The sequence below is a fragment of the Exiguobacterium sp. PvP048 genome, from assembly GCF_040549175.1.
Taxonomy (GTDB): Bacteria; Bacillota; Bacilli; order Exiguobacteriales; family Exiguobacteriaceae; genus Exiguobacterium_A; species Exiguobacterium_A artemiae.
On sequence record NZ_JBEPSU010000002.1, the window covers coordinates 288358 to 344962 of the forward strand.

A 56605-nucleotide genomic window follows, 5' to 3' on the forward strand; every position below is an offset into this window, starting at 1 on the left:
TCCGCTGTGAACTGAATCCGGGAAAAGGCACTGTCAAAACTGTTGGCAAGAGCTTTCGCGAGCATCGTCTTCCCGGTCCCCGGCACATCTTCGAGCAGAATATGGCCTTCGGCAATCAAGGCCGTTAAACACAAATCGATGACATCGGACTTTCCCAGATAAATCGTATTGAGCTGGTCTTTTAATTGTTGTAGTTTCACTATGTACGCCTCCATATCATGAAATAAAATTCAAACAGCTGTTTTTATCAGAAATCCAGAAAATACATCATCTTAAGGGAAAAATATCCAATAATATTAACTGAATTTTAGCACAAATTGAAAACAAGAAGAAACTATTTTCTGATTCAGGAAAAAAGACCGGACGATTACGGACTGAAAGGGAAGGGTAGTTGAATAAAAGAACAGATAAAGGGAGGCAGTTTGTATGAAGCTGATTATTTTCGGAGCGACCGGACAAACCGGACAGGAGTTGGTCAAACAGGCAATCGCCCACGGGCATACGGTGACGGCATTCGTTCGTAACCCGGATAAACTCGAGTTGACGGACGGAAAACTGCAAGTCATCGAAGGGGATGTACTTAATCAGGAAGCGGTGAATCAAGCCATGCAGGGACAAGAGGCGGTGCTGACAGCCCTCGGAACCGAGAGTCTGGCCTACAGCGGCTTTCTCGAGCGGAGTCTCTTACGAATCGTGAACGCGATGAAGGTGAATGGCGTCGACCGGATCGGTTATGTCGCTTCTGCCGGAGTCGATCAGGAGCTTCCGGGTGCACAAGGATTACTTGCCCAACAAATTCTCAAGAATCCGTTAAAGGATCACCGGCAGGCGATTGAACTGTTGAAACAGGCTGATGTAGCGTATACGGTCGCGCGACCGCTTCGATTGATGAACGGTCCGTTGACCGGTTTGTATCGTCAGGCGGACAATGGTGTCCCGGAACAGGCGAAGCAAATCAACCGGGCAGACGTCGCCCACTTTTTGCTCGAAGCGATTGAGCAGGGGGAACATGTCCGGAGCAGCGTCGGACTGGCCGAATAAGAAAAGCCGATTTTCAAAGGACGAAAAAAGTCCTTCGGAAATCGGCTTTTTGTATGCACTTACTGCTGGCGGTATACGGAAACCGAGCCGCCGTTGACGAAGAATTGACCGTAGCCGTCCTGATTGATCGTGACGGAAGCGGTGTTGTTACCGGTGATGTCGGTCCAGACTTCACCTTTGTTTTGAAGACCGACATACATCCATTTACTGCCGCCCGGACCGTCCGACAGAATCGTTGCAAGACCAGATTTCGCCCGGTCGGTCACACCTTCACGCGTCCAGCCGATCACGTCCGCATTATCGAGATAATCATTTTGTTTTCCGAAGGCAAAGTCTTTCCGCGCTTTTAACAACGGATCGATTTTAGAGGCAAGCGCCGGAATTTCACGGTTCGACGTGCCTTTTGTCCCGTAGTAATCGCCGTAGAAGACCGACGGATATCCTTGTTCACGTGTCAGAATCATGGCGTAAGCAAGCGGTTTGAACCAGGATTGAACGGTTGACTCAAGCGATTGCCCCGGTTGGGAATCATGGTTTTCGACGAGTGTGACGGCCTGGACGGGATTCGTTTTGACAAGTGTGCCGTCAAAGATCGTCCGCATGTCATAATAGCCGCCGCCTTTACTTGCCTGCTCGAACTTATAGTGGAGCGGAGCGTCGAAGACCGATTGCTGATAGTTCGTCCGGCTCAAATAGTTTTGCAGCGTCCCGAGGTCGTTCTGCCAATATTCAGCCACCGTGAATAACGGTTTTCCGGTCGTCTGACGGACGTTTGCGAGCCAGTCGGCAAGGTAACCGTGTTTGATATGTTTGACGGCATCGAGACGGAATCCGTCGAGACCGAGTTCGTTGACATACCATTTGCCCCAGTTCTTCATTTCCTGCTGGACTTCCGGATGATCGAAATCAATATCGGCATACATCAGGTAATCATAGTTTCCGTTCTCGGTCGAGACATCGGTATCCCACGCTTTTCCGGTCCCACGGAATTTATAGATGGCACTTTTCGAACGGGATTGATCCCAGTCCGTTCCGTCGAAGTGATACCATTTCCATTTAAAGTTCGAATAGGTATTGTTCCGCGCGGCGAAATCAAATCCGGTCCAGGCTTGAATTTGATAGTCACCCGAGATTTCCTGGTTCCGGTTGCTGCCGTTTACTTCGACGGCTGTGACGGCTTCCGTGAAATCCGCTCCGCCTTTATGATTCATAACGACATCCCCGTAGACATCGATGCCGGCTGTATGTAGTTGATTGATGGCCGTTTTGAGTTGAGCTTTCGTTCCGTATTTCGTCCGGACGGTTCCTTTTTGATTAAATTCGCCGAGATCGTATAAATCATAAGCTCCGTAACCGACATCATTTTGTGTGGTTCCTTTATAAGCGGGCGGAATCCATACAGACGTGATTCCGAGTTGATCGAGTTTCGTTGAATCACTGCCGAGACGATTCCAGTGGTTGCCGTCATTCGGAACATACCATTCGAAATACTGCATCATCGTACCATTATCCGCCGTTGCACCTACTGCAATCGGTTGCACAAGTGGCGCTAGAAAAGTAGCGGTCGCGAGAGTCGCGACAATCAAGCGTTTTTGTTTCATGAAAAGACCTCCTGTAAGTTTATGAAATCGTTTGCATTTACAGTATATCAAGTCTTGGAATTTACCGTATCATCCGCGACGTTTATTTCTGAACATCTTGTTTTCGTGACTTTTGAACCTGGAATATTTTTTCGAGAGAAGAATAATCAATCGGTTGACCTGTTCTTAAGAAAAAAACAGGACCATCGGACTCTTGAACGAGATGATGAATTTTGGTTCAGTTTTATTTGCCGGATTTTAAGGTCTTTTGTCCAGCTTCTCAAGAGGTAAAAGGAGGTGTAAAAATGAGGAGGTAAGACGAGCTCGTACATATGTAACAAAGGGGGAAACACAGTATGAATTGGAAGTCGAAAATCAGCGGAGCGCTTGTCGCTGCACTTGCACTCGGGTCAATTTCGTTTACACCAGTTATTGCTAAGACAGAACCGACCAAAATCGTTGCCGGACCGCAGATGGTCACGTCACAATCGACGATCGACGCATATTATCTGCCGGCGTCAGGTAAAACAGGTGCGGCATTAAAAGCCTCATTACATGACATCATTGATAACCATACACAAGTATCGTACGACACGGTCTGGACTGCTCTGAAGGAAACGGACCAAGATCCGAACAATGCGAATAATGTCATTGAACTGTACACGGGGAAATCGATTGCGAAGAGCAATAACGGCGGGAACGTTGGTCAATGGAACCGTGAGCACGTCTGGGCGAAGTCGCACGGTGATTTCGGAACAAGCAACGGACCGGGAACGGATCTGCATCATCTGCGGGCGGAAGATGTTGTCGTCAACAGTGCACGGGGGAATCTTGATTTTGATAACGGCGGCACGAAGTATGCCGGTTGCGACTGTTACCGTGATAGCGATTCATGGGAACCGCCGACACGTGTCAAAGGCGATATCGCGCGTATGATCTTCTATATGGCTGTCCGCTATGAAGGCGGCGGTGAAATTGATTTGGAAGCATCAGAAAATGTCAGCAATGGCACGAATCCACTTCACGGAAAACTGTCGACATTAAAAGCCTGGAATAAGCTGGATCCGGTCGATGCGACGGAAATCAGACGCAATGACATCATTTTTGAAAAGTGGCAAAAAAACCGGAATCCATTTATCGATCATCCGGAATACGTGACATCAATTTGGGGAAATTAATGTCAGACAGATCTGAAAGAGGGACACACCGATTTTTTTCGGACGTGTCTCTTTTTTTGACTGAGAAAACGATGTGAAACCTTTTTTTAGGTCCGGCGTATAAAAAGAAGTGAAAATTAAACGGCAGGACTTTTACCACTGAGGGGATAGCATAATGAAAAAAGCGATGAAACGCATCGCAGGACGTTTTTATAAGACTGGTCTTGGGCTGCTTCTGTTGCTCGCTGTCTTTTGGTTCAGTATTGGCTGGTTCGTCGCGAAAGGAGAACGGCCGCTTGCAAACGGCAAACATCCATATGTCATCGTGCTTGGAGCCGGTGTCAAAGGAGAGACACCTTCGTTGATTTTAAGTAACCGGATTGAAGCGGCTGCCCGGTACGGAAAGCAGTTCCCGGATACGACATTCATCTTAAGCGGCGGACAAGGAGACGGAGAAGCGATTTCAGAAGCGGAAGCGATGCGGCGCGGGATGATTCAAGCAGGAATCAGCGAAGAACGTTTATTGCTTGAAGATCAATCGACTTCGACGACCGAAAATCTGACTTTCTCAAAACGGCTGTTGCCGGCATCCGAAAACCGTGTCTCGATCGTGACGTCGGACTTTCATTTGTACCGGGCCCGGAAAGAGGCAGCGCAAATGAATCTGAAGACCGACGCGATTCCTGCTGCGACACCACTGTCCGGTGTACTGCGTTATGGTATGCGGGAACGTGTCGCGATTGTCGTAAAATATTTTCAATGAAAAACACCTTTCCGTTACTCGGAAAGGTGTCGTCGAATTTATTTGTTGAGTTGCGAATCATTTGACTTAGAGTCATCTTGATTAGAATCGTTTTGATGAGTAGTGTTCGGTTGATGCTCAGGAGGTGCTTCTTCTTTTCCGAGCGCCACATCTTTTGCTTCAACGACTTTGCTGCTGATGGAGTTTAGGTCACCTTTCGCTTCATTGACAGTCTCTTTGACCGATGAAGCGTCTGATTTGACCGTATCGAGTTCTGTGTTGACTTTATCGTAGACGTTTTGAACGTCTGATGCGACTTCTTGAATGATGCTTGAAGCGCTCTTCACTTGGTTGATGACTTGTGATGCTTTGCCAGACGGATCTTCTTTAATCGATGAAGCAAGCGTCGAGACCGAGTCTTTCGCGCCACGTAGGCTTTGCTTCGTATTTTGACGGCTCGAAGAACTGAGTAACGTCAGGAGACCACCGACGACTGCGCCAAGCAGCATTCCTGTAAGTAAACTGACTTGACGACCAGATGAAGTTTCCTGATCGAACTGACGGTTCGGGTTTTCAGCGTGGACGGCATGTGGATCGTTTGGTAAGTTTGGTTGCATGATTGACACTCCCTTAGAATATGATTTGACCATGATAGGAATATACCCTTATCTCACAACTAAAAACATGCATTTGTAATACAACAAAAAGACCATCCAATGATATGATGGTCTGAGACAGTCTGATTGTCTTACGGTCGATGTTCATCATCGTGTTTTTCAGATAATTTACGGTTAATTTCATCGTAATCAATTTCGATGTCATCTTTATTGCCTTTGTAGCCGTAACCCTTTGAAATCACGAGGATTGAAGCGACTAAGACGAAGACGATGATTAGAATGGAGACGACATAAAGCCACATGACCCATTCCTCCTTTCATTCTTCTTTAGTATGACGGAAAAAGCATCTTTCGTCTAAACGAAAATGTAAATTGTATGCTAAACTATTTTCAATGAATATATGGATAGAGTGAGGTGACAACATGAGTATACTGGTCGTAGATGATGAGTTTACGAATTTGATGATTTTAGAACGTTTGCTTGAAAACGAGGGGTACGATGTCGTCAAAGCGATGAGCGGGGAAGAAGCGATGGAGCTGATGGAAGATCCATTGTTCATCGAGACGCTCGATGTCGTGTTACTTGACGTTGAAATGCCCGGAATCAGCGGTATCGATGCGACCCGCTTAATTCGTAAACGCTTTGGTTTGGATGAGTTGCCGATCGTCATCGTATCCGGCCGATCAAATGAAGAGGATATTGCGGACGGACTGGATGCCGGTGCTTCCGACTATACGACGAAGCCGATCCGGAAAACGGAATTGTTGGCCCGTGTCCGCAATGCCATGTCACTCAAACAGGCGATTGACGCACGAAAACGGTATGAAAAGGTATTGCAGGAAGACTTTGATTTAGCACAAAAGTTGCAACAGAGTGTCCTGAGTGCCAATATCGAGGACGAAGACATCCGGATCATGGCAACGTACATCCCGTCAAAAAAACTGGCAGGAGATATGTATGCCTGGTACCGGATTTCGCCGCAAAAATACGGGATCATCCTGTTTGATGTCATGGGACATGGTGTATCCTCCGCTCTGATCACGATGGGGATGAGTTCGATTTTATTTGAGCTCGTACACCGCATCGGTGATCCGGCGAAAGTGCTTGAAGAATTAAACAAGCAGATGAGCCGCCTGTTCCCGGGCGATGAAACGGAGATTTATTTTACGGCCGTGTACTTGTACATCGAACTGGATGAAATGAAACTCAGTTATGCCAATGCCGGACATCCACCGGGCTTGTTACGGATGGGAAATCAAATCATTCCGCTTGAGAATACGGGACTGCCGGTCGGAATGTTCGAAGATTCGGAGTATACAAGCCAAACGATTGACCTCGTTTCGCCAGGTTGTGTCTACTTGTATACCGACGGCTTCATGGAGTTATACAGTAAAGGCATTGATGAAGGCATCAGTGCCATCCGTGAATTGATTCACGAGCAGGGTCCTGCAATCCATCAATTGATTCAACCGGATCAAAGTGATGATGCGGACGATTTATGTCTCGTGACCGTCGAAATTAATTAAATGAAACAAAAAAAACCACGTTCCTTTGATGAACTTAGCCGGAGAGAGCTGAAGAGACAATCGTCTCCGAACTCTTTTTCAAACTAAAGCATTCAAAAGGAAGTGGTTTTTTAATTTTTTTACGACTTTGAAGGAGTTCAACTAAAAGAAACGGCGGCGCCATAAAATAAAGGCTGCCAGCCCCGAGAAGAAAATCATCATACCGAAGACAATCCAAAAGCCGATGACTTCGCCTTCCCACGGTACATGCACGTTCATCCCGAACATTCCGGAAATCATCGTCGGAATCGAGATGACAATCGTGATGGAAGCGAGAAACTTCATGACGAAGTTGACGTTGTTCGAGATGACAGAACCAAACGTATCCATCGTCGAACTGATGATATCTTTATAGATTTGGGCCATTTCCATAGCCTGCCGGTGTTCAACGAACACATCTTCGAGTAAGTCTTCGTCGTCTTCATGTTTCTCAAGACTCGGCGTTTTGATGATTCGATCGAGTACGCCGTCGTTTGACTTCAAGGAAGTCATAAAATACACGAGTGATTTTTGTAAGTTCATTAATTGGAAAATTTCTTGATTTCGCATGGAACGTTGCAGTTCTTCTTCGAGCTCATCCATTCGACGGTCAATCTGCCGCAGGAATCGAAGATACGACGAACTGACTTTATAGAGGATCTGAAAGACAAACCGGGAACGGTAATTCGTCCGGAACGCCCGGAGTTTTCCCCCTGAGAACAACGTCAAGACATCCAGCTGTTGCGAACAGACAGTGATGAAGTGTCTTGAGGTCACGATGATACCAAGTGGAATCGTATTGTAACGGCGTCCGGATGATTCTTCTTCGATATAAGGAACGTCGACGATCATCAACAAACCTTCATCATCTTTCTCAAAACGAGGTTTTTCCTCGACATCAAGCGGGTCATAAATAAAATCCTCAGGAATTTTCGTAGCAGCGATGACTTGATCGGCTTCGTCTTTTGTCGGATTGACAAGATGAATCCAGGAACCTTTCGTAAACTCCTGAATTTCGTTGACTGCCCCCGTCACATCACTTCGATAAATCGTCAACATTGTCTATCCCTCCTGCTCTTCACTTTTTTATTATAGGAATACTCTATAGACCGTGTAAATGATTCTCAGATTTTTTTTTAAGACGATTAATGATAATATAGAAAAAGAGGAGGGGAAAAGATGCCTTTTTTTAATGAAAAGAAGTTAGCGGAACTGCGTTTGATTGCCGGCGGCGATGACGTATTCTTGCAAAAAATCGGTGAGACGTATATTGCCCAGTTTGATCGGAAATTTCCGGAATTGAAGGAAGCGGTCGAAGCAAAAGATGCCGAACAGACGGAAAAATTAGCTCATTTACTTAAGGGTGCCTCCTATTCCGTTGCGGCGGATGACTTAGCGGATGACTTTGAATTGCTGGAAAAAGAGGCTGAGACAGGCTCAGTCGAGAATGCGGCCGGTGTTTTGACCCGGATTGAAGACTGCATGACAGGGTTCAGAAAAACTTGGCTGAATGTATTTCTCGGAAAAAAACAGTGATTTTGTTTAAAATAAAAGAGATTTAAAAAACCGTTTCCTGATCAGACAGGAGACGGTTTTTTTGTTTAGGAAAATAGTGATTACAGGACGTATGTATCGACGGTTTCGATCAATCGACCGATTTCCGGCTTTGTAATCTGGGCATTGACGCCAACAGACTCGCCTTTATGGCGGAGGTCATCCGAAATCAAGGACGAGAAGACAACGATCGGTAAATCCGTGTAACGGTCATCTTCACGTAATCGTTTCGTCAAGTGCAGTCCATCCATTTTCGGCATCTCGATATCGGTGATCAAGAGATCACAGTTGCTGCCTGCCTCAAACGCATCGAAGGCATCCTTGCCGTTGATAAACCACTTCAAGCCGTCATAACCGGCTTCTTCTAGCGTTTCGATGATTAACGTCCGGAGCATTTCCGAATCTTCCGCAATCCAAATGGTTTTATTGGAGCGGTTGCGGGGCGAAACACGACGGCCTTCTTCGCGGGCGAAGATATCCTTGCGTGACAGCTCGAGCGCAATTTTCTCGTAATCGAGCAAGATGATCATCTTATCTCCCGTCTTAACGACACCATTCGTTAATCCTTCGATGCCTCGGGCAAGTTCATTCGGCGTATCAATCTGTTCCCACGAAATACGGCGGATTTCCGTTACAGAATCGACGCGGAGGACACTTTTTTCACCGTTAAACTCACAGATGATCAACCGGTCATCTGTCGTTTCCTCATGGGCGACACCGATGACCGTCGGTAAGTCGATGACCGTCATGACTTCACCGCGTAGTTCAATCAGACCTTTGACGGCATCCGGTGTGCCGGGGAGTGGTGTCATCGGTAACGGAACGATGATTTCCCGGACTTTCATAACATTGATGCCGAACGTGTAAGGTCCGCAATGAAAAATAACGATTTCCAACTCATTTGTTCCAGCTTCTAATAAAATATCGTGTTGATTGTACACGTAATCGAGCCCCTTTCCATCCTGCACTACACTTCTGACTAGTTATCGGCAGAAAAAAGCAATTCTTCCACCGTAATAAGAATAAAAAAGTTATTGAAATCGCTTTCATTTTATGTTAAGCAAAAAGTTTGGCATTTGTCTGACCAATTGATTACAATAGGCTATGCAGCCACACACTGAAGTGAGAGAGAAAAAATAAATGGAGGTCGAGTGGAATGACTACAGCAACAACATACACATACTTATTAGACGGGCAATGGCAGGAAAGTGAATCCAATGAAACCATTGAAATTTCTTCACCTTATAAAGAAGATACAGTCGGTCGTGTTCAAGCGATGACAAAAACAGAAGTAGACCGGGCAATCGCGTCTGCTAAAACAGCACAGGCAGAATGGGCGAAAGTCCCTGCCAATAAACGCGCTGAATTGCTCCATGCTTGGGCAACAGAACTCGAAAAGCGTGCGAGCGAGATTGGCGAAGTCATCATGCGTGAAGTCGGTAAAGGGCTAGCTGACGGAATTAAAGAAGTCAAGCGGACGGCAGAAATCATCCGTTACACAGCAGAGGAAGGTCTTCGTTTTGACGGTCAAATGATGCAAGGGGACTCGTTCCCGGGCGGAAGTGCGAAAAAAATCGCCATCATCAAAAAAGCGCCGCTTGGTGTCATCCTTGCAATTTCACCGTTTAACTACCCGGTCAACCTGGCAGCAGCGAAACTGGCACCTGCTTTGATGACAGGAAATGCCGTCGTCTTCAAACCGGCAACACAAGGTTCGATCAGTGGGACGTTAATGGTCGAAGCCCTTGTCGCAGCAGGATTGCCGTCAGGTCTCGTCAACCTCGTGACTGGACGCGGTTCAGTCATCGGAGATTATTTGACGGCTCACCCGGGCATCAACATGATTACCTTCACAGGCGGAACAGCGACAGGACAACACTTGTCACGTCAATCAGCGATGATTCCGCTCGTCCTCGAACTCGGCGGAAAAGATCCGGCGCTTGTTCTTGAGGATGCCGATTTGTCATTAGCGGCAGACCACATCATCAGCGGTGCGTTCTCGTACTCCGGTCAACGCTGTACAGCCATCAAACGTGTATTTGTTCTTGAACCACAGGCGGATGCGTTGGTAGAAGAGTTATTAGCCCGGATTGCGAAATTGACAGTCGGTTCACCGGAAGACGAAAGTGTTGTCGTGCCGTTGATTGATACAAAATCAGCTGATTTCGTTGAAGGTTTGATTACAGATGCGAAAGAAAAAGGGGCAACGCTTGTCACAGGCGGCAACCGGACAGCGAACTTGATTGAGCCGACATTATTTGACCATGTGACACGCGATATGCGAATTGCATGGGAAGAACCGTTCGGACCGGTCTTACCTGTCATTCGTGTCAACTCGGTTGAAGAAATGATCGCGTATGCGAACGAATCGGAATACGGTCTTCAAGCAAGTGTCTTCACGGAAAACATCGATGCAGCATTCAGTGTCGCGGATGCGCTTGAAACAGGTTCTGTCCAAATTAATGGTCGGACGGAACGTGGTCCCGATCACTTCCCGTTCATCGGCGTTAAATCATCGGGTCTTGGCGTTCAAGGTGTCGGACGAAGCCTCGCTTCAATGACACGTGATAAATTAACAGTTCTTAACTTAAAATAAGATAGTTTGATCAAAGCGACCTTTCAATCTGCGGAAAGGTCGCTTTTTTGCATCCAACGGACAGTATCCTGCGTATTCTTTTTAAAGGTTTAACGGTTTGAGGGCGACAAAGTTTGCCGCTGCCGCTTCTTTCTCTCTATAATGAAGGAAACCATCCAGATAGAAGAGGGGTTTACCGATGCGACAAGAGGATGAAATCTTTACTTTACCGATTCCGACACCATTCCCGGTCGGAGATATCAATTGTTATGTGTTACGGACCGATTCGGAAAATATTTTAATTGATTGTGGTCCGGATACGGAACAAGCCTGGCAAGCGATGCAGGACGGTCTTCAAAAAATCGGATTGACGGTTTCGATGCTTGATAAAGTGATCGTGACTCACCACCATGCGGATCACGCGGGGCTTGCCTACCGTTTTTCTGAACAGGGGATTCCGATTTATGGACATGCGCGACTGCGTCCCTACTTAGAACAAGACCAAGCCTTTTTGAGCAGAGGGGATGACTTCCTGCAACGGCTGGCCTTGTCGTTCGGAGTACCGGACGACATACGGGCACTTTTACCGAGTTACTTATCGGCATTAAAATGGCTGGGCAAAGGACAACTTGATCATGTCCTGCAGGAAGGGGATGCGATTACGGCGTCAGGCACGTACCGGATCATTGAACTGCCGGGGCATGCGAGCGATCAAATCGGCATTCTCAGTCAATCGGGTGTTCTGTTTGCAGCCGATCATCTGTTGGCGCGCGTCGAACCGAATCCGTTGCTGGAGCAGCCGCAGCCGGGAGATGAATCGGATATGAAACGACCGGTCCTCGCGTACATGCGCTCCCTCCGTAAACTGCAGGGCGAACAGATTCAGATTGCCTATACCGGGCACGGCGAACCGATTCGCGATGTCCCGTCTTTAATCGAAGAACGTCTGTTACAACGGAAAGCGCGCGGTGAACAGTTGTTGAAGCATATCAGAGGTTCAAAAACGCTGTTTGAGCTTGCGCAAGTGACGTACGGGAACCGGTTGAAGAAATCGTTCCCGCTTGTCATGAGTGAGATGAAAGCTCGTCTCGACTACCTTGTAGCCAGCGGACAGATCGTTGTCGAAAAACAAGACGGAATTTTACGGTATATGAGAAAGGGCAGTGCGCATGAATCTCATCAATAAGACGGTCGTCTTGACCGGTGCCTCGAGCGGTCTTGGGGAAGCACTCGCTTACGAGCTGAACCGGCACGGGGCAAATTTGATTTTAGTCGCCCGGCGGGAAGATCGGCTCCAACAGATGGCGAAAACTCTTCAGGCGGAATACATCGTTTACGATTTAGAACATTCACCGGAGCGTCTGGCTGATCAAATCGTCGACCGGTATGGCATGATTGATGTACTGATCAACAATGCCGGGTTTGGGGAGTTCAGTTTTTTGAAGGACACGACGATTGAAACCATTGAATCGATGAACCGGGTCAACGTTTTGGCTCCGATCCGGTTGACGAAAGCCTGTCTTCCGCTGTTTCGTCCGCACGGCATGATTGTCAACGTGGCAAGTCAGGCCGGAAAGTTACCTACACCGAAGTCGAGCATTTATTGCATGACGAAAGCAGCGTTATATCAGTTTTCAAATGCATTGCGTCTCGAACTGAAGCCGCAGGGTCTTCATGTCATGACGGTCAATCCGGGACCGATTGCGACGGAATTTTTTGTCCGGGCGGATCTCAGCCGGAAATACGAAAAGAACGTTGCGAACATCGTCCTGTCAAAAGAAAAATTAGCACGAACGGTGACGCGGGCCATGGTCCGGGAAAAACGCGAGGTGAATGCGCCGTTTTGGATGGAAGGTTCGGCAAAGGCCTACGGATTGTTTCCGCGGGTCATTGAATGGCTCGGGAAGTCAGGCTTCGATAAAAAATAAAGGGGATTTTCACACATGATAAAACAGATGACTGCCATCGCAGCAACAGGACTGCTCCTTGCCGGATGTGCCTCTCCGGCAGCACCGGTCCAAGAAAAAGTATTAGGATCGTCCTATACGTCGATTGCGAAAGACGCTAATGCGACGACCGTCCGGATGTATATGTGGGGCGGCGATGAGGGGATCAACGCTTATATCGATGAATACGTGGCGCCAAAATTAAAAAAAGAGCACAAGATTACATTGAAGCGGGTTCCGATTGAAACGGCTGACTTGATTCAAAAACTGCGGGCGGAAAAGAAAGCCGGGAAAGAAACGGGTGTCATCGATGTCGTCTGGATTAACGGCGACAACTTCCGGAACGCTAAAAAGGACGGCTTGTTATACGGTGAAATCACAAAAGTGTTGCCGAACATGAAATACGTCGATCCGCAGGCACAAGGATCGGACAGCGGAACACCGACGGATCATCTCGAAGCCGCGTGGGGGAAAGTTCAATACACGTTCCACTACGATCAAGCCAGTGTCAAAAATCCGCCCCAAGACTTGCAGGAACTCAAAAGCTGGGTCAAAGAAAATCCCGGCAAATTCACGTATCCGGAAGTGACGGACTTTACGGGGAATGCGTTTGTCCGACACGTCATGTACGGGCTTGAGTCAAAAGAGACGTTAAAGGACCCGAAAGCGGACTTTAAGAAAACATGGTCGTATTTAAACGAATTGAAGCCTTATTTATGGAAAGAAGGCAAAACGTATCCGAAGACGCTCGCTCAGCTGGACCAACTGTATGCCAAAGGAAGTGTCGCCTTCACGATGGGCTTTAACGAACGACGGGCGGAACAGGAAATGAAGTCAGGGACATTCCCGAAAGAAACACGTCCGCTGATCTTAAAAGACGGTTCAATCGCATCGACCCACTTCCTGTCGATTCCGTTTAACGCACCGAATCCGAATGGAGCACTCGTTACGATTAATACGTTATTGTCACCGGACGCCCAACTCAAGAAATTCGACGGCACTTACTGGGGAGACGGAACGAGCCTCGATTTGACGACGGTAAGCCAGAAGGAACAGCAGGCGTTTGAAGAGGTTCCGGCGGCGGAATCGACCCCGAAACCGGCGGCATTTGAGGGGAAAGTCCGTGCTGAACTTGATCCGGCCATCTTTGATATGATTCGGAAAGACTGGCCGGAACGTGTGGCGCGGTAATGCCTGGCCTGCAACGCTGCTGATTGCCGGCATGGTCGGATACGGTCTGTTCATCAGTCTTTCGATGACGACTTGGGGAGATTACAAGCAATTGTCCGCAGATCCGGTATTTTTGGAAAGTGTCGGCATCAGTCTGTATGTCGCAGTCAGCAGTACCGTACTGGCTGTATTGATCGGGGCAGGATTGGCCGGAATTTTTGCGAAACAGACGGGATGGGCTGCGCAAATCCTGGCCGTCCCGTTATTTTTGCCCCATCTTGGTGCAGCCTATCTAGCCATTCTTTACCTGAGTGATTTCCCGGTCATTGGTCCGCACGAGGTGAATCAATTTAGTATCATCTTGACGTATCTCTACAAGGAAATCCCGTTTGTCTTTTTCTATTTACTGCCGGTCTATCGGCGTCTCGACCATCGCTATGAAGAACTGGGATTGATGCTCGGTTTGTCACGGATGAAACGGTTTTGGCACGGAAAAGGGGTATTTTTGCTGTTTCCTGTTCTGGAAGCAGCCTTTATCGTTTTTGCCTTCACCTTGTTTGCTTACGAAGTCCCGGCGTTGCTCGGTGTGACGTATCCGAAGCTGATTGGTGTCTATACGTTTGATTTGTATACGCAGGGCGATTTGTCGCGTCAACCGGAAGCATTTGCCATCAGTGTTCTCTTGACCGGCCTTCTGTTTTTGCTGTTATTGCTGTTCACACGAATGATTCGTCCGTTAACGGAACGGATCAGTAAGGGGCGGATCGAATGAGGAGACGGATTATAACAGGAGTGACAGGATTCCTGATCCTCGTTCCGTTGCTCGGATTGATTCCGTCCACCTGGACTTGGAATCCGCGGTTGTTTGAAACCTTGGCAACGACGATTTCGATGATTGTTGCCTTGACGCTGCTCAATCATTCGATCGGCTATATTACTGGAAAGGCAATTGCGTTTCGCGCGGGACGACTCATCCGCTCGATGGAACTATTGATCAGTTTACCGCTCTTTTTACCGGTTTTGTTATTGTCGTTTGGTCTTTATCTGACCTGGATCCGGTTAGGACTTGCCGATCAATTTGTCGGAGTGTTGCTGGTTTTACTGCTTCCGACGTTACCGTATACGATTCGGATCTATACGAATGCGTTTCAGGCACTGGGGGAACAGATGATGGAACAGATGGTGTTGATTGAACCGAGCCGTATAAAACGATTTGTTTTTTTGACAGGCCCGATGATGCGTTCTGCCATCCAATCCGTCACTCTGCTCGTAACGGTCATTGCCTTGAGCCAATATGCACTCGTCACCCTGATCGGAGGCGGTGTCGTTCAAATGATTGCGCTTGAAGCGTTTCCGCTGTATTCCGGAAATTCTTTGATTGCAGCGAAAGAAGCGACGATCTGGCTGCTTGTTTTACCGTTTTTGATTTATTTTGTGCAACTTATGCTGCTCGAAGCATGGGTGCGATTAGTTCGGAGGCTGTTAGATGGACGTTACGATTCAGCACGTCAATAAACGATTTGGTCAGAAACAAGTCTTGCAGGGCATTGATTTACGCATTACGTCGGGGCAATGTGTCGCTTTGGTCGGTCCGAGCGGAAGCGGAAAAACAACACTGCTGCGATTGATTGCAGGTCTTGAGAAAGTATCGGACGGAACCATCCGTTTCGGAGAGATCGATATGACACATGCCGCTCCGAATCAACGGGGTGTGACAATGTTGTTTCAACGTCCGTTACTGTTTCCTCATTTGACGGTCGCTCAAAATATCCGTCTTGGTATGGCAAAAGGTCATCATGGGGATTTGAAACAATGGTTGGAGAAAGTCGGATTAGCCGGACGGGCAGATGCTTTTGTCCATGAACTGTCCGGTGGAGAACAACAACGGGCCAGCCTTGCCCGGGCGTTGGCCAGCGGTCCGAATTTTCTGTTGCTCGACGAACCGTTCTCGAGTCTCGATTTACCACGCCGCCGCGAACTGCGGACGCTAATCCGGCGCTTGACGGTCGCCGAAGGCGTGACGACGTTACTTGTGACGCACGACCGTGAGGAAGCGATGGCGATGGCGGATTATGTCTACGTAATGGAACAAGGACAAATCATTGATCAGGGACATCCGGTTAAATTGGCGGAAAAAAGTCCGTTTTTCGGAGACGGCGTGTACCTGGACGGTGATTGGTATCCTTTATCGGAAGTGAAGTTGGTCTTAAGACCGACGAATGGATTACAGGAACATGTTACGATTACGAAAGAGCTGACGCAGTACGGTGTTCGTTTTTATGAAGTCGAACGCGAGACAGGTGAGCGTCTTGTTGTTCAAACGATAGAGACGTTCCTCGAAAACGTGACAGCTTATCTTGTGAGGAAGGAGGGGTAGCATGTTAGATACACGCGCGAGAAGAGTCGTCCAGCCCCTTTTTGAGCAGATGGCGACCTTATTAAAGAAGATGGGGCTTTCCGCCAACCAGGTCACCATCATTTCCGGCATCATCGGTGCCTCGACCGGTTTCTTTGTGTATAACGATATGACGGGAATTGCAATTTTATTATTATGGCTGTCCGGAGCACTCGATGTCGTCGATGGAACGATGGCACGCCGGGAAAAAACGACACCGATCGGGACGATTCTCGATTTAGTGCTCGACCGGATTGTGGAATTATCCGTTCTGATCGGAATTGCCTTACGTTTTCCGGAGACGCAAGTCGTCATTTTATTACTCGTCGCCTCATTCGTGATTGGTATGACGATGTTTCTTGCGATTGGAGCGGTCAGCGAAAATTATGGATTTAAGTCATTCCAGTATCAACCGGGCCTCGTCGAACGGACGGAAGGATTCCTTTTTCTGACTGCGATGTTACTGTTTCCAAGCGCCATCATCTGGATTGCGATCCTCTTTTTGATTGCTGAATTGTATACGGTCGGCGAGCGGTTTTATCAAGCTTCGAAGGTGTTGCGATGAGCGAATCAGAACAGTTGATGGTCTTTGATTCCACCGGTCAACCGCTGTATCCTGCAACCCGCAAGAAAATCCACCAAGAGGGGTTGTGGCATGAGACGTTTCATTGTTTTGTCATCAATCTTGAGGAAGGCCACGTGATCTTGCAACAACGGGCGAAACAGAAAAAAGATTTCCCGGAGCTGATTGATATTACGGCTGCCGGACATTTGCTCGCAGGTGAGACGCCGAGGGACGGAATCCGCGAACTCGAAGAAGAGATCGGTCTCGTCCGGCAGTTTGAGCAACTGTTTCCACTGGGCGTCTTCTTGGAAGAGTTGATACTCGGGGACTTAAAAGATCGTGAACGTGTCCATCTGTTCCTGACGGATGAATCGATGCCGCTCGAACGTTACGTGTTGCAAACAGAAGAAGTCAGTCGATTGATTGCCTTACCATTTTCCGAGTTTGCCCGGCTGACGGATGAGACGGCAGAAACGTTTCAGACCGCGGATCAAGAAATCATCCACCGTGATCAATTCGTACCGCATCCGTCTGCCTACTTTAGACGGGTGAATGAAGGAATTCAAGCATATCGTGTCCAGCAGACATAACGAAAGGGCTGTCAGGCATTTTTATGCGGCAGTTCTTTCGTTTTTTTACGGTAAGCTAGGCAAAAAGTAGCATAATGGGCATTTCTTTGAGATAATTAACAATATATACATTTGATGAAAGAAGGTGCAGCCAGTGGCGTTACGATTTGCATTGCTCGGACTGCTAACTCAGGGAGAAGCGACCGGATATGATTTAAGTACGACGTTCAAAAAGCAGATGACCCATTTTTGGACGGCGCATCATACACAAATTTACCGTGAATTGTTGAAAATGGAAGAAGATCAGCTTGTGACCAGTGTGTACATCGTCCAAGAAGACTTACCCGATAAAAAGGTTTATTCGATTACGGAAGAAGGTCAAACGGCACTTGTCGCCTGGTTGCGTGCGCCAAGTGAGTTCAAGCCGAAGATGAAAGATGAAAACTTGATGCGGGTGTCCTTGCTGCATCTGTTGCCGCCGGATGAAGCGATTTTGTATTTGGAAGAATCGAAGCGGCATCACCAGTTTGCCGTCGATATGATGAAGGTCTGGCGGAAAGATCATTTAGAAAACGGGGCAACGCTCGGGGAAACCTTGACGAGTGAATACGGCTTACGCATGATGCTGAATTATCTCGAGTGGTGTGACTGGGCGATGGAAGAAATAAAGAAAAGTCAGGCGAATGTCTGAACCATACGGTGATATCATCAATCCTTTGTCAAAACAGGGGATTGTTTTTTTGCGTCGTCAAAAGAGCATTTGAGACAGACGATATGGTACAGTAAATGAATTGTAACGGGATTAGAGGAGGACTACGAACGTGAGTGTATTTACGGATTATGAAGAATGGTTGGATGAAGTCACGGATGAGATGATTGAACATCAAGTCCATTACGCTGTCGCAGAGTTAAAATTAGGCGGAGAAATCGGTGACTACTATGAAGAATCCGGAGTAATTGACCGGTTTGTCACGCAACAGTTGGTCTGGTTGTCGTTTGAGGAAATGGAACAGATTTTAGATGAAGCGGGAGAGTTGAATCTTGAAATCGTAGCAGACGAAGCTGAATCAGATGTGCAACGGTCACAAGTCAAACAGATTCTGAAACAATCGATTAAACAACAGCTGGTGTTGAAGTCGCAACCGTTCGTCGCGACACGTCTCGAACAATTGCGTCAGGAACATCCGTCTGTCAAAGATCAGTTTGAAGAAGTTCGTTCAGCCTACGATCAAGTCGATCAGCTTTTGAAATCGGGTCCGGAACCGACGATTATTCCGAAACGGTGGTACCGTCGGGAACGGATTGTTCCCCGTGCCTTCACTCCGGCGGAACAAACGAGTTTAGAGCAGGAGCATCTCAAGCTTTCGCCACAGTACGAAACACAAAAACAGAAGCTTGAAGAACTGAGTCGTGAAATCGCAGCGTATGAACGGGTTTTACCGTAAAGTGAAAACAACAAAAACCCCTTTTCGGTATCTGTACCGAAAAGGGGTTTGTTGCTTGCAGGATTAAGTTAGACGATTGCGAGCTTAGCAATGACAAGCTTAGCGACGGCTTCACTTGAAGCAGGGTTTTGACCTGTAACGACATTACCATCGATGACAGCGAATTCTTTTCCGGCATCTGAAGTCAGGAAGGTTGCCCCTTCACCGCGTAATGTAGTTTCAAGCAAGAACGGAACTTTGTCTTCGAGTCCTGTTGATTTTTCTTCTTCGTCCGTGAAGCCGTTGATTTGACGACCTGATACGAACGGTTTACCGTCAATCGTGACATGCGCAAAGGCAGCAGGTCCGTGGCAGACTGACGCGACGACGCCGTCTTTTCGGACCATCGCTTCGATGGCACCGGCAACGAGCGGGTTGTTTGGGAAGTCGACGACTGCTCCGTGGCCGCCCGGGAAGTAAACAGCGTCAAATGAAGCAGGATCGACGTCTGCGAGTGGCGTCGTATCGTGCAGGGCACGGCGTGCTTCCTGGAATTTAGGCAGGATTTCTTTAACCATTGAAGCTTTATCAATCGGTACGTCGCCGCCTTTGACCGAAACGACCGTGACATCATGACCGGCTTCTTTAAACAGGTTGTATGGAGCAGCAAACTCCTCGAACCATAAACCGGTTTTGTGACCGTTCATATCGTCAGCACTTGTAGATACGATTAAAATTTTTGACATGCTAAAAACTCCTCCTCTGTAATAACGTTACAAAGAAGAAGTTTCCCTTCCGATAAAATATTCAAACCTCACCGGTGTTCTGTGTACGTATGGACCGGCAGAAGCGACAACACATGTGCGATCTGTTCAGCAGTCAAAGGTTCCCGCATCGCTTGCAGATTCGCCTGCAGTTGCGACACGCTCGATGCGCCGGGCAACACGATATCGGCTTGTTGATCAACGGCCTGCAGAGCCATTGCAGGGAGCGGATAATCCTGTAACGTCGACAGGACGTGTTCCAGCTGCTCCTTGTCATATTGTTCAAACCGGTCAACCGATTGAAGACGTGACATGCTTTCCGTCGTCAGAAGACCTTTCGCGAGCGGTCCGCGGGCGACGAGTTTGATGTTACGTTCTTGCAGCCGCGGCAATAACTCCTCGATCCGGCGGTCGAGCAGCGAATACGGTGTCATCAAATAACTGAAGTCACTGTGGTCAAGCCAATAATTGATGACGTTCGGACGGAGGGACGAAAGTCCGTATTCTTTAATCCGTCCTTCTTCCTGCAAGTCTTTCATGGCACGAATCGAGGCATCCAGATCGTCTTCCATCGTTCCGCCATGGACATAATAGAGATCGAGATACGGTGTTTCGAGACGGTTCAGACTCTCAAAACATGCTTTTTTCAGGTAGTCGTAACTCGGGTCCCACGTCCAGCCTGTCCCGGTGTCATTCATCCGGTTGCCGCCTTTTGAAGCTAAAAAGATCCGGCTACGGTCTTCCGGCGAAAATGTCTGTCCAATCAATGACTCGACTGCGCCGTTGGCATAGACATCCGCCGTATCGAAGTGAACGATTCCTTCGTCGAGCGCTGTCCGCAGAATTTCGGCTGCTTCCTCTTGACCGCGTTTTAAAATCGTCATCGTACCTAAACCTAATGTCATATCAATCCCTCATTTCTTTCGACTGGTGCTACTGTGTATCAGTTTAGCATATTTGATCCACGATGTTCCCGGGTGGATTTGTACGGAATGGGCATTGCAATGGAAAAGAAACAGACTTGCATCAAGAATCAAAAAACAGGCATACTGTGAAAGAGAAGAAATCCGATTAGAAGAGGTGTTCAGGATGGAAGAAAAAACATTAGAGCGCGAAGTTATTTATGAAGGAAAAGTATTTAACGTTGAGAAACATGTCGTCAGTCTGCCGAACGGCAATACGTCGATCCGCGAGCTGGTCTATCACAACGGTGCAGTCGCCATCATCGCGTTTGATGAAAAAGGAGATTTGTTGGTTGTCGAGCAATACCGGAAAGCGTTTGAGCAATTGTCGATTGAAATCCCGGCCGGAAAGCTGGAAAAAGGGGAAAATCCGGAAGAGTGCGCAGGGCGTGAACTGAAAGAAGAAACAGGATACACGGCAACTGAGCTGAACCACGTGTTTGATTTTTACGGAGCTCCTGGTTTTTGCAACGAACGCGTACATATTTATGAAGCAGGCGGTTTGACGGCGGGAGAACGCCAGCTGGATGCGGATGAGTTCCTGGAGAACCAGACGTTGACGCTTGAACGGGCACTTGAACTGATTGCAGACGGGACGATTGTCGATGCCAAAACGATCATGGCGATTCAGCATTGGCACATTCTTACATTAAAATCATTCTAAAGCGAATGATTTTCAGTTGATAATCATTTTAATTTGAAAAACAACGGATTATCAGCTATGATAAAACCATCAGTTTCGACCAAAGGGGGCGCTATGATGGAAAGTCGTGTTGAACGCATTAAAAAACAGCTGAGCGGTAAAGGATATAAGCTGACTCCCCAACGTGAAGCGACCGTACGGATCTTACTGGAACATGAGTCGGACCATTTAAGTGCGGAAAATGTCTTTTTATTGGTCAAAGAAAAAAACTCAGACATCGGACTTGCAACGGTCTACCGGACACTTGAATTATTAACGGAGCTTGAAGTCGTTGATAAAGTCAACTTCGGAGACGGCGTATCCCGATTTGATTTACGGCAGGAAGGTGCGAGTCACTCGCATCATCATCTCGTCTGTATCGAATGCGGATCCGTCGAGGAAATTTTGGATGATATGTTAGAAGAAGTCGAAAAAGAAATTGTCACGCGTTTCCAATTTAAAATCAAGGATCACCGTTTGACGTTCCATGGTGTATGCCGGGTATGCCAGGAGCGGCATGCACGTGAAGCACTGGAGCAATCACAAACACAAACCGTCTGACTGTCCTCATCTAAAAGAGGGCGGTTTTTCTTTTTGAAAAATATAGGTCAGACCTCTTCACAACAGTTTACACCTTTGATATGATGGGAAAGTAAGCGATTTCTTAATGATAGAGGATGAGTTCAGTGAGGCAACAACTGGAGACATTTATCGACTATTTAGTAATTGAACGGCAGATGTCAGCGAACACGGCAGCTGCTTATCGAAATGATTTAAACCAGTATTTGACGACGCTTGAACAGCAGGGGATTTCGTCTGCGGAAGAAGTCACCCGCCACCAGATCGTCCTTCATATTGAATCCTTGTTACAGGCGCAAAAATCACGGTCGACGGTTCGGCGGTCGACGAGCTCGATTCGATCGTTTCATCAGTTTTTGGTGGAACGTCAAATCGTCCGTCACGACCCGTCGCGTCATCTTGATTTACCGAAGCCGGATAAAAAACTGCCGGTGGTTTGGAGTCAAACCGATATCGTCCGACTGCTTGACTCAGTCGTCGGAAATGACCCGCTCGTCCGGCGTGATGCAGCAATGCTTGAACTGCTCTACGGAACCGGTATGCGTGTCAGTGAACTGTTACAACTGACACTGGGGGATTTGCAACTTGAACTTGGTTACCTGTCCTGTCTTGGAAAAGGTAACAAAACCCGGATTATCCCGATCAGTCAGACGGCGATTGACAGCGTCTCGATTTATCTCGAACTGGCCCGGAACAGTCTCGGCGGACGACAAACGGATTATGTGTTCCTCAACAGTCGCGGCGATCGGTTATCGCGGCAGGGGTTTTGGAAGATGATCAAACGCCGGGCGAAAGAAGCGGGGATTGAAAAAGACATCACGCCCCACGTCTTGCGTCATTCATTTGCGACCCATCTTCTCGAGAACGGAGCCGACTTACGTGTCGTCCAGGAAATGTTAGGGCATGCGGATTTATCGACGACGCAAATGTATACCCATGTCAATAAAGCCAGACTACATGATGTCTATAAGAACCATCATCCACGTGCGTGATGGTTTTAACATCAAAAGGTCTGACTTCAGACAAATAGGGTGTTTTGTCTAGTCCGTTTACGGGAAAATTCAAACGGGATTTATTTTAGTAATAAGCAATAAGCATATAGGAGGAATTTTAATATGGCTCAATCATTCAAACGTGTATTTTTAGTCGTCATGGATTCTGTAGGAATCGGAGAAGCACCGGATGCAGAACAATTCGGTGATCTTGGTGCGCATACACTGGGACATATCGCAGAACAGCGGAGTGGTCTGAATATGCCGCATCTCGCTCAGCTTGGTTTGTCGCATATCGAACCGGTTCAAGGTGTATCTGCAGATGCTGCACCGATTGCTTCTTTCGGGAAGATGGAAGAAGTCTCGGCCGGTAAAGATACGATGACAGGCCACTGGGAAATCATGGGTTTGCGGATTGATACGCCGTTCCGCGTGTTTGAGAAATTCCCGGAAGATTTGATTGGTCGCCTGGAAACATTCTCGGGACGGAAAATCATCGGGAACAAACCGGCATCTGGAACAGAAATCCTCGATGAACTCGGACAGGAACACGTCGATACCGGCGCATTAATCGTCTATACATCTGCTGACTCGGTTCTGCAAATCGCTGCACACGAAGAAGTCGTGCCGCTCGAAGAACTGTACCGGATTTGTGAATATGCACGTGATATTACCCGCGACGACCCTTACATGCTCGGCCGGATCATCGCCCGTCCGTTCCTCGGCGAGCAAGGAGCATGGGTCCGGACGTCGAACCGTCATGACTATGCGCTGAAACCGTTTGACCGGACTGTCATGAACGAACTGGAAACAGCCGGACTCGATGTCATCTCGCTCGGTAAAATTGCGGATATCTTCGATGGTGAGGGTGTGACAGACGCGATTCGGACAAAATCAAACATGGACGGTATGGATCAACTCGTGAAGCAACTCGATCGTGACTTTACAGGACTCTGCTTCCTGAACCTCGTCGATTTCGATGCGTTGTTCGGTCACCGTCGTGATCCTCAAGGATACGGTCAGGCGCTGGAAGAATTCGATGCCCGCTTGCCGGAAGTCTTTGAACGCCTGCAAGAGGATGATCTGTTGATCATCACGGCAGACCACGGAAATGATCCGGTCCATCCTGGAACCGATCATACGCGTGAATACGTCCCGCTGTTGGTCTATTCGAAAAGCGGAGCTGCGAAAGATCTCGGTATCCGTTCAACGTTTGCCGATCTCGGAGCGACGGTTGCCGATAACTTCAACGTGAAGATGCCGGCACACGGAAAGAGTTTCTTGTCAGAACTTTAATTTTAAGGGAGCGATTCAGATGACAGTCAACTGGAATGAAACACGTACGTATTTAGAAAGCAAAATGCAGGCGAAACCAGAAATCGGTTTGATTCTCGGTTCTGGACTCGGTGTCCTCGCTGACGACATCGAAAATCCGATTGCGATTCCATACAGTGATATCCCGAACTTCCCGGTCTCGACAGTGGAAGGCCATGCCGGACAACTCGTCTTCGGTACGCTGGAAGGCAAACAGGTTGTTGCGATGCAAGGACGTTTCCACTTCTATGAAGGCTACTCGATGGAGATGGTGACATTCCCGGTCCGAGTCATGAAAGCAATCGGTGTCGAAACACTGATCGTCACAAACGCAGCCGGTGCTTGTAACGAAGCATTTGAGCCGGGAGATCTGATGTTGATCACGGATCACATCAACTTCTTCGGGACAAACCCGCTGATCGGCAAAAATGTCGATGAGATGGGTCCGCGTTTCCCGGATATGTCAAAACCGTATGACGCGGAATTGCTGCGTCTTGCACAGGAAACGGCTGACGAACTCGGCATCAACGTCCGTCAAGGCGTCTACTTCGGCAATACAGGTCCGACATACGAAACACCGGCAGAAGTGAAACTTGCCCGTTTACTCGGCGGAGACGTCGTCGGGATGTCGACAGTGCCTGAAGTCATCGTGGCCCGTCACTCAGATATGCGCGTGCTCGGAATTTCGTGCGTCTCGAACATGGCAGCCGGAATTCTCGATCAACCGCTTCATCACGATGAAGTCATCGAGACGACGGAACGCGTCCGCGCTCACTTCCTGTCACTTGTCCGTGGTTCAATTAAAAAAATGTAAGCATCAAAAACTGATGAAAAATACGAACGACCCCATGAGGAGGAACTTATTATGCGTATGGTAGATTTGATTGCAACAAAACGAGACGGCGGCGAATTACAGACTGCTGATATTAAAGCAATGGTTGAAGGCTTCACGAACGGCGATATTCCAGATTATCAGATGTCAGCAATGTCGATGGCGATTTTCTATCAAGGCATGTCAGACCGTGAAATCGCGGATTTAACGATGGCGATGGTCGAGTCGGGTGACGTCATCGACTTGTCCCGTATCCACGGTAAAAAAGTCGACAAACACTCAACAGGCGGCGTCGGCGATAAAATCAGTCTGATCGTTGCACCACTCGTCGCGTCAATCGGAATTCCTGTCGCGAAAATGAGCGGACGCGGTCTTGGTCACACAGGCGGAACGATCGACAAGCTCGAAGCGTTCCCTGGATTTGATGTGGAATTGTCGGAAGAAGCATTCGTTTCTCAAGTCAACGACATCAAGATGGCCATCATCGGTCAGACAGGCAACCTGACACCTGCCGACAAAAAACTCTACGCATTACGTGATGTGACAGCAACGGTCAACTCGATTCCGTTGATTGCAAGCTCAATCATGTCGAAAAAAATCGCAGCCGGTGCTGACAGTATCGTCCTCGACGTGAAAACAGGTTCAGGCGCGTTCATGAAATCATTTGAAGACGCGAAAGCACTCGCGACAGAAATGGTGTCGATCGGTAAAAGTGTGAACCGGAAGACGATTGCCGTCATTACGGACATGGATCAGCCGCTCGGAAATGAAATCGGAAATGCGAACGAAGTCAAGGAAGCGATTGAAGTCCTGCAAGGAAAAGATGTCCGTGACTTGAAAGTCATCGCCTTGACGATTGCGTCACACATGGCAGTCCTCGGGGAGTTCTACCCGACGTTTGACGAAGCGTACGCGGATCTCGAGACACGTCTCGCGAACGGAGCAGCACTTGACGTATTCAAGAAATTCATCGCGGCACAAGGCGGCGATGCGTCACTCGTCGACGATATGACAAAAGCACTCGAAACGAAATTCGAAAAAGATTTCGTCGCATCGAAAGCAGGATACGTTTCGGAAATCATCGCGGATGAAGTCGGTGTCGCAGCCATGATCCTCGGTGCCGGTCGTGCAACGAAGACCGATGTCATCGATCACGCAGCAAGTGTTACCCTGTTCAAAAAAGTCGGCGATAAAGTCGAAGTCGGTGATGTCATCGCGACACTCCGTTCGAACAAAGAAACACTCGATCAAGCCATCGAGAAAATGGATCACGCGTATCACATCAGCGAGACAAAACCGGAAGCACGTCCGCTTGTCCACGCTGTCATTCAATAAGGTTTTTTCTTACAACCGTCTGGGTTTCTTTCCCAGTCGGTTGTTTTTTGTTATAGTGAAATGAAGAATGTAAGGGGGGAACACAGATGAAACCAGCTCAATTAAAAGTCGGCGATACGATTGCGATTGTTTCGCCGGCTTCTGCGGTCGCAGCTTATGTACCGCGTCGTCTGCAACGGGGGATTGAAACACTGGAACGGATGGATTTTAAGGTCCTTTTAATGCCGAATGCGACAGCGGTTCACAGTCATACGGCGGGTACGATCGGGGAACGGCTTCAAGACCTGCATATGGCATTCAAAAATCCGGATGTCAAAGCGATTTTTGCGACCATCGGCGGCTTCAACTCGCATCAACTGCTTGATGAACTCGATTACGATTTGATTCGAGCTAATCCGAAAATTTTTATGGGATACAGCGATATTACGGCTCTGTTGTCCGGCGTCCAGACGAAAACCGGTTTGACGACATTTGTCGGACCGGCGATTTTACCGCAATTTGGCCAACTGCATGGTCTCGATGACTATACAAAAGAATGGTTTGAAAGAACGTTGATGCAGACGGATCCGATCGGTCCAATCGAAGCGTCGGATGAATGGACGGATGAAGGTCTGCGTTGGGACGTCAATGATGACCGGAGACGAACACACGTCGCGAATGACGGCTATGTCGTTGCCCGTACAGGTGAAGGGACGGGACCAATCGTTGCCGGCAATCTCGGGACACTGTTGCTGCTTGCCGGGACACCGTACATGCCGTCGCTTGACGGGGCGGTTCTGATGCTTGAAGACGACGAAAGTGAAACGCCGGAGACGATTGACCGGTACTTTACGCAACTCCGTCATCTCGGAGCGTATGACAAGATTTCTGGGATCGTCGTCGGACGTTTTCACAGTAAAGTCGAGTTTGATCCGGAATTCCCGCTGAAGGACATTCTGTTGCGGGCGACCCGCGGTTATGACTTCCCGATTGTGCTTAATGCGGACTTCGGGCATACCGATCCGGTCTTCCCGTTACCGAACGGGATTCAGGCAGCGGTCAGTGCGGGTGAAAGTGTCGTGATTGAAATTCTCGAATCCGCAGTGAAGTGAGTAAAAAACCTGCGTTTTTTACGAAGATTTGATACACTAGGTAACGGAGCCGCGGATGCCGCGGCGAACACCACAGCTGAAAAGCGCGAAAGGTTGGTATATACATGCAAAAAACAGGATATATCTTACTGGAAGACGGTAATAAAATTGAGTTCGAATTGTTTAACGACGATGCACCGATCACAACAGAAAACTTCGAGAACCTTGCGAACTCGAACTTCTACGATGGATTGAACTTCCACCGTGTCATTCCTGGTTTCGTCTCACAAGGCGGATGCCCGATCGGAAACGGTACAGGCGGATCAGGTAAAACAATTCCGTGTGAAACATCAACATCTTACCCGCACAAGCATAAAGCCGGTTCGCTTTCAATGGCGCACGCAGGTCGTAACACAGGGTCAAGCCAATTCTTCGTCGTTCACGAGCCGCAACCGCATCTCGACGGCGTTCACACAGTCTTCGGACAAGTGACATCAGGTCTTGAACATGCGACAAAAATGAAACAAGGCGCTGGCATTAAAGAAATTCGCGTTGAAGCGTAAGTGATTTCTTCCCTTCTTTGATCAAAGAAGGGAAGTTTTTTTTTCGTCCAATACGGGAATTTACAACAAGAACTGAAAAATGAAGGAGCGATTTATGATGCGGTTAGCAGGAAAAAAGATTATTCAACTCGTCAGTAACGACTTTGAGGATTTAGAACTGTGGTACCCGGTCCACCGGTTACGCGAAGAAGGGGCGACGGTCGACATTGTCGGCGAGAAAGCCGGTGAAAAATACATCGGAAAATACGGTGTTCCGATTGTGTCGGATAAAACGTTTGACGAAATCAATCCGGCCGATTACGATGCGATTCTTGTTCCGGGCGGCTGGTCACCGGATTTACTGCGCCGGTTTGACTCGGTCCTCACGATGGTCCGTCATTTTAACGAAACGAAACAGCCGATCGGTCAAATCTGTCATGCCGGATGGGTCTTGATTTCAGCCGGTGTCTTAAAAGGCATCAACGTTACAAGCACACCGGGAATCAAGGACGATATGACGAATGCCGGCGCAACGTGGCATGATGAACCCGTCGTCGTCGACGGACATATTATCTCGAGCCGCCGTCCGCCCGATTTGCCAGATTACATGCGGGAATTCATCCGCGTCCTCGAAGGATCGAAGTAATCAGACAGTCGGTAAAAGCGCATAATGTCAGAGCCCGCCTCCCTGTTTCGTGACAGGGGGGTCTCGTTTGCGAAGTAAGGGAAAGACGGTGGGATTTCAAATGGATCAAGCCGTCTTTTTACTTGATTTCACGAAAAATGAAGCAATTCGAGCCGAGAAGGTGTAGAATAAACAAGTCTCAGTTGATCATGTTCCTGAGAGTTGTTGAAACTAGGAAGGTGTAGAATCAGATGCTAGTAAAATATAAAAAGTTGAATGAACGGACCGCGATGGGGTTAATCGCTTTTTCGTGTGAAGTGAAGGATCCGAAGTATTTGCTTGAAACGGTTCAAACCTATGAACAAGATGAAAATCAACAGTTGTATCTCTATAAACAGGATGAAGATTTTATCGGCATCATCGGATTTCAATTAGTGGATGGCCACGCTGAATTGAAACATATCGCCTTGTCGCCATCGTTCCGCGGAGAACGGATGTCGTATATCTTACTGGATGCAGCCGAAAAAATGCTGCGGATGGAAATTACGGGTGCAACGGACGAAACGAGTCGACTTGTTGAAAAGTGGAAAAATCAATAAAAACCGGTCCATGTAAGTTACGGACCGGTTTTTCATTTTTTTTGGCGTGCCCCAAGAGCCGTCTGTCGTGCCGTGATGACATCCTGACGGTCGCGCAACAGATGTTTATGCCGCAAGAACGATAAATCCTGCACCGGTTCAATCGGCAGACTGCTGACCCGTTGTTCGAGATCATCTGCGAGCGGCAACGGAATATGCATATAGTCCGGCTGCATGAACAGCGGTTGTAAAGCGAGCAGGCGTGGGATATCGATTCCTTGACCGGCGAGTGATCCGGCATGGCGTTCGAGTTTTCGGAAAGCTTTCGGATAGGTCCGCATCGCCCCGGATACATTTCCCCGGCGATGATGGTAGCGGGCAACGGCGAGCTGAATCAATGCGACGAGGGATTCATCTTGTCGTTGACCGGCCTGCCACAGTTCTTCGAGTACTTCGTGGCATTCGAAATAGTCTTGTTGGACATTGAATTCAAATGCAAATTGTTCAATCGGATGCATGGATTGATCTCCTTTCCTTTTAATATAGCATAGTCGAAATCAGGTGATGTGTGGTATACTAAGGCGCAAAAAACGTTGATGGGCAGGGAGAATCATGGAATCATACAGTGTAAAGATGGATGCGTTTGAAGGCCCGTTGGATTTGTTGTTGCATTTGATTGGTAAGCTGGAGATTGATTTGTATGACATTTCCGTTTCGATCGTGACGGATCAGTATGTGTCCTATATCCGGGCCATGCAACATCTCGAACTTGATGTGGCGAGTGAATATCTGGTCATGGCAGCGACGCTCCTGCAATTAAAAAGTAAACAACTGTTACCTGTCGAACAGACGGATTTCGAAGACGTTCCGGATTTTGAAGAGGATCCGACACGTGAAGGGTTGATTCAGCAACTGATTGAATATAAAGCATACAAAGAAGCGGCGCTTGTTTTAAAAGAAAAGGAAGAAGCACGGCTGGAACTGTTTTCAAAACAGCCGGAAGACTTGATGACGTATCTCGATCCGGACAATCAAGATTTTAGCGGGAACTTGTCTTTTAGCGATTTGTTGCGTGCCTATGAGAAAATGCGTCAACGCGTCGCCTGGAAAGTACGGCGTTCGAAAACCGTTAAACGGGAAGAACGGACGCTTGAACAACAGATGATTCATGTTTCGGAATATGTTTTTGCCAATGAAGGGACGACATTTTTTGGTTTCTTCACGGAACAACCGACCGTCGAAGAATTGGTCGTTAGTTTCCTGGCTGTACTTGAACTTGTCAAACAACGTGTCGTCGCCTGTGAGCAAATGAGCGACGATATCCTGTTGCGTGCCTTAGTGAAGGAGGAGAATCAGATTGGCGTATGAGCGAATCATTGAAAGTTTATTATTCGTCGTCGGAGACGATGGAATCGATCCGCGTGGTCTGAGTCAAGTTCTTGAAATCAGTGAGGCAGCGGCCCGGGAACAGTTACATGCACTCCAGACGACATTTGAAGCGGAGGAACGGGTGTTGCAAATCGTCGAATCCGGTGGTGTGTTCAAAATGGTCACCCGCAAAGAGATGTCGCCGTATGTGCAGGCATATGCTGGATCGCTGGCAGAAGACAGCCTGTCACGCGCAGCGATGGAAACACTCGTCATCATCGCCTATAAACAGCCGGTTACCCGGGCGGACATCGAAGTCATTCGCGGTGTCAAGACGGAGCGTGTCATCCACACGTTAAGTGCAAAAGGATTAATTGATGAAGCCGGACGCGCGAAAGGCGTCGGGCGTGCTAAATTGTATAAAACGACGGATCATTTTTTGGATCACTTCGGACTGAACAGTATCGAAGAGTTGCCGCCGCTCGAGTTTGAAGAAACACTCGAAGCGGATGGGGATTTGTTTTTCCGGAATGAACCGTCATTAGAGGAGAGAATAAATTAATGGAACGTCTACAAAAAATTATTGCCCAAGCCGGTGTCGCATCGCGACGCAAGGCAGAAGAACTGATCACAGAAGGACGCGTCAAAGTCAACGGGAAAGTCATCACGGAACTTGGGACAAAAGTCGGCGGACGTGCGGAAGTTGAAGTCGACGGCGTCAAACTCGAACGGGAAGAACACGTCTACTACATGCTGTATAAACCAACAGGTGTCGTTTCGACGGTGGAAGATGACAAAGGCCGTAAAACGGTCGTTGATCTCGTCCCACCGGGTCACCGTGTATTCCCGGTCGGCCGTCTCGATTACAACACAAGCGGTTTGCTGCTCCTGACGAACGACGGTGAGTTTTCGAATCTCTTGCTTCACCCGAAATACAAAGTACCGAAACGTTATATCGTCAAAATCAAAGGCGTGCCGGATTACTATCATGTCAAAGGTCTCGAAAAAGGTGTTGTCTTACCGGACGGATTCAAAACCGGTAAAGCACGCGTCGAGATGCGTGATATCGATAAGAAAAAGAATACGGCAATTTTAGAAATGGTCATCTATGAAGGCCATAACCGCCAAGTCCGACAAATGGTCGAAACACTCGGCGCAGAGGTCATCAAGTTGAAGCGGGAACAGTTTGGTTTCCTGACGCTTGCTGGATTAACATCAGGCGACTGGCGTGAACTTTCGAAAAAAGAAGTCAATCAATTGCGTGAGCTGGCGGATCCGGTAGCTGCCCCTACGAAAAGACGTAAGAACACAAAAAAACGTTAATTTGTAAAGCGAGAAGCTCAGCCTGCGGGTTGAGTTTTCTTTGTTTGTGACAAAACGATTAACGTATTTCACATTCTGTCAACAATTAAGCGATTTCAAGTACAATATGGTTGGAGGCGGTGCAACATGAAAAAAACGAATCAGAACCCGGATGAGCGGCTAGCAGCCGCGAAGCAAAAGAAGAAAAAACGTTCATTTTGGCGGTTAATGATCATGACGATGGTATTATTCGCCGGTGCGGTCGTCATCATGCAGTTTGTCGATCAGGCGACACGCGATAAGGACGGTCGAGTCCTGGCCGGAGATGATGCGCCGGAATTTGCACTTGTTGATTTGTATGGAGAAAAACAACATACGATGGACGAGTACAAAGGCAAAGGGCTTTTACTCAATTTTTGGGGTACATTCTGTGAACCGTGTAAAAAAGAAATGCCGTTGATCAACGACAACTACAAGATGATGCAAAAAGAAGGTGTTAATTTTGCAGCCGTCAACGTCGGTGAGACGCCGGTCCGCGTATCGAGTTTCATCAAGGAAATCGGGGGAACCGATTATCCGGTCTTGATGGACACGAACAGTGCCGTTGAGAAAGCATACGGAATCTACAACCTGCCGGTGACATTCATCATCAACAAAGAAGGTAAGGTCGTTGAAAAGTATGAAGGTGAGATTGACCAGGCGAAGTTAGAAGAAATGATTAAAAAAGCAAACGAGTAACGCATCGAGGGGGAATTTATGATGCAGCAGGAGTATAAGCAACTGGATATGCGTTATGAGGAAGCCGAGCTTCGTTCAAAACGAAAAAATCAATCGTGGATCGACCGGACATGGACGTTCTTTTCATCCGTCAAAGTCGGCTTATGGCTGATCGGCTTAATCATCATCGCAAGCGGCGTCGGAACCATCTTCCCGCAGGAAATGTACATTCCGCAAGCAGTTCCGCCGGAAGAGTTTTACGGGAAGGAATATGGAACGGCCGGTGAAATTTATTATACCCTCGGTTTCCATAATTTATTTGAATCCTGGTGGTATATCGGCTTAATCACATTATTACTGTTATCCATCATCATCGTATCGATCGACCGTTTCTTCCCGCTGTATCGCGCGCTGAAGAAACAACCGGTCATCCAGTCCGACCGTTTTATGGGCGGTCAGCGATTTGGCGCTGAAGCGACTGGGACGGTTAAACAGATTGATGCCATTGAACCGTTGCTGAAGAAAAAAGGGTATAAGATCCGCCGACAAGACGGCGCACTGCTTGCGGAGAAACAACGTTTCGGCCGCTGGGGTCCATACATCAATCATATCGGGCTTGTCTTGTTCTTTGGTGGAGCGATGCTACGGATTGTTCCCGGGATGCACGAAGACGAGCTGATGTGGATTCGTGAAGGCGAAACGTTGCCGGTCGAAGCGACGGACAACAAGTATTATCTCGAAAACAACTCGTTTAACATTGAGTTTTACGATCCGGCAAAAGAGCCTGAGAAATTCAGAGAAGCGTTGAAACGCGCCGGCGGAAGTGTTCCGAAAAACTATGATACCCAGATGACGTTGTATAAAAAAACCGGAATGACGGAAGACTTCAAACCGAAACTTGAAAAAGTTAAATCCGGTGAGACCGCCGTCAACCAGCCGTTCGAGTTCGGAAACTATCAAGTTTTCCAGGAACAATATGCAGCGGATCCGGAGTTCAAGACGATGTCCTTTAATATCGAGAATCAAAAAACAGGCAAAGTCGTCGATACGATTAAAGTCGACTTGCGTAACCCGCAGGAAACTTACAAATTAAAGAACGGGTATGATGTCGAACTAAAAGACTTCCTGCCGGACTTTGTCGTTAAAGACGGAAAACCGACGACGAACTCGTCGCGTCCGGTCAATCCGGCATTTGTCTTTACGATCAAATCACCGGAACATCCGAAAGGTGAGCGCAGTCTGATCGGGATTAAACTGAATGTCGGCGGCGATGAGAACCAATACAAGATGGGCTTCGCCGGTACAGAACTGTCGAACATTTCCGGCGTCCGGATCAAAAAAGATTTGACGCTTCCATTCCTGTTTGCCGGCGGTATGATCTTCATGATCGGGCTGTTACTCGGTATGTACTGGCCGCACCGCAGACTTTGGTTAAAAGAACGGAACGGGCAGATTAACATTGCCGGATTTACGAATAAAAATGCACTTGGACTTCAAAAAGAAGTCAATCTCGCCTTGACTGAAGTGGGACTTCCGCAACTGGAAGACCGCCAGAAGTTGCGGGAAGAGGGGGAAATGAAATGAACCTGCTTAGTTTAAGCGGTAATTTACTGCTGACGTCTTTTATCTTATATCTGATCAGTACCGGGTTCTTTGCCGTCGCAACAAGCGGTAAAAAGGGACCAAGCCGTTCAGGGAAAATTGCCTTTTCACTCGCCATCGTCGGATTTGCAGCGCAACTCGGCTACTTCTTCACACGCTGGGCTGGTGCCGGGCACGTACCGGTGTCGAATTTATATGAGTACACGACATTCTTTGGAATGATGATGGTACTTGGCTTCCTGATCGTTTATGGTATTTACCGCAACAACGTCCTCGGACTTGTGGCGATGCCGGTTGCCTTGCTTGTCATCGCCTATGCGTCGATGTTCCCGGACGAAGTCCAACCGTTGATTCCGGCACTTCAAAGTGTCTGGTTGAAAATCCACGTGACGACGGCAGCGCTCGGAGAAGGAATCCTTGCGGTCAGCTTTGCGACCGGACTGTTGTACCTGATCCATGCGACCGACTTCAACAAAGAATCGAAAACACGGACGTGGCTTGAAGTCGTCATGTTCTCACTCGTCTGTGTCGTCGGTTATATCCTGGTCGGATTGTTGTTCAACGGACTCGGAACGAACTCGACGATTGAATACGTCGCGAAAAACGGAGCGACGATGCAACATGAGTATACGATGCCGGTTCTGACCGGTCCTGAAAACGGAAAAATCATTTCCGGCTCAGGTGCTGTCATTGAATTACCCAACTTCCTTAATGCCAACAAAGTCAATACGGTCTTATGGTCGTTGATCGGTGGATTGGTTCTGTACATTCTGCTCCGCTTCGTCATTCTCCGGAAACGGTTGGCTGAAAGCCTCAAACCGATTGCCCGTAAAATTGATCTTGAGACGGCGGATGAAATCAGCTACCGTGCGATTGCAATTGGGTTGCCGGTCTTCATTCTCGGTGGATTGATCTTCGCGATGATCTGGGCACAGATGGCCTGGAGCCGTTACTGGGGTTGGGACCCGAAAGAAGTATGGGCTTTGATCACGATGCTGTTTTACGTTTTCTATCTCCACATGCGGATTCAGCGCGGCTGGATCGGTAAAAAATCAGCGTGGTTATGTGTCGGCGGATTTGCCGTCATCATGTTCAACCTCGTCTTCGTCAACTTGGTCGTTGCCGGACTTCACTCTTACGCGTAAGCAACGAAACCGAATAGTAGAATAATCATTTAAGGATGGACGACGGAAGATGAATTCCGTTGTCCATCCTTTTTTCAGCAGACGCGACCGATTTCCGCGGTCAGAGACGCTATTTCTTTTGTTTCATAGTATACTAGGAGAGTAGTAGGATAGAGTCAGACAGATTAGTTCATGGGAGGAATCAACTGATGTCAGAAGAAGCGCGTATTTTAGTCGTCGATGATGAAGAACGGATTCGGCGTTTATTAAAAATGTATCTCGAACGTGAGAACTTTACGATTGAAGAAGCCGACAACGGAGAGACGGCTCTCGAGATGGCACTTGAAACAGAATATGATGTGATTCTACTTGATTTGATGATGCCGAAGCTTGATGGCATGCAGGTCTGTGAAGAACTGCGTAAAACGAAAGCGACACCGATCGTCATGCTGACGGCAAAAGGGGAAGAGACGAACCGGGTCCACGGTTTTGAAATGGGCGCGGACGATTATATCGTCAAACCGTTCAGTCCGCGGGAAGTCGTGCTCCGCGTCAAAGCCATTCTGCGACGGGCAAGTGCTACGAAATTTCTGCACACGGATGCGAAAACAAAAGATGTCATCGTCTTCCCGCACTTGACGATCGACAATGATGCCCACCGCGTCACGGTTGAATCGCAGGAAGTCAATCTGACACCAAAAGAGTATGAATTGCTGTATTTCCTTGCCAAGCAGACAGATAAAGTCTTTTCGCGGGAACAGTTATTAAAAGAAGTCTGGAACTATGAATTTTTCGGCGATTTACGGACGGTCGATACGCATGTCAAGCGACTGCGTGAAAAACTGAACCGTCTGTCTCCGAATGCTGCCCAAATGATCACGACGGTTTGGGGTGTCGGATACAAGTTCGAGAATAATCCCGCCTGACGATGAAATGGTTACAGAGCGTCGTCATTAAATTGTGGGGGACGATTTTATTACTCGTTTCCGTCGTCTTGATTGCCTTGACGATTTTATTACTCGAATTTTTCAATTCGTTTCATATCGAACAGGAACGCGGTCATCTTGCGAAACTCGGTCAGCAGGTCGAAACCGTCTTTCAAGCCCACAGCGGACTGGAAGAAGGATCGGCGACCGCGATCGAGATTACCGATATTTACGGCGCGACCTTGATTGCGACGTCGAAGGACAATACGGTCGAGACGAATATCTCGGAAGCAAAAGCCAAGCGGATCATCAAGGAGCTCGAACGTCAAAACTGGAAAGCCGTTGACGGCGAAGAAGGGGAAACGGCGATTGGGAACTATGAAACGTTTAACGGGAAAGCGGCACTTGCTTACCGTGCTCCGTTCATTACGGAAAGCGGTAGCGGGACGATGTATTTGATTGAACAATTGACGAACATCGAACAGGCGAATGAAGGGGCACGACAAATCATTCAGCTGTGTGTGTTGCTCGCGATCATCGGAACGACCGTTTTTGCATTCTTCCTGTCGACCCGTATTACGGCACCGCTCCGGACGATTCGCCAGGCGGTCGTCGAAGCGGGGGAAGGAAAGTTTGATCAAAGCCTGACCCAGCGTTCGCGCGATGAAATTGGTGATTTGGCGCTGGCATTTAACGAAATGAGCAGTCAACTCAATCAGTATGTCACGGATCTTGATAAGGAACGTCATTTGCTGTCGTCCATCCTAAGATGTATGGCGGACGGTGTCTTGACCTTCTCGGAATCAGGGGAGTTACTGGCGACCAATCCGCCGGCGGAAGCGTTCCTTGCGGGTGGTCCAGTTCCGGACGAGTTGATTGAATTATTCCAGACGGTCATGCGTAAAGAAAAAGAAATGACGGTTTCCTTTGAACGGGAAGGCCGCTTTTACATTATCATCGTCAGTCCGCTACTTGAGCAGGAAGAACAAATCGGAGCCGTTGCTGTCCTGCGCGATATGACGGAAGCCCAGCAACTGGAGAAGATGCGGGCTGACTTCGTCGCAAACGTTAGTCATGAACTGCGGACGCCGCTCGTCATGCTGCAAGGTTATTCGGAAGCGATCGTCGACGGCATGACGGAAAGTGACGAGGCGACAAAAGAGTTTGCGTCAATCATTTATGACGAGTCGCAACGCCTATCCCGTCTTGTCAACGATTTACTGGATCTGGCACGGATGGAAGCCGGGTATCAGGAAAAGCGGATTGAACTGATCGATGCCGTTCCGTTCGCTAAACGGATGGTCAAGAAGTTTAAGCAGATGGGGCTTGAAAAGCGGGTTTCGTTTGAAGTAACCGGTCCCGACGTTCAGTTTGAAGCTGATCCAGATCAAATGGATCAGGTGATGACGAACCTGCTTGGAAATGCGTTGCGGTATACAGAAGATGGGAAAATCAAGATTGAAATCACGGAAGATAGGGAAACTATATCTTTATCTGTAATTGATTCAGGGGACGGTATTCCGGAAGAAGATGTCCCGTTCGTCTTTGACCGTTTTTACAAGGCGGACAAGGCCCGGACACGCGGTAAGACGGGAACCGGAATCGGTCTTGCGATTGTCGCAAACGTCGTTCGGTCGCATGATGGGGAAGTTCAGGTCGAAAGTGAGCTGGGCAAAGGATCCGTTTTCCGAATTCAATTACCAAAAAAACAAAGGAAGCGAACTTTATGATTCGCTTCCTTTCGCTATAGGAGTGAGTCGATTGAAAATCTATACTAAATCAGGTGATGAGGGAGACACGTCGCTCGTCGGGGGACGCGTCAAAAAAAATGATGTCCGGATTACGCTGATGGGGGAGCTTGACGAACTGAACAGTTTTGTCGGACTGGCCCGCACAAAAGCGACATCCATCGAGGTTAAGGAACAATTGACGGTCATTCAGCACGTTTTGTTCGATTGCGGGAGTGACTTGATGTATGTTGAACCGAAAGCATCCCGTCTGAGCCTAACGGCGACGGAAGATTTGGAAAGTTGGATTGACAGTCTGACGGAACTGTCTCCGCCGCTCGATAAATTCATCTTACCGGGTGGCACGGAAGCCGCAGCCTGCCTGCACGTGGCGCGGACGGTCTGCCGGCGTGTCGAACGGGCGATGATTGATGTCGAACAGGCACATCATTTGTTACCATTCATCAACCGTCTAAGTGATTTCTTCTTTACGGCGGCCCGTTACGAAAATGCGGTCAATGAAAAAGCGGATATCGAATATTTACGCAGTGCCCATGTGTTTAAACGAAAGGATGAAGAAGCATGAGTCAGTCATTTCAAACGTGGAACAAACAAGGAACGACTTTTCATCTCGTTCCGACCGATAAATTCAAGACGACGACGGTCCTCGTGACGTTTTCAGCACCACTCGAAGAAAAAACGCTGACGAGCCGTGCTCTGTTACCGTATATCATGGAGAAGTCGACAGCGGTCTATCCGTCGATGAAAGCGTTGCGTGAACCGCTTGAAACCTTATATGATGCAGGTCTGTACGCCGATGCCTCGAAATTCGGGGAAGAACACGTCATCTCGTTCCAGTTGGATGTCGTCCGCGGGGATCTAGTACGTCATGAGACGTTGCTCGAGGAAGCGCTCGATTTACTGGAACAGATGATTTTTTATCCGGATTTGACAGAGGGCGGATTCCGGGAACAATTCGTCAAACAAGAAAAACGGTTGCATGCGTTGCGGATCAGTTCGTTATACGATGATAAAATGCGTTTTGCCCAGCAAGGGTTGCTCGAACTGATGGCACCGGGAGAAGCGGTATCGTTATCCTCACTCGGTACACTCGAAGCACTCGAACAAATCACACCGGTTTCCTTACGTGATACATATCGTTCGATGGTCGAACAGGACCGGATCGATGTCTTTGTCGTCGGTCATGTCACGCAAGATGAGATGGAAGATGCCTTGTCGTTCTTACCTTCCCATGATGAAAAAGCCAGTCACTATATTCCGGCCCAAAAACAGGTCGCGGGCGTCAAACGTTCGTCCGAGACGCAACCGATCAAACAAGGTAAATTGCATTTAGGTTACCGGGTCAGTGTCGATCCGACGTCCGTCGATTCGATTCGGCTGCAAATCGTCAACGGTCTGTTCGGCGGATTCCCGCATTCGAAACTGTTCATGAATGTCCGTGAGAAAGAAAGTCTCGCCTATTATGCAGCATCACGGTATGCGGCTCTGAACAGTGCGCTTTACGTTTATGCCGGGGTTGAAACGAAACAGGCGGAACGTGCCGAGACGATTATCGGCGAACAATTAAGGGATCTTAAAGCCGGACAGTTCACGGATGAGGAATTAACGCAGACGAAAGCGATGCTCATCAATGCCCGCCGGCAAATCCTTGATCAGCCGGGACAATTGATCGGTTGGTTAAATGGATCGAAGATGCGCGGATTGACGCTTGAGGATGAGATTCACATCATCGAGACGGCAACACGCGAGGATGTCGTCCGCTTAGCAGCAACTATTGAACTCGAGGCAGTTTATCTATTGCGAGGTGAAGAATAATGGAACAGTTGACGTATCACGATACAGACGAAACCGTATTTTTTGAACAGCTCGATAACGGGCTTGCGGTGTATTTGCTTCAGAAAAAAGGGTACGAAAAAACATATGCGACTTTTACGACGCGTTACGGGTCAATCGATAACCGTTTTAAAAAGGACGACCAATGGGTCAATGTCCCGGACGGTATCGCCCATTTCCTCGAGCACAAGATGTTTGAGTCGGAGAAAGGGGACGTCTTCCAAGAGTTCGGGCGCCTCGGTGCCTCGGCAAATGCGTTCACATCGTTCTCTCGGACCGCTTATTTGTTCTCTGCGACTTCGTTGATTGAACAAAATCTGGAGACGCTGATTGACTTCGTCCAGGATCCGTATTTCACGGAAGAGAGTGTCGAAAAAGAAAAAGGCATCATCACACAGGAAATCCAGATGTATCAGGATAATCCGGGATGGCGTTTATTCTTCGGTTTGATCGAATCGATGTATGCGAAACATCCGGTCCGGATTGATATTGCCGGTACCCCGGAATCGATTGATCAAATTACGGCGGACGACCTGTATACGTGTTACCGGACGTTCTATCATCCGTCGAACATGGTCTTGTTCGTCGTCGGGAATATCGACCCGGCCGAGACGCTAGCTTTGATCAAAGCGAACCAAGCGAAAAAAGATTATACGGATCGTCCGGCCATCGAACGTGATTACGGAACGGAACCGAAAGAAGTCGCAAAAAAACGGGTTGAACTCGAACTCGACGTCAAGACACCCAAAGTCCTGATCGGTTATAAAGACAGTTCCCTCGGCGGACAGGAACAGCTGCGCCGCGAGCTGACAAGTGAACTCTTGTTGCATCTGTTATTCGACCAAACCTCTTCCACGTATCTCGAACTGTATGAAGACGGTTTGGTTGACGATACGTTCAGCTTCGATTATTCAAGCGAGGAAGAATTTGCGTTCGCGACGTTCGGAATGGAAACGGAAGATCCGGACCGCTTTATCGCGGCCTACGAAAAATTATTAGCGGTCCGGCCCGAGTTCGAGGAAACGGAAGTCGTCCGCAAACGCAACATGATGCAAGGAAAATTCCTGCGGTCGCTGAACTCGCCGGAATTCATCGCCAATCAATTCTCACGCCACGCTCTTGCCGGGACGAATCTGTTTACGTTACCGACATTGATTGCCTCGATCACCAAAGAAGAAATCGAAGCCCGGTTCGATGAATTGTTTGCGCTTGAAAATCGTGCGATTTCAATCGTTAAACCGTACGCTTGACCGATGCGGATTTTAATTACGGGAGCCAGCGGAGCAATCGGCTGGGCAACGGTCTTACGATTGGCGGCTGAAGGACACGATTTGATCCTTCACACCCACCGGAAACAGCATGAGCTCGAACAGATGATACGACAGTTGCCTGTGACGACGGAGATCGTCACAGGCGATCTGTCTGACCGGGAGAACTTGACAGCATTTTGTGACGGCTTACCGTCTGTAGAAGGATTTGTTCATATCGCCGGGACCAGCTTCAGCGGACTGCTCGTCGATCAATCCCGTTCCTCGGTGGAATCGATGATGACATTGCATGTCGAATCGTTGATCCGGATTGCCCAGACCTTAACAAGCCGAAAAGCTTTTTCAGCATCACTTTCGATCGTCGTCGTCAGCAGTGTGTTAGGTGAATTTGGTGCGGCCGGTGAAGTCGTCTATTCGACCTGCAAGGCAGCACAGCTCGGGTTCGTCAAGTCATTCAGCAAAGAGCTCGGTGCGATGAACGGACGGGTGAATGCAGTAACGCCGGGCTGGATCGAAACCCCGATGAATGCCGTCTTTTCGGCGGAAGACCGGGACTTGGCATTGGCTGAAATTCCGGTCGGTCGTTTTGGACGGGTTGACGAGGTCGCATCCGCCATCACCTATTTAATGGGACAGGATGCAACGTATATGAACGGTGCCGTTCTTAAAATTGACGGCGGCTGGATGTAGTCCGATGAAATTTGCTTAGGGGAATGCTTTTCATTTTTCAAAAAATCATTTAACATGAGGGATGGATAATCGATTTGAAGAGGAGGCTGGGCGCGTGAGTGAATTCGAACAGTGGTATCTGGAGTACGAACTGAACGTCAACCGTCCCGGGATTTTAGGGGACATCGCGTCACTCATGGGGATGCTACATATTTCGATTGTCACGATTAACGGTGTCGATCACCAGCGTCGGGGCATGTTGCTTCAAACGAAGCAACCGGATCAAATCCCGCGGCTTGCCGCCATCTTAAAGACGATGACGACTATCGATGTGATTAAGCTTCGTAAACCGAAGCTTCGTGACCGGATCGCCATCCGACACGGTCGTTATATCGACCACAGCAGCGGTGAGATCAAGACGTTTCGTTTTGTCCGCGAGGATTTAGGGATTCTCGTCGATTTCATGGCTGAACTCTGTAAACAAGACGGACACCTGTTGATTGGTGTTCGCGGCATGCCGCGTGTCGGGAAAACCGAATCCATCGTAGCGGCGAGTGTAAGTGCCAATAAAAAATGGTTATTTCTTTCATCGACGTTAATCAAACAAACCGTCCGGACTTCATTGTTCGATGATGAACGGACAGGCGATTATGTTTATATCATCGATGCGCTCGTCTCACAGCGCCATTTCGACGAACGGCATTGGCAGATTTTACGTGAAGTCATGCGACTTCCGGCTACGAAAATCGTCGAACACCCAGATGCTTTTGTTAAATCGAGCGAATACACGTGGGATGATTTTGATTACATCATTGAATTACGCAACTCGACAGAAGAAATCATTGTCACCGAACCACCTCGTGCCCATGGCGGGAACGACTGGTTCAATTTCGAATAAGTATTGAAAATGGAAGGTGTGTTACCGATGACTGAGCTCGGAACCTACTTAAAGGAGCAGCGGGAAACGTTAGGCATCTCGCTCGAACAAATTCAAAGCACGACAAAAATTCAAAAACGTTATATTCTCGCCATTGAAGAAGGCGATTACAAACAATTACCGGGCGCATTTTACGCCCGTGCCTTCATTAAGACGTATGCAGAAGCACTTGGTCTTGATGTCGACGAAGTATTTGCGACCTACAAACGTGACCTCCCGGAACCGGAAGCACAACCTGTTGTTGAGCTGTCTCGCCGGGCCACGTATTCCAAATCAACGGCACCGAAGAAAAGTGTCGCCAAACGCTGGATTCCGAATATCATCATCATTGCCTTGATTTTTGCAATCGGGGTTGCCTTGTATTACGGATTCCAGGCATTCCAGGACGGTGACGGAACAAAAACGGCGACGCCGAAACAAAGTGAGGTCACGATTGACGAAGGTGACGCACCAAGTGAGGAAGCCGATGCACCGGCAGCAGAAGAGCCGAAAGAAGAACCGGCGAAAAAAGAAGAACCTGTTAAAAAAGAAACGAAGAAACCATTGGCTGTCAAAACGACAGTCGGCCAAGACATCACCTATGAAGTACCGGCAGATGGTACAATGAGTGTATCCATCCGGATCAAAAAAGATGCTTCGCCGTCACCGTTTGTTGGTGTACGGGACACGTCTTTAGAAGGACAAGCACTCGCGCCTGACCATATCAATGCGTCAGACCCAAATCCAATCGTCGTCAAAAATGCCAAAACGGACGTGATTCGGATTCGGATCGGTTCCATCAAAGGAATCGACCGGATTCTCGTTAACAATCAGGAGCTTAAGCTTAACCGCTCCCTCCTCGTTCAAAATATTTACCTGAAGAAAGTAGCCACGCCATAAGGCGTGTCTTCTTCATGTCAGCCCTGCTGGCATACATAACCCGAAAAGGAGGGATACGAGAATGAACTTGCCCAATCAATTGACGGTCTTACGCGTGTTACTAATTCCCGTGTTCGTTGCCGTCTTAGCCATCAATCCAGACTGGGGACAGTGGGATGTCTTAGGAGCGGTACTGCCGGTTTCCCACTTCGTCGCCGCGATGATCTTTTCCGTCGCCGCCATCACCGATTGGCTCGACGGGTATATTGCCCGGAAAAACAAACTGGTCACGAACTTCGGTAAATTCATGGATCCACTCGCCGACAAGATGCTTGTCGCTGCAGCACTCGTCTATTTAGTCGAACTTGACTTCGTCGCCGCTTGGGTCGTCGTCATCATCTTATGCCGTGAATTCGCCGTGACAGGTCTCCGTCTCGTCGCTTCAGACGAGGGGATTGTCCTGGCCGCCGGAAATTCCGGCAAAGCGAAGACCTGGGTCCAGTTGACATCCATCATCGCCTTTTTACTGCATGATATCGGATTTGCCTTACTGAACATTCCTTTTGCGGAAATCACGATGTGGTTGGCGTTGGTCTTAACAATTTATTCAGGAGTCGAGTATTTCTCAAAAAATATCAAGTTAATTACGAAATCCATGTAAATTGGATCAAACAAGACTGTTCGTCAACCCGAACAGTCTTTTCGTATAGTCAAGAAAGCGGGGATGTAAAATGAAAGCAGAAATCGTTGCTGTCGGAAGTGAATTATTGTTAGGGGAAATTGCCAACACGAATGCCCAGTATTTATCAGAGTGGCTTGCGACATGTGGTATTGACGTGCATTATCATACGGTCGTCGGAGATAACCGGGAACGGATGGTCGAAGTTGTTACGCGGGCTCAGGAGCGGGCGGAACTGATTGTCATTACCGGAGGACTTGGACCGACGGAAGATGACTTGACGAAAGAGGTCGTAGCGGAACTGCTCGGCCGGACGCTTCATGTGGATCAGCCGGCTTACGACCGGATTGAGGCATTTTTAAAAACACGGGGACGTACAATGACGGAGAATGAAAGAAAACAGGCCCTTGTCATCGATCAAGCCGATGTGCTGACGAATCAGGCCGGGCTTGCACCCGGCATGTCCGTTCAGACACCGGATCATCAATACATCCTGTTACCGGGTGTCCCCCGGGAAATGAAGCGGATTATTGCCGACCATTTCGATCACTTGTTAGGCAAGGAAACGATTAAATCAAGAACATTACGTTTCTTCGGCATTGGAGAGTCGGCATTAAACGACCGGTTGGCGGATCTCATCCGGACAGCCCGCAATCCTTCCGTCGCCCCGTACGCCGAATTGGCGGAAGTCCGTCTTCGTCTGACGGCGAAGGCGCTTGACGAACAAGTCGCCCTCGACATGCTCGATGCGCTGGAACAACAAGTCCTTGCCGAAGTCGGCAGCCATTTTTACGGTTATGGCGAAACAAGTTTACCCGAAGTCGTCCTCGACCGGTGCCGGGAAGCCGGTTTGACGTTGTCAGCAGCGGAGTCGTTGACCGGAGGCGCCTTTGCAAGCGGTCTGACCGACATTCAAGGCGCGAGTGCCGTCTTCCGCGGCAGTGCCGTCGTCTACGCAGATGCGGCAAAAGTGAACGTCCTCGGAGTACCGCAGACATTGCTTGACGAACAGACTGCCGTCAGCCGGGACGTTGCCGTTGCGATGGCGGAAGGAGCACGCAAACTCTATCAGACGGATCTTGCCATCGCCCTGACCGGTGAAGCTGGTCCCACGAGTAACAGTGGTCAAGCGGTCGGAACGGTCTACTGTGCGTTAGCACATTCAGGCGGTACGGAAGTACTTGAACTGACGTATCCGGCCTTCGACCGTGGTATGATTAGATTGCGTTCCGTCAAGGATGCTTACTTCATGCTCCTTCAAAATATCAGCCCGGCGGACGAAATGAACAAAAAATGATTTCTTTCAACTATGCGAATAAATGTTCGTAAAATGCTTGTTATTCGGTCTCAAAAGAAGTACAATAATCTCAGTAAGATAAATAAAAGGAGGCCTGCTACGTGAGTGATCGTAAAGCAGCACTTGAAATGGCATTGCGTCAGATTGAGAAACAATTTGGTAAAGGTTCAATCATGAAACTAGGTGAAAGTGCAGATCAGAGAGTATCCGTAATCTCTTCTGGATCAATCACATTAGATATAGCACTCGGTGCAGGTGGATATCCACGTGGACGGGTAATCGAAGTCTATGGTCCGGAATCTTCCGGTAAAACGACAGTTTCGCTTCATGCGATTGCTGAAGTCCAAAAACAAGGCGGACAGGCGGCATTCATCGATGCCGAGCACGCACTTGATCCGGCTTATGCCAGCAAACTCGGTGTCAACATTGACGAATTACTGTTATCACAACCGGATACAGGAGAGCAGGCGCTTGAAATCGCAGAGGCATTAGTCCGTTCTGGTGCTGTTGATATCCTCGTCGTCGACTCAGTAGCGGCACTTGTCCCGAAAGCCGAGATCGAAGGCGAAATGGGTGACTCGCACATGGGTCTCCAGGCTCGTTTGATGAGTCAGGCGTTGCGTAAATTGTCCGGTGCGACAAACAAATCCAAAACAATCGTCATCTTCATCAACCAGATTCGTGAAAAAATCGGTGTCATGTTCGGTAACCCGGAAACGACTCCAGGTGGACGTGCCTTGAAATTCTATTCATCGGTCCGTCTTGAAGTCCGTCGTGCAGAAGCACTGAAAAACGGAACAGATATCGTCGGAAACCGGACGAAACTGAAAGTCGTTAAAAACAAGATCGCTCCGCCGTTCAAACAAGCGGAAGTCGACATCATGTACGGACAAGGAATCTCTAAATTCGGCGAGTTGATTGATCTTGGAACAGATCTCGATATCGTCCAAAAAAGTGGTGCTTGGTATTCATACAATTCAGAGCGTCTTGGTCAAGGACGTGAAAATGCGAAACAATACATGATTGAACATCCGGATGTTGCGGATGAGGTCGAACGATTGATTCGTGAACATCACGGTCTCGTCGACCGGAAAGAACCGGTTGACTTTGAAGAAGGTCAAGACGAAGATCTGTTTGCAGAATAAGTCGAAAGAGAGTGGAATCGATTCAGATTCTGCTCTTTTTTTGTTGAAAAGAGGAAAACATAGGAATTCTTTCCCGCCCGTTCGTTGACAATGAACGAGTGCTATCCTTACAATATAGATGTACGTTTTTTAGACAGCTTCGATGAATAACCGAAATGAACTAAGAAACACCTTGTAAAGGGGAGGTGAACCCATGGGTACAACAACTTGGATTGTCATACTTCTCCTCGCAATACTGATCGCATTCATCGTAGGCTACTTCTTGCGGAAATCGATTGCAGAAGCAAAGATTCAAGGCGCGGAAACAGAAGCGACGAAAATCGTGGAACGTGCACAAGTATCAGCGGAAGCAACGAAAAAAGAAGCATTGCTCGAAGCGAAAGATGAAGCCTTTAAACTTCGGAATGAAGTCGAAAAAGAGCTTCGTGAACGTCGTCAAGAGTTAACGAAACAAGAAGGACGATTGCTCCAAAAAGAAGAGACGCTCGATCGCCGTGTTGATTCCATCGACCGCAAGGAAGAACAAATCAATACGCGTGATGCAGAGATCGCGAAACGGAAGCATCAAGCTGAAGAGTTAGAACGCAAAGTAGAGGACCTGTATGAACAGGGACGCCAAGAGCTCGTACGTGTTGCGAATCTTTCGCAAGACGAAGCTAGAGCTATCATCATGGATGAGACGAAACAAGCTGCCATGCACGATGCAGCCATTCTTCAAAAAGAAATCGAACAAAAAGCAAAAGAAGAAGCAGACAAAAAAGCACGCAACATCCTTTCACTTGCGATTCAACGGTTCGCCGCGGAACATATCGCAGAGACGACGGTTTCGGTCGTCAACTTGCCGAATGACGAGATGAAAGGCCGGATCATCGGTCGTGAAGGTCGGAACATCCGGACCCTCGAAACGTTAACGGGGATCGATTTAATCATCGATGACACACCGGAAGCGGTCATTTTGTCCGGATTTGATCCGATTCGCCGCGAAGTGGCGAAGATGGCCCTTGAAAAACTCGTTCAAGACGGTCGGATTCACCCGGCACGAATTGAAGAGATGGTCGACAAATCACGTCGGGAAGTCGACGAACGGATTCGTGAAATCGGTGAAGAAGCGACATATGATGTCGGGATTCACGGTATTCATCCGGATCTCGTCAAAATTCTCGGCCGCTTGAAGTATCGGACAAGTTACGGTCAAAACGTATTGTTCCACTCACTCGAAGTCGCTCATCTTGCCGGTATGATGGCAGCAGAGCTCGGTGAAGATGTAACACTTGCGAAACGCGCCGGTCTCCTCCACGATATCGGGAAAGCGATTGACCACGAAGTGGAAGGAAGTCACGTTGAAATCGGAGTGGAACTTGGTACGAAGTACAAAGAACATCCAACCGTCATCAATGCGATTGCTTCCCACCACGGGGATACGGAAGCGACATCTGTCATTTCCGTCCTGGTTGCGGCAGCGGATGCTTTATCAGCCGCTCGTCCGGGTGCACGTCAAGAAACACTCGAGAGTTATATCCGGCGTCTTGAACGCCTGGAAGAAATCTCGGAATCATTCGACGGTGTTGAGAAGTCATTCGCGATTCAAGCAGGTCGCGAAGTCCGGATCATCGTTCGTCCTGATGTCGTCGACGATGTCCTTGCTCATAAGATGGCAAGCGATATCCGGAAAAAAATCGAAGAAGAACTCGATTATCCGGGTCATATCAAAGTCACGGTCATTCGGGAAACACGAGCAGTCGAATACGCAAAATAAGCAAAGTGGCGGGCGACCGCCACTTTTTTTAATTACTGGAGGAATGTTTCATGAAGATCTTATTTATCGGAGATGTCGTCGGGGCACCAGGACGTCATATCTTACAGCAATTCACGGCACGTATTAAATCGAAATATAATCCGACGGTCATGCTCGTCAACGGCGAGAATGCCGCACATGGCCGGGGAATCACGAAATCCATCTACCATCAATTGCTTGAACTCGGATTCCACGGCGTGACGATGGGGAATCATACGTTTGACAACCGGGATATCTTTGATTGGATCGACGATGCGGACCGGATCGTCCGCCCGGCGAACTATCCGGAAGGAACACCCGGCCGCGGCATGATGGTGTTAAAAGTCGGCAACAAAAAAATTGCCGTCATCAACGTGCAAGGGACCGTCTTCCTGCCGCCGCTCGGCGATCCGTTCCGGACAGTCGATGAGCTGATTGCGGAAGTCGAAGGGGAAGTCGATGCGATTTTCGTTGACGTCCACGCAGAAGCGACGAGTGAAAAAATCGCGATGGGTTACCACTTGGCAGGACGTGTCCAAGCAGTCGTCGGAACGCATACCCACGTCCAGACAGCGGACGAACGGATTCTTGAAGGCGGAACGGCTTACATCACCGACGTCGGCATGACAGGACCGCTCGACGGTGTCCTCGGTATGCGTAAAGAAGATGTGTTACGAAAATTTAAAACACAGCTCCCAACCCGGTTTGAAGTTGCTGAAGGACGGGAACAATTAAATGGAGTCTTGATTCATATTGATGATGTATCAAAAAAAGCAACGAAGATTGAACGCATCCATTTGACGGATCAATCGATTTTCTTTGATTGAGCTTTGATTTTTGATTGGGAGGTACATGCATGGACGTCCTGAAAGTATCAGCTAAATCGAATCCGAATGCGGTCGCAGGAGCGCTCGCAGGTGTACTTCGAGAGAAAGGTTCTGTCGAGATTCAGGCAATCGGAGCAGGTGCTCTCAATCAATCCGTTAAAGCGGTGGCAATCGCAAGAGGGTTTGTCGCACCGGCAGGCATGGATTTGATCTGTATTCCGGCATTTACCGACATCATGATTGATGGCGAGGAACGGACGGCAATCAAATTAATCATTGAACCACGATGATGCATCATTGGACATAGGTCCTACGTTAAAGCAGACCATTTACTCGTTGGAGTAGATGGTCTTTTTTTATGTCGGACAGCCGGAAAAAATCAATGGATTCGCCAGAGGAGCATTGTACAAGTATCGGGAAATCGGTATCATGGGGGAGGATAGTGAAGCAGACAGCTTCAATCATTTCAGGGGATAAAAGGAGCGAACGTCGATGTACAATCAATTGTCATGGAAAGTAGGCGGTCAGCAGGGGGAAGGGATCGAGTCGACGGGTGAGATCTTTGCCATTGCCTTGAACCGTCTTGGTTATTACTTATATGGATACCGTCATTTTTCTTCACGCATCAAGGGAGGACATACGAACAACAAAATCCGTGTCGCGACACACGAAGTCCGGACCGTCGCCGATGATCTTGATATTCTGGTCGCCTTTGATCAGGAAACCATCGATGTCAACTTCCATGAGTTGCGTCAAGGCGCCATCATCATCGCCGACGCGAAGTTCAATCCGACGAATCCGGATCAGACACGTGCTGCTTTGTATCCGATTCCCTTTACGGAAATTGCGTCCGGACTCGGCACATCGCTGATGAAGAACATGGTTGCCATCGGAGCATCGAGCGCCATTCTCGGGATTGCACCGGAACGGTTCCAGGCGGTCGTGGAACAAATTTTTGGTCGAAAAGGACCGGAGATGGTCGAAAAGAACTTATCGGCAATCCGTGAAGGCGCCGCGGCATTTGAGGCGATGGCCGGAACAGCGGAACGCTTTATCCTCGATCCGGCAGACGGACAGCAACGGATGTTCATGATCGGCAACGATGCGATTGCGCTTGGTGCAGTGGCAGGCGGAGCCCGTCTGATGGCCGCCTATCCGATTACGCCGTCGTCGGAAATCATGGAGTACTTAATTAAAAAATTACCGCAGTTCGGCGGAACCGTCGTTCAGACGGAAGATGAACTTGCCGCGGTGACAATGGCCATCGGTGCCAACTATGCCGGCGTCCGGTCCCTGACCGCGTCAGCCGGACCGGGATTGTCTCTCATGGCAGAGGCGATCGGCTTGTCCGGGATGACGGAAACGCCGCTTGTCATCATCGATACGCAACGCGGCGGACCATCGACCGGACTGCCGACGAAACAGGAACAGTCCGACTTGATGGCGATGATTTACAGCACACATGGTGAGATCCCGAAAGTCGTCCTCGCGCCGTCGACGGTCGAAGAAGCTTTTTATGATGCAGCCGAAGCGTTCAACATCGCGGAAGAATACCAGTGTCCAGTGATTTTATTGACGGACTTGATGTTGTCGCTCGGAAAACAGTCTGTCGAACCGCTTGATGTCAACCGTGTGGAAATCCGTCGCGGGAAACTGATGCTCGACGAATTGCCGGAGCTTGAAGGTAAATCGTATTTCAAACGGTATGAAGTGACGGAAGACGGAATCAGTCCACGAGTCGTCCCCGGTACGAAACACGGGATCCATCACGTGACGGGCGTCGAACATAACGAAGAAGGCCGTCCGTCGGAAGCGACGAAAAACCGGGTCGACCAAATGACGAAACGTCTGCGGAAGCTCGGTCAATTCCGGATGAAGGATGCCGTCCTCGTCACGGAACAGCATGCGACACCGGATATCCTGTTTGTCGGTTTTAATTCGACACGCGGAACGATTGAAGAAGTGATGCCGCGTCTCGAAGAACAGGGCATTCATGTCGATCATCTCCACATCCGCCAGATGCATCCGTTTCCGAGTGAACTGGTCCGTCCGCACCTCGAGCGGGCAAAGCAGGTTGTCGTCGTCGAATACAATGCGACGGGCCAACTCGCGAAACTGATTCAGATGAACTGCGGTTTTGCAGAAAAAATTGAACACATTTTAAAATTCAACGGCGATCCGTTCTATCCGGCGGAAGTAGTGGAACAAGTCGTTGCAGGAGGGATTTTCCATGGCAACCTTTAAAGATTTCAGAAACGATGTCAAACCGAACTGGTGTCCGGGCTGCGGCGACTTTTCGATTCAGGCGGCCATTCAGCGTGCCGTCGCAAACGTCGGGCTAGAGCCTGAAGAACTGGCGTTGATTTCCGGCATCGGCTGTTCGGGACGAATTTCCGGTTATATCAACACGTACGGCTTCCACGGCGTTCATGGCCGGTCGTTACCGATCGCTCAAGGCGTCAAGATGGCAAACCGTGAATTGACGGTCATCGCGTCCGGCGGTGACGGAGATGGTTTTGCCATCGGGATGGGGCATACGATTCACGCCTTCAAACGAAATGTGGATATGACGTATATCGTCATGGACAATCAAATTTACGGGTTGACGAAAGGGCAGACATCACCGACATCGGCACTTGGCTTTAAGACGAAGTCGACGCCGAAAGGATCGATTGAAAAGAGTGTCTCACCGGTCGAACTCGCCTTGACGGCAGGCGCGACATTCGTCGCCCAAAGTTTTTCGAACGATTTAAAAGGCTTGACGAGTCTGATTGAACAGGCAACGCAACATAAAGGATTTGCCTTCATCAACGTCTTCAGTCCGTGTGTGACGTTCAATAAAGTCAACACGTACGACTGGTTCAAGCAGAATTTAACGAAACTCGATGATCTTGAAGGCTATGACGCGACGGATCTCGATGTGGCGAAACGCGTCGTCCATGAACACAACGGTCTCGTCATGGGTCTGATTTATCAGGATGATTCACGTCCGGATTACCAGTCACAAATCGACGGATATGCGGAGAATGGACTAACTTTTGCCGATCTTGAGATGAATGAAGAAACATTTGGTAAACTTGCGGCTGAATTCATGTAAACTAGAAGTGAAAGATTGTTTGGTTATTTGGGGATGCTCAATACTTGGTCTGGACCGATTAGAGAAAGAGGCAAAGACCACGAAGGAGTCGGGGAATGATGACAAAACTAGTGACAGCTGTAGAAGATACGACAAAAGTAAAAACGATGCGCGCACTCGTCAAGGAAGAACGGGGATTTGGCGCTGTCTTGAAAGAAGTCGCAGTTCCTTCACCAAAACGTGGTGAAGTCTTGATTCGCGTGGAAGCGACTTCCATCTGCGGGACGGATGTCCACATTTACGAATGGGACGCGTGGGCAGCATCACGCGTGAATCCGCCGTATGTTTTCGGACATGAGTTTTCCGGTGAAGTCGTGGAACTGGGAGAAGGGACGAAACGTCTGAAACTCGGGGACCGTGTCTCAGCGGAAACACATATCGTCTGTCATCAATGCAAACAGTGTCTGCGGGGGCAGTATCACATTTGTAAAAACACAAAAATCATCGGCGTCGATACACAAGGCTGTTTCGCCGAGTACGTCGTCATGCCGGAAGAAAATCTCTGGGTCAATCCGGAGGATATGCCAGCCGCCATCGCATCGATTCAAGAGCCGATGGGCAATGCCGTTCACACGGTTCTTGCGAGTGACGTCAGCGCTAAAACGGTCGCCATCGTCGGTTGCGGTCCAATCGGTCTGATGGCTGTCTCGGTCGCAAAAGCGGCAGGAGCTGCGGAAGTCATTGCGATTGATGTCAATCCGTACCGGTTGGAGCTTGCGAAAACGATGGGCGCAGATGTCGTCATCGATTCACGCCACGAGGATGTTCTCGAACGGGTCCGGATGATGACGGACGGGGACGGGATTGATGTCGTCTGTGAAATGAGCGGTCATCCGGTTGCGATTCGTCAAGCATTTGAGATGGTGACAGCCGGCGGAGACGTCAACATTCTCAGTCTGCCGGTCAAACCGGTCGAGATTGATCTGACGAATCACGTTGTTTTTAAAGGTGTTCGCGTTCAAGGCATCACCGGACGGAAAATGTATGAGACATGGAGTCAAGTATCCGCATTCCTGTCGAGCGGAAAAGTCGATGTCAAACCGTTGATTACACACACATTGCCACTCGAACGGTTTGAAGAAGGATTCGAATTGATGCGACAAGGGAAATGTGGAAAGGTCGTACTACAACCAAGGGGGACGAATTAATGGGATTTGAGTATTTACGGACAGAATTAGAAGAGATGAAACAAGCGGGAACGTTCCGCGAACTCGTTGCACTCGAAAGTGCCCAGCACAACCGGGTAACTGTCGACGGGAAAGAATTGATTCAATTGTCGTCAAACAACTATCTCGGACTTGCAGCGCATCCGCGCCTCGCGAAACGGGCAGCGGACGCGGCACTTGAATTCGGTGCCGGAACGGGATCGGTCCGGACGATTGCCGGAACACTCGAAATGCACCAAGCATTCGAACGGGAACTGGCGACATTCAAGCATACGGAAGCGGCACTTGTCTTCCAATCAGGATTCGCGACAAACCTCGGTGTGTTGTCAGCCTTGCTTGGACCGGAAGACGTCGTCATTTCTGACGCCTTGAACCATGCATCAATCATCGACGGGATTCGTCTGACGAAAGCGAAACGCCGGATCTATAACCACGTCGATCTTGCGGACCTGGAAGCGGCTCTGCAGGAAACACAAGACGCGCGGACACGTCTCGTCGTTACGGATGGTGTCTTCTCAATGGACGGTAATATCGCGCCACTCCCAGAAATCGTTGAACTGGCTGAAAAATATGATGCCCTCGTCATGGTCGATGATGCCCATGCATCGGGTGTTCTCGGAAAAAGTGGCCGCGGAACGGTCAATCACTTCGGACTTGACGGACGCGTTGCCTTACAGGTCGGGACGCTCTCAAAAGCGATTGGTGTTCTCGGCGGCTACGTCGCGTGTGCACAACACGTCAAAGATTATCTGATCCATAAAGGCCGTCCGTTCCTCTTCTCGACGTCGCACCCACCGGCAGTCGTCGAAGCAAACCGGGAAGCACTTCGGGTCATGGAAGAAGAAACGGAACTGTTTGACCGTCTCTGGGAAAACACGGAATTCTTCAAACATGGATTACGAGAACTCGGCTTTAATATCGGCACGTCGACGACGCCGATCACACCGGTCATCGTCGGCGACGAAGCATTATGCCATCAGCTGTCAGACCGTCTGCGTCAACACGGTGTCTTTGCACAAGGGATTGCCTTCCCGACGGTCGCAAAAGGCAAAGCGCGTGTCCGGACGATCGTCACAGCGGAACATACACGGGAAGACTTGGAACAGGCGCTCGAAGCGTTTAAACAAGTCGGACAAGAACTGGAATTGATTTAAAAGGTACGAAAACATAGAAGGACGGCCCATCACTCGATGCGCCGTCCTTCTTTTTGATATGTTTCCTGCTGGATCATCTCAGTAAACGGCAATCGGTCCGTATGGCCCATCTATGATTTCGAGATTGGTCTCAAAAATATCGGAGAGCGTGTTTGCGACCATGATTTCCTGTACCGTACCGAATGCAGCAATCTGTCCATGTTTCATCGCACAAATATGGTCGGCATATTTCGCCGCAAAGTTGATGTCGTGTAAGACGGTAATGATCGTTCTTCCAAGCTCATCCGCGACATGACGCAGATATCCCATCATCTGGACGGACCGGGCGATATCGAGATTGTTGAGCGGTTCATCAAGCAACACGTAGTCCGTCTCCTGACACAAGACCATCGCGACATACGCCCGTTGACGCTGTCCGCCTGACAGTTCGTCGAGGTAACGGTTCTCAAGTGGTGTCAGGTCAAGAAAGTCGATGTATTTTGACGTGATGTTCTCATCTTCCAGTGTCATTCGCCCTTGCGAGTAGGGGAACCGGCCAAATCCGACCAGTTGGCGAACCGTCAGCCGGGTCACGAAATGATTTTCCTGACGAAGAATCGTCATGATTTTTGCTAAATCCTTTGACTTCGTGCTTGAGACATCGAGTCCTGCGACTTGAATCTGTCCTTCATCAAGTTGCAACAGACGACCGATCATCATCAGTGTCGTCGATTTACCGGCGCCGTTCGGTCCGATTAGTGCGGTCAGACCCGCTTTCGGAATCTCTAACTCAATCGGACCGATCTGGACATGATCCGTATACGTTTTTTTGACTTGCGTTAATTTAATCATAAGGACCTCTTTCGTAATAACACCGTTAAGAAAATCAGACCGCCAAACAGTTCGATGATGACGGAGACGACGCTCGGTGCATTGAAAATATGATACATAAAGAAATAAGCACTCGTCAGAACGAGAAAACCAATCGAAAAGGCCATCGGCAAGACGTACTTATGGTCATACGTGGAAGCGACCTGATAACTGAGTGTGGCAACAAGAAAACCGAAAAACGTCAGTGGTCCGATCAGTGCCGTCGACATCGACATGAGCAGGGAAATAAGGATGAGGATGTAGAGGACGCTTCGGCGGTGATTGATGCCGAACGAGGTCGCGACGTCCTTTCCGAGGGCGATGACATTCAGACGGTTCGCCGACAGGAACAACAAGACACTGACAATCAGGACGACCGGAATCACGATTGGAAAATAGGCAGTATCGACATTCGTGACTGAACCGAACAATCGGGCCTGCAAAATATCGAACTCGGACGGATCGAGCATCCGCCGCATGAAGCTGGCAAGAGAATTCAGTCCGGTGCCAAGGATGATACCGACGAGCAACAGGAGTTGTAAATCGGCGTATTTTCCGGATAACAGCCATCCGTAGAGCAGCAGGCTCATCATGAGCATGAGACCGACCTGTGTCAAAAAAGCACCGGTTCCGGAAAAGCCGATCAATGCCCCTGCACCAAAGAAAAAGATCATCGAGGTTTGAATCGTTGAGTACAAGGCATCGAATCCGAGCAGGGACGGCGTGATGATCCGGTTGTTCGTGACCGAATGAAAGGCGACGGTAGCGAGACTTTGGCAGAGTGCTGCAATCGCCATCGTGATGATGGCTGTAATCCGGCGTTCGACGACCGGCCAAAAGGACGGGGACTGAACCGGTACCGGATTGTTGTAAAGCAGGAGACCAAGCGAGCAGAGCACTCCACCGGACAGAAACAGGCACAACAGGATCCAGTAGCGGCGTGCAAGCCGTTTGGACGCAAAGGCGGAAGCATTCCGGTCACTTGTATGAGCAGTGGTTCGTTCACCTGAATAAGGTTTCGGTTTTCTGTGCATGACGGTATTCATCGGATACCTCCTCTTGTTCGTTGCC

At 48.8% G+C, this 56605-nt stretch carries 62 protein-coding genes (2 of these 62 running past the window's edge); 50 read left to right on the forward strand and 12 right to left on the reverse strand.

The window, feature by feature from the left end; translation table 11 throughout:
- On the reverse strand, positions 1 to 200 hold the beginning of the coding sequence (locus ABIC15_RS05960) for an AAA family ATPase (RefSeq protein WP_354020030.1). The gene continues 724 nt to the left of window position 1, outside the view; only the first 200 of its 924 coding nucleotides appear in the window; the start codon lies at positions 198 to 200; its stop codon lies beyond the left edge, outside the window.
- A gap of 226 nt (positions 201 to 426) precedes the next feature.
- On the opposite strand from ABIC15_RS05960, the gene ABIC15_RS05965 reads away from it, so the two are divergent.
- Positions 427 to 1041 (forward strand): NAD(P)-dependent oxidoreductase, encoded by a 615-nt coding sequence (locus tag ABIC15_RS05965; RefSeq protein WP_354020031.1) that lies wholly within the window; start codon positions 427 to 429, stop codon positions 1039 to 1041.
- Positions 1042 to 1100: 59 nt separating this feature from the next.
- On the opposite strand, the gene amyS is transcribed toward ABIC15_RS05965, so the two are convergent.
- Positions 1101 to 2642, reverse strand: a complete 1542-nt coding sequence (gene amyS / locus ABIC15_RS05970) for an alpha-amylase (RefSeq protein ID WP_012369880.1) — start codon at positions 2640 to 2642, stop codon at positions 1101 to 1103.
- 335 nt (positions 2643 to 2977) lie between these two features.
- Here amyS and ABIC15_RS05975 point away from each other — a divergent pair, with 335 nt between their 5' ends.
- Together ABIC15_RS05975 and ABIC15_RS05980 are read left to right on the forward strand one after the other, a co-directional pair.
- Complete coding sequence (locus ABIC15_RS05975; RefSeq protein WP_214766008.1) at positions 2978 to 3799, forward strand: endonuclease I family protein; 822 nt, start codon at positions 2978 to 2980, stop codon at positions 3797 to 3799.
- A 154-nt stretch (positions 3800 to 3953) separates the two neighbouring features.
- Positions 3954 to 4541, forward strand: a complete 588-nt coding sequence (locus ABIC15_RS05980; protein ID WP_354020034.1) for a YdcF family protein — start codon at positions 3954 to 3956, stop codon at positions 4539 to 4541.
- Between the two features lie 38 nt (positions 4542 to 4579).
- On the opposite strand, the gene ABIC15_RS05985 is transcribed toward ABIC15_RS05980, so the two are convergent.
- A complete protein-coding gene (locus tag ABIC15_RS05985) occupies positions 4580 to 5137 on the reverse strand; it encodes a hypothetical protein (protein WP_318929544.1) in 558 nt (185 codons plus the stop codon).
- Between the two features lie 131 nt (positions 5138 to 5268).
- Positions 5269 to 5439 carry a YtzI protein gene (ytzI, locus tag ABIC15_RS05990; protein WP_012369884.1) on the reverse strand — a complete coding sequence of 57 codons (171 nt, stop codon included), beginning with the start codon at positions 5437 to 5439 and terminating at the stop codon, positions 5269 to 5271.
- A gap of 121 nt (positions 5440 to 5560) precedes the next feature.
- Here ytzI and ABIC15_RS05995 point away from each other — a divergent pair, with 121 nt between their 5' ends.
- A complete protein-coding gene (locus tag ABIC15_RS05995; RefSeq protein WP_290830318.1) occupies positions 5561 to 6664 on the forward strand; it encodes a PP2C family protein-serine/threonine phosphatase in 1104 nt (367 codons plus the stop codon).
- 141 nt (positions 6665 to 6805) lie between these two features.
- Here ABIC15_RS05995 and ABIC15_RS06000 read toward each other — a convergent pair whose 3' ends face one another.
- Entirely contained in the window at positions 6806 to 7741 is a 936-nt protein-coding gene (locus tag ABIC15_RS06000) for a magnesium transporter CorA family protein (protein WP_012369886.1), read from the reverse strand.
- Between the two features lie 120 nt (positions 7742 to 7861).
- Between ABIC15_RS06000 and ABIC15_RS06005 the strand changes: the two genes are divergently transcribed.
- A complete protein-coding gene (locus tag ABIC15_RS06005; RefSeq protein WP_354020036.1) occupies positions 7862 to 8218 on the forward strand; it encodes an Hpt domain-containing protein in 357 nt (118 codons plus the stop codon).
- 80 nt (positions 8219 to 8298) lie between these two features.
- On the opposite strand, the gene ABIC15_RS06010 is transcribed toward ABIC15_RS06005, so the two are convergent.
- Complete coding sequence (locus tag ABIC15_RS06010) at positions 8299 to 9177, reverse strand: chemotaxis protein CheV (RefSeq protein ID WP_214765352.1); 879 nt, start codon at positions 9175 to 9177, stop codon at positions 8299 to 8301.
- A gap of 215 nt (positions 9178 to 9392) precedes the next feature.
- Here ABIC15_RS06010 and ABIC15_RS06015 point away from each other — a divergent pair, with 215 nt between their 5' ends.
- The 11 genes from ABIC15_RS06015 (at position 9393) to ABIC15_RS06065 (ending at position 18901) form a co-directional block, all read left to right on the forward strand.
- Entirely contained in the window at positions 9393 to 10832 is a 1440-nt protein-coding gene (locus tag ABIC15_RS06015; protein ID WP_354020038.1) for an NADP-dependent glyceraldehyde-3-phosphate dehydrogenase, read from the forward strand.
- A 178-nt stretch (positions 10833 to 11010) separates the two neighbouring features.
- Positions 11011 to 11997: an MBL fold metallo-hydrolase gene (locus tag ABIC15_RS06020; protein ID WP_354020040.1), complete on the forward strand. Its 987-nt coding sequence runs from the start codon at positions 11011 to 11013 to the stop codon at positions 11995 to 11997.
- Positions 11981 to 12739: an SDR family NAD(P)-dependent oxidoreductase gene (locus ABIC15_RS06025; protein ID WP_354020041.1), complete on the forward strand. Its 759-nt coding sequence runs from the start codon at positions 11981 to 11983 to the stop codon at positions 12737 to 12739. Before ABIC15_RS06020 ends, ABIC15_RS06025 begins: the two co-directional genes overlap by 17 nt.
- A 15-nt stretch (positions 12740 to 12754) precedes the next feature.
- Positions 12755 to 13948: an ABC transporter substrate-binding protein gene (locus ABIC15_RS06030; protein WP_354020043.1), complete on the forward strand. Its 1194-nt coding sequence runs from the start codon at positions 12755 to 12757 to the stop codon at positions 13946 to 13948.
- Positions 13935 to 14699, forward strand: coding sequence for an ABC transporter permease (locus ABIC15_RS06035; protein WP_318929557.1), 765 nt, complete (start codon positions 13935 to 13937; stop codon positions 14697 to 14699). Before ABIC15_RS06030 ends, ABIC15_RS06035 begins: the two co-directional genes overlap by 14 nt.
- Entirely contained in the window at positions 14696 to 15442 is a 747-nt protein-coding gene (locus ABIC15_RS06040) for an ABC transporter permease subunit (RefSeq protein WP_354020044.1), read from the forward strand. The genes ABIC15_RS06035 and ABIC15_RS06040 overlap by 4 nt, the downstream gene beginning before the upstream one ends.
- Entirely contained in the window at positions 15414 to 16304 is an 891-nt protein-coding gene (locus tag ABIC15_RS06045; protein WP_354020046.1) for an ABC transporter ATP-binding protein, read from the forward strand. The genes ABIC15_RS06040 and ABIC15_RS06045 overlap by 29 nt, the downstream gene beginning before the upstream one ends.
- A gap of 1 nt (position 16305) precedes the next feature.
- Positions 16306 to 16887, forward strand: a complete 582-nt coding sequence (locus ABIC15_RS06050) for a CDP-alcohol phosphatidyltransferase family protein (protein ID WP_012369896.1) — start codon at positions 16306 to 16308, stop codon at positions 16885 to 16887.
- Positions 16884 to 17477 carry an NUDIX hydrolase gene (locus ABIC15_RS06055; protein ID WP_354020048.1) on the forward strand — a complete coding sequence of 198 codons (594 nt, stop codon included), beginning with the start codon at positions 16884 to 16886 and terminating at the stop codon, positions 17475 to 17477. The genes ABIC15_RS06050 and ABIC15_RS06055 overlap by 4 nt, the downstream gene beginning before the upstream one ends.
- Positions 17478 to 17610: 133 nt before the next feature.
- Positions 17611 to 18147, forward strand: a complete 537-nt coding sequence (locus ABIC15_RS06060) for a PadR family transcriptional regulator (RefSeq protein WP_012369898.1) — start codon at positions 17611 to 17613, stop codon at positions 18145 to 18147.
- A 130-nt stretch (positions 18148 to 18277) separates the two neighbouring features.
- Entirely contained in the window at positions 18278 to 18901 is a 624-nt protein-coding gene (locus ABIC15_RS06065; protein WP_354020050.1) for a hypothetical protein, read from the forward strand.
- A 68-nt stretch (positions 18902 to 18969) separates the two neighbouring features.
- On the opposite strand, the gene ABIC15_RS06070 is transcribed toward ABIC15_RS06065, so the two are convergent.
- Positions 18970 to 19626 carry a type 1 glutamine amidotransferase domain-containing protein gene (locus ABIC15_RS06070; protein ID WP_012369900.1) on the reverse strand — a complete coding sequence of 219 codons (657 nt, stop codon included), beginning with the start codon at positions 19624 to 19626 and terminating at the stop codon, positions 18970 to 18972.
- Positions 19627 to 19694: 68 nt separating this feature from the next.
- On the reverse strand, positions 19695 to 20549 hold the full coding sequence (locus ABIC15_RS06075; protein WP_354020052.1) for an aldo/keto reductase: 855 nt from the start codon (positions 20547 to 20549) through the stop codon (positions 19695 to 19697).
- A gap of 184 nt (positions 20550 to 20733) precedes the next feature.
- Between ABIC15_RS06075 and ABIC15_RS06080 the strand changes: the two genes are divergently transcribed.
- The 10 genes from ABIC15_RS06080 (at position 20734) to ABIC15_RS06125 (ending at position 29176) form a co-directional block, all read left to right on the forward strand.
- Positions 20734 to 21270 (forward strand): NUDIX domain-containing protein, encoded by a 537-nt coding sequence (locus tag ABIC15_RS06080; protein WP_354020054.1) that lies wholly within the window; start codon positions 20734 to 20736, stop codon positions 21268 to 21270.
- A gap of 96 nt (positions 21271 to 21366) precedes the next feature.
- Complete coding sequence (gene fur / locus ABIC15_RS06085) at positions 21367 to 21849, forward strand: ferric iron uptake transcriptional regulator (protein WP_026828821.1); 483 nt, start codon at positions 21367 to 21369, stop codon at positions 21847 to 21849.
- A 125-nt stretch (positions 21850 to 21974) separates the two neighbouring features.
- Positions 21975 to 22859, forward strand: coding sequence for a site-specific tyrosine recombinase XerD (gene xerD / locus ABIC15_RS06090; protein WP_318091885.1), 885 nt, complete (start codon positions 21975 to 21977; stop codon positions 22857 to 22859).
- A 123-nt stretch (positions 22860 to 22982) separates the two neighbouring features.
- Positions 22983 to 24155 carry a phosphopentomutase gene (gene deoB, locus ABIC15_RS06095; protein WP_354020055.1) on the forward strand — a complete coding sequence of 391 codons (1173 nt, stop codon included), beginning with the start codon at positions 22983 to 22985 and terminating at the stop codon, positions 24153 to 24155.
- Between the two features lie 19 nt (positions 24156 to 24174).
- Entirely contained in the window at positions 24175 to 24987 is an 813-nt protein-coding gene (locus ABIC15_RS06100) for a purine-nucleoside phosphorylase (protein WP_012369906.1), read from the forward strand.
- Positions 24988 to 25038: 51 nt separating this feature from the next.
- A complete protein-coding gene (locus ABIC15_RS06105; protein ID WP_012369907.1) occupies positions 25039 to 26340 on the forward strand; it encodes a pyrimidine-nucleoside phosphorylase in 1302 nt (433 codons plus the stop codon).
- Positions 26341 to 26426: 86 nt separating this feature from the next.
- Positions 26427 to 27431 (forward strand): S66 family peptidase, encoded by a 1005-nt coding sequence (locus tag ABIC15_RS06110; RefSeq protein WP_354020057.1) that lies wholly within the window; start codon positions 26427 to 26429, stop codon positions 27429 to 27431.
- 104 nt (positions 27432 to 27535) lie between these two features.
- Entirely contained in the window at positions 27536 to 27973 is a 438-nt protein-coding gene (locus tag ABIC15_RS06115) for a peptidylprolyl isomerase (RefSeq protein ID WP_012369909.1), read from the forward strand.
- A 97-nt stretch (positions 27974 to 28070) separates the two neighbouring features.
- Positions 28071 to 28598, forward strand: a complete 528-nt coding sequence (locus ABIC15_RS06120) for a type 1 glutamine amidotransferase domain-containing protein (RefSeq protein ID WP_041261530.1) — start codon at positions 28071 to 28073, stop codon at positions 28596 to 28598.
- A gap of 230 nt (positions 28599 to 28828) precedes the next feature.
- Complete coding sequence (locus ABIC15_RS06125) at positions 28829 to 29176, forward strand: GNAT family N-acetyltransferase (RefSeq protein WP_012369911.1); 348 nt, start codon at positions 28829 to 28831, stop codon at positions 29174 to 29176.
- 32 nt (positions 29177 to 29208) lie between these two features.
- On the opposite strand, the gene ABIC15_RS06130 is transcribed toward ABIC15_RS06125, so the two are convergent.
- Positions 29209 to 29673, reverse strand: coding sequence for a DUF309 domain-containing protein (locus tag ABIC15_RS06130; RefSeq protein WP_354020059.1), 465 nt, complete (start codon positions 29671 to 29673; stop codon positions 29209 to 29211).
- Between the two features lie 94 nt (positions 29674 to 29767).
- On the opposite strand from ABIC15_RS06130, the gene ABIC15_RS06135 reads away from it, so the two are divergent.
- The 24 genes from ABIC15_RS06135 (at position 29768) to ABIC15_RS06250 (ending at position 54685) form a co-directional block, all read left to right on the forward strand.
- The gene (locus ABIC15_RS06135; protein ID WP_214765326.1) at positions 29768 to 30523 is read left to right on the forward strand and encodes a segregation/condensation protein A; all 756 of its coding nucleotides are present in this window, start codon (positions 29768 to 29770) and stop codon (positions 30521 to 30523) included.
- Complete coding sequence (scpB, locus tag ABIC15_RS06140; RefSeq protein ID WP_012369914.1) at positions 30513 to 31085, forward strand: SMC-Scp complex subunit ScpB; 573 nt, start codon at positions 30513 to 30515, stop codon at positions 31083 to 31085. The genes ABIC15_RS06135 and scpB overlap by 11 nt, the downstream gene beginning before the upstream one ends.
- Positions 31085 to 31846 carry a pseudouridine synthase gene (locus ABIC15_RS06145; protein ID WP_012369915.1) on the forward strand — a complete coding sequence of 254 codons (762 nt, stop codon included), beginning with the start codon at positions 31085 to 31087 and terminating at the stop codon, positions 31844 to 31846. The genes scpB and ABIC15_RS06145 overlap by 1 nt, the downstream gene beginning before the upstream one ends.
- 126 nt (positions 31847 to 31972) lie before the next feature.
- On the forward strand, positions 31973 to 32563 hold the full coding sequence (locus ABIC15_RS06150; protein WP_012369916.1) for a redoxin domain-containing protein: 591 nt from the start codon (positions 31973 to 31975) through the stop codon (positions 32561 to 32563).
- A 21-nt stretch (positions 32564 to 32584) separates the two neighbouring features.
- Positions 32585 to 34126 (forward strand): cytochrome c biogenesis protein ResB, encoded by a 1542-nt coding sequence (resB, locus tag ABIC15_RS06155; protein ID WP_354020062.1) that lies wholly within the window; start codon positions 32585 to 32587, stop codon positions 34124 to 34126.
- Positions 34123 to 35289 carry a c-type cytochrome biogenesis protein CcsB gene (ccsB, locus tag ABIC15_RS06160; protein ID WP_012369918.1) on the forward strand — a complete coding sequence of 389 codons (1167 nt, stop codon included), beginning with the start codon at positions 34123 to 34125 and terminating at the stop codon, positions 35287 to 35289. The genes resB and ccsB overlap by 4 nt, the downstream gene beginning before the upstream one ends.
- A 188-nt stretch (positions 35290 to 35477) precedes the next feature.
- The gene (locus ABIC15_RS06165) at positions 35478 to 36194 is read left to right on the forward strand and encodes a response regulator transcription factor (protein WP_012369919.1); all 717 of its coding nucleotides are present in this window, start codon (positions 35478 to 35480) and stop codon (positions 36192 to 36194) included.
- Positions 36195 to 36196: 2 nt separating this feature from the next.
- Entirely contained in the window at positions 36197 to 37924 is a 1728-nt protein-coding gene (locus tag ABIC15_RS06170) for a sensor histidine kinase (RefSeq protein ID WP_012369920.1), read from the forward strand.
- A 31-nt stretch (positions 37925 to 37955) separates the two neighbouring features.
- Entirely contained in the window at positions 37956 to 38507 is a 552-nt protein-coding gene (locus tag ABIC15_RS06175; protein WP_012369921.1) for a cob(I)yrinic acid a,c-diamide adenosyltransferase, read from the forward strand.
- A complete protein-coding gene (gene yfmF, locus ABIC15_RS06180; protein ID WP_354020066.1) occupies positions 38504 to 39757 on the forward strand; it encodes an EF-P 5-aminopentanol modification-associated protein YfmF in 1254 nt (417 codons plus the stop codon). The genes ABIC15_RS06175 and yfmF overlap by 4 nt, the downstream gene beginning before the upstream one ends.
- Complete coding sequence (gene yfmH, locus ABIC15_RS06185) at positions 39757 to 41025, forward strand: EF-P 5-aminopentanol modification-associated protein YfmH (protein ID WP_354020067.1); 1269 nt, start codon at positions 39757 to 39759, stop codon at positions 41023 to 41025. The genes yfmF and yfmH overlap by 1 nt, the downstream gene beginning before the upstream one ends.
- 3 nt (positions 41026 to 41028) lie before the next feature.
- A complete protein-coding gene (ymfI, locus tag ABIC15_RS06190; protein ID WP_354020068.1) occupies positions 41029 to 41733 on the forward strand; it encodes an elongation factor P 5-aminopentanone reductase in 705 nt (234 codons plus the stop codon).
- A gap of 61 nt (positions 41734 to 41794) precedes the next feature.
- Positions 41795 to 42610: a DUF3388 domain-containing protein gene (locus ABIC15_RS06195; RefSeq protein ID WP_251135835.1), complete on the forward strand. Its 816-nt coding sequence runs from the start codon at positions 41795 to 41797 to the stop codon at positions 42608 to 42610.
- Between the two features lie 27 nt (positions 42611 to 42637).
- Positions 42638 to 43528, forward strand: a complete 891-nt coding sequence (locus ABIC15_RS06200) for a helix-turn-helix domain-containing protein (RefSeq protein WP_012369926.1) — start codon at positions 42638 to 42640, stop codon at positions 43526 to 43528.
- 61 nt (positions 43529 to 43589) lie between these two features.
- Positions 43590 to 44168, forward strand: a complete 579-nt coding sequence (pgsA, locus tag ABIC15_RS06205) for a CDP-diacylglycerol--glycerol-3-phosphate 3-phosphatidyltransferase (protein WP_012369927.1) — start codon at positions 43590 to 43592, stop codon at positions 44166 to 44168.
- 70 nt (positions 44169 to 44238) lie between these two features.
- Complete coding sequence (locus ABIC15_RS06210; RefSeq protein ID WP_012369928.1) at positions 44239 to 45483, forward strand: competence/damage-inducible protein A; 1245 nt, start codon at positions 44239 to 44241, stop codon at positions 45481 to 45483.
- A gap of 101 nt (positions 45484 to 45584) precedes the next feature.
- Positions 45585 to 46628 carry a recombinase RecA gene (recA, locus tag ABIC15_RS06215; protein ID WP_012369929.1) on the forward strand — a complete coding sequence of 348 codons (1044 nt, stop codon included), beginning with the start codon at positions 45585 to 45587 and terminating at the stop codon, positions 46626 to 46628.
- A 193-nt stretch (positions 46629 to 46821) separates the two neighbouring features.
- On the forward strand, positions 46822 to 48384 hold the full coding sequence (gene rny / locus ABIC15_RS06220) for a ribonuclease Y (RefSeq protein ID WP_012369930.1): 1563 nt from the start codon (positions 46822 to 46824) through the stop codon (positions 48382 to 48384).
- A 50-nt stretch (positions 48385 to 48434) separates the two neighbouring features.
- Positions 48435 to 49229 (forward strand): TIGR00282 family metallophosphoesterase, encoded by a 795-nt coding sequence (locus ABIC15_RS06225; RefSeq protein WP_012369931.1) that lies wholly within the window; start codon positions 48435 to 48437, stop codon positions 49227 to 49229.
- Positions 49230 to 49258: 29 nt separating this feature from the next.
- Entirely contained in the window at positions 49259 to 49519 is a 261-nt protein-coding gene (locus tag ABIC15_RS06230) for a stage V sporulation protein S (protein WP_012369932.1), read from the forward strand.
- A 202-nt stretch (positions 49520 to 49721) separates the two neighbouring features.
- The gene (locus tag ABIC15_RS06235; protein ID WP_012369933.1) at positions 49722 to 51473 is read left to right on the forward strand and encodes a 2-oxoacid:acceptor oxidoreductase subunit alpha; all 1752 of its coding nucleotides are present in this window, start codon (positions 49722 to 49724) and stop codon (positions 51471 to 51473) included.
- Entirely contained in the window at positions 51460 to 52326 is an 867-nt protein-coding gene (locus ABIC15_RS06240) for a 2-oxoacid:ferredoxin oxidoreductase subunit beta (RefSeq protein ID WP_354020073.1), read from the forward strand. The genes ABIC15_RS06235 and ABIC15_RS06240 overlap by 14 nt, the downstream gene beginning before the upstream one ends.
- A gap of 95 nt (positions 52327 to 52421) precedes the next feature.
- On the forward strand, positions 52422 to 53513 hold the full coding sequence (gene tdh, locus ABIC15_RS06245; RefSeq protein ID WP_012369935.1) for an L-threonine 3-dehydrogenase: 1092 nt from the start codon (positions 52422 to 52424) through the stop codon (positions 53511 to 53513).
- Complete coding sequence (locus ABIC15_RS06250; protein WP_354020075.1) at positions 53513 to 54685, forward strand: glycine C-acetyltransferase; 1173 nt, start codon at positions 53513 to 53515, stop codon at positions 54683 to 54685. Before tdh ends, ABIC15_RS06250 begins: the two co-directional genes overlap by 1 nt.
- 78 nt (positions 54686 to 54763) lie before the next feature.
- On the opposite strand, the gene ABIC15_RS06255 is transcribed toward ABIC15_RS06250, so the two are convergent.
- The 3 genes in view from ABIC15_RS06255 to ABIC15_RS06265 are tightly spaced (at most 8 nt apart) and all read right to left on the reverse strand, a layout consistent with a single transcriptional unit that may run on beyond the window.
- Positions 54764 to 55516, reverse strand: coding sequence for an iron ABC transporter ATP-binding protein (locus ABIC15_RS06255; RefSeq protein ID WP_012369937.1), 753 nt, complete (start codon positions 55514 to 55516; stop codon positions 54764 to 54766).
- Positions 55513 to 56568 (reverse strand): iron chelate uptake ABC transporter family permease subunit, encoded by a 1056-nt coding sequence (locus ABIC15_RS06260; protein WP_483298755.1) that lies wholly within the window; start codon positions 56566 to 56568, stop codon positions 55513 to 55515. The genes ABIC15_RS06255 and ABIC15_RS06260 overlap by 4 nt, the downstream gene beginning before the upstream one ends.
- Positions 56569 to 56576: 8 nt before the next feature.
- Positions 56577 to 56605, reverse strand: the end of a protein-coding gene (locus ABIC15_RS06265; RefSeq protein ID WP_214848327.1) for an ABC transporter permease. It continues 991 nt past the right edge of the window; 29 of the gene's 1020 nt are visible here — the last part of the coding sequence; its start codon lies off the right edge, out of view — the gene reads right to left on this strand; it ends in the stop codon at positions 56577 to 56579.

Excerpts from the sequence above, each read along its gene's own strand:
- ABIC15_RS05965 (WP_354020031.1), top strand. The coding sequence starts at position 427 with ATGAAGCTGATTATTTTCGGAGCGACCGGACAAACCGGACAGGAGTTG.
- amyS (WP_012369880.1), bottom strand. The coding sequence starts at position 2,642 with ATGAAACAAAAACGCTTGATTGTCGCGACTCTCGCGACCGCTACTTTT.
- ABIC15_RS05975 (WP_214766008.1), top strand. The coding sequence starts at position 2,978 with ATGAATTGGAAGTCGAAAATCAGCGGAGCGCTTGTCGCTGCACTTGCA.
- ABIC15_RS05980 (WP_354020034.1), top strand. The coding sequence starts at position 3,954 with ATGAAAAAAGCGATGAAACGCATCGCAGGACGTTTTTATAAGACTGGT.
- ABIC15_RS05985 (WP_318929544.1), bottom strand. The coding sequence starts at position 5,137 with ATGCAACCAAACTTACCAAACGATCCACATGCCGTCCACGCTGAAAAC.
- ytzI (WP_012369884.1), bottom strand. The coding sequence starts at position 5,439 with ATGTGGCTTTATGTCGTCTCCATTCTAATCATCGTCTTCGTCTTAGTC.
- ABIC15_RS05995 (WP_290830318.1), top strand. The coding sequence starts at position 5,561 with ATGAGTATACTGGTCGTAGATGATGAGTTTACGAATTTGATGATTTTA.
- ABIC15_RS06000 (WP_012369886.1), bottom strand. The coding sequence starts at position 7,741 with ATGTTGACGATTTATCGAAGTGATGTGACGGGGGCAGTCAACGAAATT.
- ABIC15_RS06005 (WP_354020036.1), top strand. The coding sequence starts at position 7,862 with ATGCCTTTTTTTAATGAAAAGAAGTTAGCGGAACTGCGTTTGATTGCC.
- ABIC15_RS06015 (WP_354020038.1), top strand. The coding sequence starts at position 9,393 with ATGACTACAGCAACAACATACACATACTTATTAGACGGGCAATGGCAG.
- ABIC15_RS06020 (WP_354020040.1), top strand. The coding sequence starts at position 11,011 with ATGCGACAAGAGGATGAAATCTTTACTTTACCGATTCCGACACCATTC.
- ABIC15_RS06025 (WP_354020041.1), top strand. The coding sequence starts at position 11,981 with ATGAATCTCATCAATAAGACGGTCGTCTTGACCGGTGCCTCGAGCGGT.
- ABIC15_RS06030 (WP_354020043.1), top strand. The coding sequence starts at position 12,755 with ATGATAAAACAGATGACTGCCATCGCAGCAACAGGACTGCTCCTTGCC.
- ABIC15_RS06040 (WP_354020044.1), top strand. The coding sequence starts at position 14,696 with ATGAGGAGACGGATTATAACAGGAGTGACAGGATTCCTGATCCTCGTT.
- ABIC15_RS06045 (WP_354020046.1), top strand. The coding sequence starts at position 15,414 with ATGGACGTTACGATTCAGCACGTCAATAAACGATTTGGTCAGAAACAA.
- ABIC15_RS06050 (WP_012369896.1), top strand. The coding sequence starts at position 16,306 with ATGTTAGATACACGCGCGAGAAGAGTCGTCCAGCCCCTTTTTGAGCAG.
- ABIC15_RS06055 (WP_354020048.1), top strand. The coding sequence starts at position 16,884 with ATGAGCGAATCAGAACAGTTGATGGTCTTTGATTCCACCGGTCAACCG.
- ABIC15_RS06070 (WP_012369900.1), bottom strand. The coding sequence starts at position 19,626 with ATGTCAAAAATTTTAATCGTATCTACAAGTGCTGACGATATGAACGGT.
- ABIC15_RS06075 (WP_354020052.1), bottom strand. The coding sequence starts at position 20,549 with ATGACATTAGGTTTAGGTACGATGACGATTTTAAAACGCGGTCAAGAG.
- ABIC15_RS06080 (WP_354020054.1), top strand. The coding sequence starts at position 20,734 with ATGGAAGAAAAAACATTAGAGCGCGAAGTTATTTATGAAGGAAAAGTA.
- fur (WP_026828821.1), top strand. The coding sequence starts at position 21,367 with ATGGAAAGTCGTGTTGAACGCATTAAAAAACAGCTGAGCGGTAAAGGA.
- deoB (WP_354020055.1), top strand. The coding sequence starts at position 22,983 with ATGGCTCAATCATTCAAACGTGTATTTTTAGTCGTCATGGATTCTGTA.
- ABIC15_RS06100 (WP_012369906.1), top strand. The coding sequence starts at position 24,175 with ATGACAGTCAACTGGAATGAAACACGTACGTATTTAGAAAGCAAAATG.
- ABIC15_RS06105 (WP_012369907.1), top strand. The coding sequence starts at position 25,039 with ATGCGTATGGTAGATTTGATTGCAACAAAACGAGACGGCGGCGAATTA.
- ABIC15_RS06110 (WP_354020057.1), top strand. The coding sequence starts at position 26,427 with ATGAAACCAGCTCAATTAAAAGTCGGCGATACGATTGCGATTGTTTCG.
- ABIC15_RS06115 (WP_012369909.1), top strand. The coding sequence starts at position 27,536 with ATGCAAAAAACAGGATATATCTTACTGGAAGACGGTAATAAAATTGAG.
- ABIC15_RS06120 (WP_041261530.1), top strand. The coding sequence starts at position 28,071 with ATGCGGTTAGCAGGAAAAAAGATTATTCAACTCGTCAGTAACGACTTT.
- ABIC15_RS06125 (WP_012369911.1), top strand. The coding sequence starts at position 28,829 with ATGCTAGTAAAATATAAAAAGTTGAATGAACGGACCGCGATGGGGTTA.
- ABIC15_RS06130 (WP_354020059.1), bottom strand. The coding sequence starts at position 29,673 with ATGCATCCGATTGAACAATTTGCATTTGAATTCAATGTCCAACAAGAC.
- ABIC15_RS06135 (WP_214765326.1), top strand. The coding sequence starts at position 29,768 with ATGGAATCATACAGTGTAAAGATGGATGCGTTTGAAGGCCCGTTGGAT.
- ABIC15_RS06145 (WP_012369915.1), top strand. The coding sequence starts at position 31,085 with ATGGAACGTCTACAAAAAATTATTGCCCAAGCCGGTGTCGCATCGCGA.
- ABIC15_RS06150 (WP_012369916.1), top strand. The coding sequence starts at position 31,973 with ATGAAAAAAACGAATCAGAACCCGGATGAGCGGCTAGCAGCCGCGAAG.
- resB (WP_354020062.1), top strand. The coding sequence starts at position 32,585 with ATGCAGCAGGAGTATAAGCAACTGGATATGCGTTATGAGGAAGCCGAG.
- ccsB (WP_012369918.1), top strand. The coding sequence starts at position 34,123 with ATGAACCTGCTTAGTTTAAGCGGTAATTTACTGCTGACGTCTTTTATC.
- ABIC15_RS06165 (WP_012369919.1), top strand. The coding sequence starts at position 35,478 with ATGTCAGAAGAAGCGCGTATTTTAGTCGTCGATGATGAAGAACGGATT.
- ABIC15_RS06170 (WP_012369920.1), top strand. The coding sequence starts at position 36,197 with ATGAAATGGTTACAGAGCGTCGTCATTAAATTGTGGGGGACGATTTTA.
- yfmF (WP_354020066.1), top strand. The coding sequence starts at position 38,504 with ATGAGTCAGTCATTTCAAACGTGGAACAAACAAGGAACGACTTTTCAT.
- yfmH (WP_354020067.1), top strand. The coding sequence starts at position 39,757 with ATGGAACAGTTGACGTATCACGATACAGACGAAACCGTATTTTTTGAA.
- ymfI (WP_354020068.1), top strand. The coding sequence starts at position 41,029 with ATGCGGATTTTAATTACGGGAGCCAGCGGAGCAATCGGCTGGGCAACG.
- ABIC15_RS06195 (WP_251135835.1), top strand. The coding sequence starts at position 41,795 with ATGGATAATCGATTTGAAGAGGAGGCTGGGCGCGTGAGTGAATTCGAA.
- ABIC15_RS06200 (WP_012369926.1), top strand. The coding sequence starts at position 42,638 with ATGACTGAGCTCGGAACCTACTTAAAGGAGCAGCGGGAAACGTTAGGC.
- pgsA (WP_012369927.1), top strand. The coding sequence starts at position 43,590 with ATGAACTTGCCCAATCAATTGACGGTCTTACGCGTGTTACTAATTCCC.
- ABIC15_RS06210 (WP_012369928.1), top strand. The coding sequence starts at position 44,239 with ATGAAAGCAGAAATCGTTGCTGTCGGAAGTGAATTATTGTTAGGGGAA.
- rny (WP_012369930.1), top strand. The coding sequence starts at position 46,822 with ATGGGTACAACAACTTGGATTGTCATACTTCTCCTCGCAATACTGATC.
- ABIC15_RS06225 (WP_012369931.1), top strand. The coding sequence starts at position 48,435 with ATGAAGATCTTATTTATCGGAGATGTCGTCGGGGCACCAGGACGTCAT.
- ABIC15_RS06230 (WP_012369932.1), top strand. The coding sequence starts at position 49,259 with ATGGACGTCCTGAAAGTATCAGCTAAATCGAATCCGAATGCGGTCGCA.
- ABIC15_RS06235 (WP_012369933.1), top strand. The coding sequence starts at position 49,722 with ATGTACAATCAATTGTCATGGAAAGTAGGCGGTCAGCAGGGGGAAGGG.
- ABIC15_RS06240 (WP_354020073.1), top strand. The coding sequence starts at position 51,460 with ATGGCAACCTTTAAAGATTTCAGAAACGATGTCAAACCGAACTGGTGT.
- tdh (WP_012369935.1), top strand. The coding sequence starts at position 52,422 with ATGATGACAAAACTAGTGACAGCTGTAGAAGATACGACAAAAGTAAAA.
- ABIC15_RS06250 (WP_354020075.1), top strand. The coding sequence starts at position 53,513 with ATGGGATTTGAGTATTTACGGACAGAATTAGAAGAGATGAAACAAGCG.
- ABIC15_RS06255 (WP_012369937.1), bottom strand. The coding sequence starts at position 55,516 with ATGATTAAATTAACGCAAGTCAAAAAAACGTATACGGATCATGTCCAG.
- ABIC15_RS06260 (WP_483298755.1), bottom strand. The coding sequence starts at position 56,568 with ATGCACAGAAAACCGAAACCTTATTCAGGTGAACGAACCACTGCTCAT.